Annotated in this window: 52 protein-coding genes and 1 tRNA gene (2 of these 53 only partly in view); 29 read left to right on the top strand and 24 right to left on the bottom strand. The window is 66.2% G+C overall.

Annotation, left to right across the window (positions count from 1 at the left end; translation table 11 throughout):
• On the top strand, positions 1-227 hold the 3' end of the coding sequence (gene aroA, locus V7060_RS14580) for a 3-phosphoshikimate 1-carboxyvinyltransferase (RefSeq protein WP_334179974.1). 1,084 nt of this gene lie to the left of the window's left edge; only the last 227 of its 1,311 coding nucleotides appear in the window; its start codon lies off the left edge, out of view; the stop codon is at positions 225-227.
• A 241-nt stretch (positions 228-468) separates the two neighbouring features.
• Here the strand turns inward: aroA and V7060_RS14575 are convergent, their stop codons facing one another.
• Positions 469-1,032 carry a TonB family protein gene (locus V7060_RS14575; protein WP_334179973.1) on the bottom strand — a complete coding sequence of 188 codons (564 nt, stop codon included), beginning with the start codon at positions 1,030-1,032 and terminating at the stop codon, positions 469-471.
• Positions 1,033-1,293: 261 nt separating this feature from the next.
• Complete coding sequence (locus V7060_RS14570; protein ID WP_334179972.1) at positions 1,294-1,941, bottom strand: TonB family protein; 648 nt, start codon at positions 1,939-1,941, stop codon at positions 1,294-1,296.
• A gap of 111 nt (positions 1,942-2,052) precedes the next feature.
• On the opposite strand from V7060_RS14570, the gene serS reads away from it, so the two are divergent.
• Positions 2,053-3,333: a serine--tRNA ligase gene (gene serS, locus V7060_RS14565; RefSeq protein WP_334179971.1), complete on the top strand. Its 1,281-nt coding sequence runs from the start codon at positions 2,053-2,055 to the stop codon at positions 3,331-3,333.
• A 312-nt stretch (positions 3,334-3,645) separates the two neighbouring features.
• On the opposite strand, the gene V7060_RS14560 is transcribed toward serS, so the two are convergent.
• Complete coding sequence (locus tag V7060_RS14560) at positions 3,646-4,224, bottom strand: NAD(P)H-dependent oxidoreductase (protein ID WP_334179970.1); 579 nt, start codon at positions 4,222-4,224, stop codon at positions 3,646-3,648.
• A 116-nt stretch (positions 4,225-4,340) separates the two neighbouring features.
• Between V7060_RS14560 and V7060_RS14555 the strand changes: the two genes are divergently transcribed.
• The 3 genes from V7060_RS14555 (at position 4,341) to V7060_RS14545 (ending at position 6,353) form a co-directional block, all read left to right on the top strand.
• Complete coding sequence (locus V7060_RS14555; RefSeq protein ID WP_334179969.1) at positions 4,341-5,348, top strand: LysR family transcriptional regulator; 1,008 nt, start codon at positions 4,341-4,343, stop codon at positions 5,346-5,348.
• 111 nt (positions 5,349-5,459) lie between these two features.
• A tRNA-Ser gene (locus tag V7060_RS14550) sits at positions 5,460-5,549 on the top strand.
• Between the two features lie 141 nt (positions 5,550-5,690).
• Positions 5,691-6,353 carry a hypothetical protein gene (locus tag V7060_RS14545; protein ID WP_334179968.1) on the top strand — a complete coding sequence of 221 codons (663 nt, stop codon included), beginning with the start codon at positions 5,691-5,693 and terminating at the stop codon, positions 6,351-6,353.
• A gap of 32 nt (positions 6,354-6,385) precedes the next feature.
• Here V7060_RS14545 and V7060_RS14540 read toward each other — a convergent pair whose 3' ends face one another.
• Entirely contained in the window at positions 6,386-6,916 is a 531-nt protein-coding gene (locus V7060_RS14540; protein ID WP_334179967.1) for a transposase, read from the bottom strand.
• A gap of 126 nt (positions 6,917-7,042) precedes the next feature.
• On the opposite strand from V7060_RS14540, the gene V7060_RS14535 reads away from it, so the two are divergent.
• Together V7060_RS14535 and ggpS are read left to right on the top strand one after the other, a co-directional pair.
• Positions 7,043-7,324, top strand: coding sequence for a hypothetical protein (locus V7060_RS14535; RefSeq protein ID WP_334179966.1), 282 nt, complete (start codon positions 7,043-7,045; stop codon positions 7,322-7,324).
• Positions 7,325-7,788: 464 nt separating this feature from the next.
• Positions 7,789-10,086: a glucosylglycerol-phosphate synthase gene (gene ggpS, locus V7060_RS14530; protein WP_334179965.1), complete on the top strand. Its 2,298-nt coding sequence runs from the start codon at positions 7,789-7,791 to the stop codon at positions 10,084-10,086.
• A 416-nt stretch (positions 10,087-10,502) separates the two neighbouring features.
• Here the strand turns inward: ggpS and V7060_RS14525 are convergent, their stop codons facing one another.
• The 3 genes from V7060_RS14525 to V7060_RS14515 form a co-directional block, all read right to left on the bottom strand.
• Positions 10,503-11,297: an isocitrate lyase/phosphoenolpyruvate mutase family protein gene (locus V7060_RS14525; RefSeq protein ID WP_334179964.1), complete on the bottom strand. Its 795-nt coding sequence runs from the start codon at positions 11,295-11,297 to the stop codon at positions 10,503-10,505.
• Positions 11,298-11,403: 106 nt separating this feature from the next.
• Entirely contained in the window at positions 11,404-11,625 is a 222-nt protein-coding gene (locus tag V7060_RS14520; protein WP_334179963.1) for a hypothetical protein, read from the bottom strand.
• Between the two features lie 428 nt (positions 11,626-12,053).
• Positions 12,054-12,920: a M28 family metallopeptidase gene (locus V7060_RS14515; RefSeq protein ID WP_334179962.1), complete on the bottom strand. Its 867-nt coding sequence runs from the start codon at positions 12,918-12,920 to the stop codon at positions 12,054-12,056.
• 155 nt (positions 12,921-13,075) lie between these two features.
• Between V7060_RS14515 and V7060_RS14510 the strand changes: the two genes are divergently transcribed.
• Positions 13,076-13,723, top strand: coding sequence for a response regulator (locus tag V7060_RS14510; RefSeq protein ID WP_334179961.1), 648 nt, complete (start codon positions 13,076-13,078; stop codon positions 13,721-13,723).
• Positions 13,724-14,360: 637 nt separating this feature from the next.
• Here the strand turns inward: V7060_RS14510 and rne are convergent.
• On the bottom strand, positions 14,361-17,525 hold the full coding sequence (gene rne / locus V7060_RS14505; protein ID WP_334179960.1) for a ribonuclease E: 3,165 nt from the start codon (positions 17,523-17,525) through the stop codon (positions 14,361-14,363).
• A 385-nt stretch (positions 17,526-17,910) separates the two neighbouring features.
• Here rne and V7060_RS14500 point away from each other — a divergent pair, with 385 nt between their 5' ends.
• Positions 17,911-18,909, top strand: a complete 999-nt coding sequence (locus tag V7060_RS14500) for an RluA family pseudouridine synthase (RefSeq protein WP_334179959.1) — start codon at positions 17,911-17,913, stop codon at positions 18,907-18,909.
• Between the two features lie 54 nt (positions 18,910-18,963).
• Here V7060_RS14500 and V7060_RS14495 read toward each other — a convergent pair whose 3' ends face one another.
• From V7060_RS14495 to V7060_RS14485, 3 genes are all read right to left on the bottom strand, one after another.
• Entirely contained in the window at positions 18,964-19,452 is a 489-nt protein-coding gene (locus V7060_RS14495; protein WP_334179958.1) for a hypothetical protein, read from the bottom strand.
• Between the two features lie 96 nt (positions 19,453-19,548).
• Positions 19,549-19,962: an energy transducer TonB gene (locus tag V7060_RS14490; RefSeq protein WP_334179957.1), complete on the bottom strand. Its 414-nt coding sequence runs from the start codon at positions 19,960-19,962 to the stop codon at positions 19,549-19,551.
• Positions 19,962-20,309, bottom strand: a complete 348-nt coding sequence (locus V7060_RS14485) for a 4a-hydroxytetrahydrobiopterin dehydratase (protein ID WP_334179956.1) — start codon at positions 20,307-20,309, stop codon at positions 19,962-19,964. Before V7060_RS14485 ends, V7060_RS14490 begins: the two co-directional genes overlap by 1 nt.
• Before the next feature lie 92 nt (positions 20,310-20,401).
• Here V7060_RS14485 and V7060_RS14480 point away from each other — a divergent pair, with 92 nt between their 5' ends.
• Together V7060_RS14480 and V7060_RS14475 are read left to right on the top strand one after the other, a co-directional pair.
• On the top strand, positions 20,402-20,998 hold the full coding sequence (locus V7060_RS14480) for an NfuA family Fe-S biogenesis protein (protein ID WP_334179955.1): 597 nt from the start codon (positions 20,402-20,404) through the stop codon (positions 20,996-20,998).
• A 15-nt stretch (positions 20,999-21,013) separates the two neighbouring features.
• On the top strand, positions 21,014-22,672 hold the full coding sequence (locus tag V7060_RS14475; protein ID WP_334179954.1) for a hypothetical protein: 1,659 nt from the start codon (positions 21,014-21,016) through the stop codon (positions 22,670-22,672).
• Positions 22,673-22,770: 98 nt separating this feature from the next.
• Here the strand turns inward: V7060_RS14475 and V7060_RS14470 are convergent, their stop codons facing one another.
• Complete coding sequence (locus V7060_RS14470; protein ID WP_334179953.1) at positions 22,771-23,226, bottom strand: cytochrome c; 456 nt, start codon at positions 23,224-23,226, stop codon at positions 22,771-22,773.
• Between the two features lie 7 nt (positions 23,227-23,233).
• Positions 23,234-23,629 carry a c-type cytochrome gene (locus V7060_RS14465; protein WP_334180008.1) on the bottom strand — a complete coding sequence of 132 codons (396 nt, stop codon included), beginning with the start codon at positions 23,627-23,629 and terminating at the stop codon, positions 23,234-23,236.
• Positions 23,630-24,038: 409 nt separating this feature from the next.
• On the opposite strand from V7060_RS14465, the gene V7060_RS14460 reads away from it, so the two are divergent.
• Genes V7060_RS14460 through V7060_RS14450 form a run of 3 tightly spaced genes read left to right on the top strand, consistent with a single transcriptional unit; the run spans position 24,039 to position 31,749 of the window.
• Positions 24,039-25,124: an efflux RND transporter periplasmic adaptor subunit gene (locus V7060_RS14460; protein ID WP_334180007.1), complete on the top strand. Its 1,086-nt coding sequence runs from the start codon at positions 24,039-24,041 to the stop codon at positions 25,122-25,124.
• Positions 25,121-28,639 (top strand): efflux RND transporter permease subunit, encoded by a 3,519-nt coding sequence (locus tag V7060_RS14455; RefSeq protein ID WP_334179952.1) that lies wholly within the window; start codon positions 25,121-25,123, stop codon positions 28,637-28,639. The genes V7060_RS14460 and V7060_RS14455 overlap by 4 nt, the downstream gene beginning before the upstream one ends.
• On the top strand, positions 28,636-31,749 hold the full coding sequence (locus tag V7060_RS14450) for an efflux RND transporter permease subunit (protein WP_334179951.1): 3,114 nt from the start codon (positions 28,636-28,638) through the stop codon (positions 31,747-31,749). Before V7060_RS14455 ends, V7060_RS14450 begins: the two co-directional genes overlap by 4 nt.
• A 67-nt stretch (positions 31,750-31,816) precedes the next feature.
• On the opposite strand, the gene V7060_RS14445 is transcribed toward V7060_RS14450, so the two are convergent.
• From V7060_RS14445 to ykgO, 8 genes are all read right to left on the bottom strand, one after another.
• Complete coding sequence (locus V7060_RS14445) at positions 31,817-33,052, bottom strand: TraB/GumN family protein (protein ID WP_334179950.1); 1,236 nt, start codon at positions 33,050-33,052, stop codon at positions 31,817-31,819.
• A 4-nt stretch (positions 33,053-33,056) separates the two neighbouring features.
• On the bottom strand, positions 33,057-33,587 hold the full coding sequence (locus V7060_RS14440; protein WP_334179949.1) for an N-acetyltransferase family protein: 531 nt from the start codon (positions 33,585-33,587) through the stop codon (positions 33,057-33,059).
• A gap of 9 nt (positions 33,588-33,596) precedes the next feature.
• A complete protein-coding gene (locus V7060_RS14435; protein ID WP_334179948.1) occupies positions 33,597-34,481 on the bottom strand; it encodes a carbon-nitrogen hydrolase in 885 nt (294 codons plus the stop codon).
• 82 nt (positions 34,482-34,563) lie between these two features.
• A complete protein-coding gene (locus tag V7060_RS14430; protein WP_334179947.1) occupies positions 34,564-35,871 on the bottom strand; it encodes an MFS transporter in 1,308 nt (435 codons plus the stop codon).
• A gap of 4 nt (positions 35,872-35,875) precedes the next feature.
• On the bottom strand, positions 35,876-36,841 hold the full coding sequence (locus V7060_RS14425) for an aldo/keto reductase (protein ID WP_334179946.1): 966 nt from the start codon (positions 36,839-36,841) through the stop codon (positions 35,876-35,878).
• Positions 36,842-36,967: 126 nt separating this feature from the next.
• Complete coding sequence (locus V7060_RS14420) at positions 36,968-37,999, bottom strand: agmatine deiminase family protein (RefSeq protein ID WP_334179945.1); 1,032 nt, start codon at positions 37,997-37,999, stop codon at positions 36,968-36,970.
• Between the two features lie 25 nt (positions 38,000-38,024).
• Positions 38,025-38,351, bottom strand: a complete 327-nt coding sequence (locus V7060_RS14415) for a hypothetical protein (RefSeq protein ID WP_334179944.1) — start codon at positions 38,349-38,351, stop codon at positions 38,025-38,027.
• A gap of 109 nt (positions 38,352-38,460) precedes the next feature.
• On the bottom strand, positions 38,461-38,586 hold the full coding sequence (ykgO, locus tag V7060_RS14410; RefSeq protein WP_010342887.1) for a type B 50S ribosomal protein L36: 126 nt from the start codon (positions 38,584-38,586) through the stop codon (positions 38,461-38,463).
• A 175-nt stretch (positions 38,587-38,761) separates the two neighbouring features.
• On the opposite strand from ykgO, the gene cmk reads away from it, so the two are divergent.
• From cmk to V7060_RS14360, 10 genes are all read left to right on the top strand, one after another.
• Positions 38,762-39,439 carry a (d)CMP kinase gene (gene cmk, locus V7060_RS14405; RefSeq protein ID WP_334179943.1) on the top strand — a complete coding sequence of 226 codons (678 nt, stop codon included), beginning with the start codon at positions 38,762-38,764 and terminating at the stop codon, positions 39,437-39,439.
• A 150-nt stretch (positions 39,440-39,589) separates the two neighbouring features.
• Positions 39,590-41,281: a 30S ribosomal protein S1 gene (gene rpsA / locus V7060_RS14400; protein WP_192267958.1), complete on the top strand. Its 1,692-nt coding sequence runs from the start codon at positions 39,590-39,592 to the stop codon at positions 41,279-41,281.
• 97 nt (positions 41,282-41,378) lie between these two features.
• On the top strand, positions 41,379-41,684 hold the full coding sequence (locus tag V7060_RS14395; protein ID WP_055944733.1) for an integration host factor subunit beta: 306 nt from the start codon (positions 41,379-41,381) through the stop codon (positions 41,682-41,684).
• Between the two features lie 71 nt (positions 41,685-41,755).
• Entirely contained in the window at positions 41,756-42,034 is a 279-nt protein-coding gene (locus V7060_RS14390; protein ID WP_334179942.1) for a LapA family protein, read from the top strand.
• Positions 42,035-42,037: 3 nt separating this feature from the next.
• Positions 42,038-43,216 carry a lipopolysaccharide assembly protein LapB gene (gene lapB / locus V7060_RS14385; RefSeq protein WP_334179941.1) on the top strand — a complete coding sequence of 393 codons (1,179 nt, stop codon included), beginning with the start codon at positions 42,038-42,040 and terminating at the stop codon, positions 43,214-43,216.
• Complete coding sequence (locus V7060_RS14380) at positions 43,216-44,190, top strand: lipopolysaccharide biosynthesis protein (protein ID WP_334179940.1); 975 nt, start codon at positions 43,216-43,218, stop codon at positions 44,188-44,190. The genes lapB and V7060_RS14380 overlap by 1 nt, the downstream gene beginning before the upstream one ends.
• Positions 44,191-44,208: 18 nt before the next feature.
• Positions 44,209-46,122 carry a nucleoside-diphosphate sugar epimerase/dehydratase gene (locus tag V7060_RS14375; RefSeq protein ID WP_334179939.1) on the top strand — a complete coding sequence of 638 codons (1,914 nt, stop codon included), beginning with the start codon at positions 44,209-44,211 and terminating at the stop codon, positions 46,120-46,122.
• Positions 46,119-47,021 (top strand): UTP--glucose-1-phosphate uridylyltransferase GalU, encoded by a 903-nt coding sequence (galU, locus tag V7060_RS14370; protein ID WP_334179938.1) that lies wholly within the window; start codon positions 46,119-46,121, stop codon positions 47,019-47,021. Before V7060_RS14375 ends, galU begins: the two co-directional genes overlap by 4 nt.
• Before the next feature lie 61 nt (positions 47,022-47,082).
• Positions 47,083-48,372 carry an FAD-binding oxidoreductase gene (locus V7060_RS14365; protein WP_334179937.1) on the top strand — a complete coding sequence of 430 codons (1,290 nt, stop codon included), beginning with the start codon at positions 47,083-47,085 and terminating at the stop codon, positions 48,370-48,372.
• 5 nt (positions 48,373-48,377) lie between these two features.
• Positions 48,378-48,722 carry a tRNA-binding protein gene (locus tag V7060_RS14360; RefSeq protein ID WP_334179936.1) on the top strand — a complete coding sequence of 115 codons (345 nt, stop codon included), beginning with the start codon at positions 48,378-48,380 and terminating at the stop codon, positions 48,720-48,722.
• A 71-nt stretch (positions 48,723-48,793) separates the two neighbouring features.
• On the opposite strand, the gene V7060_RS14355 is transcribed toward V7060_RS14360, so the two are convergent.
• Genes V7060_RS14355 through V7060_RS14345 form a run of 3 tightly spaced genes read right to left on the bottom strand, consistent with a single transcriptional unit; the run spans position 48,794 to position 53,051 of the window.
• Positions 48,794-49,999, bottom strand: a complete 1,206-nt coding sequence (locus tag V7060_RS14355; protein WP_334179935.1) for an acetyl-CoA C-acyltransferase — start codon at positions 49,997-49,999, stop codon at positions 48,794-48,796.
• Positions 50,000-50,025: 26 nt separating this feature from the next.
• Positions 50,026-52,398, bottom strand: a complete 2,373-nt coding sequence (locus tag V7060_RS14350) for a 3-hydroxyacyl-CoA dehydrogenase/enoyl-CoA hydratase family protein (protein WP_334179934.1) — start codon at positions 52,396-52,398, stop codon at positions 50,026-50,028.
• A gap of 23 nt (positions 52,399-52,421) precedes the next feature.
• Positions 52,422-53,051 (bottom strand): TetR family transcriptional regulator, encoded by a 630-nt coding sequence (locus V7060_RS14345; RefSeq protein WP_334179933.1) that lies wholly within the window; start codon positions 53,049-53,051, stop codon positions 52,422-52,424.
• 222 nt (positions 53,052-53,273) lie between these two features.
• Here V7060_RS14345 and ndk point away from each other — a divergent pair, with 222 nt between their 5' ends.
• The 5 genes from ndk to V7060_RS14320 form a co-directional block, all read left to right on the top strand.
• Complete coding sequence (ndk, locus tag V7060_RS14340; RefSeq protein ID WP_334179932.1) at positions 53,274-53,699, top strand: nucleoside-diphosphate kinase; 426 nt, start codon at positions 53,274-53,276, stop codon at positions 53,697-53,699.
• Positions 53,700-53,709: 10 nt separating this feature from the next.
• Positions 53,710-54,933: a 23S rRNA (adenine(2503)-C(2))-methyltransferase RlmN gene (rlmN, locus tag V7060_RS14335; protein WP_334179931.1), complete on the top strand. Its 1,224-nt coding sequence runs from the start codon at positions 53,710-53,712 to the stop codon at positions 54,931-54,933.
• A gap of 79 nt (positions 54,934-55,012) precedes the next feature.
• The gene (pilW, locus tag V7060_RS14330; protein ID WP_334180006.1) at positions 55,013-55,744 is read left to right on the top strand and encodes a type IV pilus biogenesis/stability protein PilW; all 732 of its coding nucleotides are present in this window, start codon (positions 55,013-55,015) and stop codon (positions 55,742-55,744) included.
• Positions 55,741-56,559, top strand: a complete 819-nt coding sequence (locus V7060_RS14325; RefSeq protein ID WP_334179930.1) for a RodZ domain-containing protein — start codon at positions 55,741-55,743, stop codon at positions 56,557-56,559. The genes pilW and V7060_RS14325 overlap by 4 nt, the downstream gene beginning before the upstream one ends.
• Before the next feature lie 62 nt (positions 56,560-56,621).
• Positions 56,622-56,657, top strand: the start of a protein-coding gene (locus V7060_RS14320; protein ID WP_334179929.1) for a tetratricopeptide repeat protein. 600 nt of this gene lie beyond the right edge of the window; the window shows 36 of its 636 coding nt (coding positions 1-36); the start codon lies at positions 56,622-56,624; its stop codon lies beyond the right edge, outside the window.

Below are 56,657 nucleotides of genomic sequence, written 5' to 3'. Positions count from 1 at the left end.
GCCTGCGCGTGGACGAAACGCCGGATGGCGCGACGATCTTCCCGGGTCCGTTGCAGGGTGGCGTGGTCGACAGTCATGGCGACCACCGCATCGCGATGGCGTTCTCCATCGCCGGCCAGTTGGCGAAAGGCGATGTGCGCATCGGCGATGTGGCGAACGTGGCGACCTCGTTCCCTGGCTTCGATACGCTGGCAACCGGCGCCGGTTTCGCGCTGTGCAAGGCGTGAGGTTGTTGCTCTCTGTAGGAGCGACGTAAGTCGCGACCGCGATCTCGGCAGATCATTGATGTCGGAACGCGAGATCGCGGGTAAACCGTCGGCATGCGTATGCGGAAGGTTTCCGGTCGCGACTTACGTCGCTCCTACAGAAAGCCGCCCAGCAAACCCGTACATGGAAAGGGGGACGCCTTGCCCGCGTCCCCCTTTCCTTTCCTCGTCCGCTCCATGTCAGGAGCGTTGGTGCTTCGGGTCAGATCGGTTTGAAGTCCACCGGCACCTTCACGCTGGTGGCGACGGCCTTGCCATTGCGCATGGCCGGCTCGAAGCGCCACTGGCGCACGGCAGTCAATGCAGCACGATCGAGATCACGCTCGCCGCTGCGCTCGACCACGCGTACGTCGATCGCGTTGCCCTGCGCATCCACGTCGGCCAGGACGACGACGGTGCCACCGACGCCGGCGCGCAGCATCGATGCCGGGTACTTCGGTTCGGCATTGCTCGCCAGCGGGCGAGCATCGCGGCTGATCGCCGCCTGGCGGGTTGCCGCCCGTTCGGCGCGCTCACGGGTGGCGGTGGCCGTGGCGCGTTCCTTGGCAGGCGCCATCGCCGTGCCGTCTTCCGGGATCGGTGCCGGCATCGCGGCAACCGGAGTCTCGACCGGTCCACGCGACTGGCTCCACCAGATCAGGCCGCCCGCAGTGACGGCGAATGCCAGCAGCATCAGCAGGACGGGCGAGGTGTTGCGGCGCGGTTCCACCGTGGTCTCTTCCACGGTGTCGGGCGTGCGGTATTCGTTGTTGATGGGCGTCGACATATGAACCTCCGTTTCGCGTTGTGGGTTCCGCGTTGGAACGGTGCCGAGTCTTGGCTTGGGGATGTTTGCGATGCGTGAGTCCGTGGCGTGGCGAGCCGGTTGAAGTTCAGCTAGCCGAACACGCGTTCATGCGTGTGCAGGACGCGTGCAGAAGCGTGGAGCCATGTCTTGTCCGCACTGGATCCGCATCGCGCGTGCAGACGATGCGATTGCGCGCGCGGCAACTGCGGTTGTTTGCCGCTGCGTGCGACGCAGAAGATGTCACCGCATCTTGAAATCGATCGGCACCGTCACCGCGCCCGCCACGGCCTGGCCATCGCGTTGAGCCGGCTGGAATCGCCATTGGCGTACCGCATTGACGGCGGCACGATCGAGGTCGCGGGAGCCACTGCGTTGCGCAACCTCCACCGAGGTCGGTACACCATCGGCGCCCACGTCGACGCGCACCATCACCGTGCCCTGGTCGCCGTTGCGCATCGCGGAGGACGGATACTCCGGTGCCGGTGTCTGGCCCGGAATCGGCACGGGCACCTCGCCGGGCGCCAGCGCGGCCACGGGTGCGGCAGCAGGGCCGTCGACCGGCGCCGTCGCCACCGGCGTTTCGGAGACGGGCATCGGCATCGGCTTTTCTTCGACCAGCTGCGGACGCTCGTCGGCGGCCGGACGTGGTGCGGGTTCCTCCATGCCGCTGGCGCCGTTGGCATTGGACAGCGGCTCGGGCAGCGCCTCGATCGTCAGTGGTTTGCCCGGTACGGCCGCTTCCGGCGTGTAGAAGCCATCGTCGCGACCCGCCCACCAGACGATCAGGAACAGCAGCAGTCCGATGCCGAAGGCGATGCCGGCGTTGCGCAGGGCGGTGCGGGGCAGGCGGAAGGTGAAGTGCGGGTCGTGCGGTTGCTGGGCCGACATGGGGATCACCGGAAAAGACGCGCCGATTCTTGCACAGCCGGAGTTAACCGCACGGGCAGGCGGTCGCAGATGGGCGATAATGCCGGCCTCCCACGCCAGACTGCTGTTTCCATGCTCGATCCCGTCCTGCTCCGTACCCAGCCCGCCGAACTCGCCCAGCGCCTCAAGGAGACCCGCGGTTTCGACCTGGACGTGTCCCGCATCGCCGACCTGGAGGCCGCCCGCAAGCAGCTCCAGAAGCGCACCGAGGAACTGCAGAACCTGCGCAACACCCGCTCCAAGGCGATCGGCCAGGCCAAGGCCAAGGGCGAGGACGTGTCCGCGCTGATGGCGGAAGTGGCCGGCTTCGGCGACGAGCTGAAGGCTTCGGAAGTGAAGCTGGACGAGATCCGCAGCGAGATCGAAGCGATCGCGCTCGGCATCCCCAACCTGCCGCATGCCAGCGTGCCGGTCGGCAGCGACGAGGCCGGCAACGTCGAGCAGCACCGCTGGGGCACGCCACGCACGTTCGACTTCTCGGTCAAGGACCATGTGGAACTCGGCGCTCGCCACGGCTGGCTGGATGCCGATACCGCCGCCAAGCTGTCCGGTGCACGCTTCACCGTGCTGCGTGGCCAGCTGGCGCGCCTGCACCGCGCGCTCGCGCAGTTCATGCTCGACCTGCACACCAACGAACACGGCTACGAGGAAACCAGCGTTCCCGTCATCGTCAACGCCGACTCGATGCGCGGCACCGGCCAGTTGCCTAAGTTCGAGGAAGACCTGTTCGCCACCCAGTTGGGCGAGCACACGCGCTACCTGATCCCGACCTCGGAAGTGCCGCTGACCAATATCGTCCGCGACGAGATCCTCGACGACGCCCGCCTGCCGCTGCGCATGACTGCGCATTCGATGTGCTTCCGTTCCGAAGCCGGCAGCGGCGGCCGCGACGTGCGCGGCATGATCCGCCAGCACCAGTTCGAGAAGGTGGAACTGGTCTCCATCGCGCGCCCGTCGGAAAGCTACGACGAGCAGGAGCGCATGACCCGCGCCGCCGAGACCGTGCTCGAGAAACTCGGCCTGCCGTACCGTCGCATGCTGCTGTGCACCGGCGACATGGGTTTCGGCGCCACCCGGACGTTCGACCTGGAAGTCTGGCTGCCGTCGCAGGACACGTACCGCGAAATCTCCTCGTGCTCGAACTGCGAGGATTTCCAGGCCCGCCGCATGCAGGCCCGCTGGCGCAATCCTGCCACCGGAAAGCCGGAACCCGTGCATACGCTCAACGGCTCCGGTACGGCCGTCGGCCGTGCACTGATCGCGGTGATGGAGAACTACCAGAACGCCGACGGCTCGATCACCGTGCCCGAAGTCCTGCGGCCGTATATGGGTGGGGCGGAACGGATCGCCTGATGTCTTACCCCCTTTTCCCCGCCAGCGGGGGAGGGTGTTGATTCCTTCTCCCCGCCAGCGGGGAGAAGGTGCCCGAAGCGCGGATGAGGGGCAGCTGTTCGCTCGGGACTTCCCGTCCGGCTGTCTGCATCTAGTCGAACGTTGGAGGTAAGTGAGAGCTTCCGGCATTTCGCCTCCGTTCGCCCCTCACCCGCCTTTGGCACCCTCTCCCCGCTACGCAGGGAGAGGGAAGCGGTCCAGGCTTCTTCTTGCCGAAAGAAAACGGCCCGCTTGCGCGGGCCGAAGGGAGAGGAGCGGGGAGAGCTGGGCGAATCAGGCCGCTTCGCGCAGCGGGGCCGAGATGCTGGCCAGCGCGGCTTCGATGGCCTGCGCCTTGTGCTCGGGCGAGTACGCCACGCGCTCGGCGCGGATGAATTCCACGTCGGTGATGCCCACGAAGCCGAACACCTGCTTCAGGTAAGGCGCCACGAAGTCGATCGCGGTGCCGGCGTATTCGCCGCCGCTGGCCTCCGCCACGATGACCTTCTTGCCACCGGCCAGGCCGACCGGGCCGTTCTCGGTGTACTTGAAGGTGCGGCCGGCCACGGCCACGCGGTCGATCCAGGCCTTCAGTGTGGACGGCACGCCGAAGTTGTAGCGCGGCACGCCCAGCACGATGACATCGGCGGCCAGGAACTGCTGCAGGGCGGTCTCGCCGGCTTGTGCGGCAGCGGCATCGCCCCCACCCAGTACGGCATTGGTCAGGTGGGCCAGCGGGTCGGCGTCCAGGTCGCGGTAGGTGACCTCCAGCCCGGACATGCTGTCCTGCCAACGGGCTACGATGGCGGCGGTCAGTTGTCGGCTGACGGAATTGGCGGCCAGCGCGCTGCTGTCGATATGCAATAGTTTCACGGTGGTGCTCCTGTCGGGTGCGGCCTTGGCCGCGTTGGGGAGCACTGTAGATCGTTGCATTGGTGGGATAAACTCGGTCCAACGTCACTGATTGTTCTAAAGGCGGAATTATAGTCATGCAGCACGACCTCAACGACCTCTACTACTTCGCCATGGTGGTGGACCACGGCGGCTTTGCCGCAGCCGAGCGCGCCCTGGGTATTCCCAAGTCCCGCCTGAGCCGGCGCATCAGCCAGCTGGAAACCGACCTGGGCGTACGCCTGCTGCAGCGTTCGACGCGCCGCTTCGCCGTGACCGACGTCGGCACCAGCGTGCACCGCCATGCGCAGACGATGCTGGCCGAGGCGCAGGCCGCTCGCGAAGTGGTCGACCGCCTCAGTGCGGAACCGCGCGGCGTGGTGCGCGTCAGCGTGCCGGTGGCGGTAGCGCAGATGCAGTTGCCGAAGATCCTGCCGGCGTTCCTCGACAAGTACCCGAAGGTGCGGCTGCAGTTGCACGTCAACAACCGCCGCGTGGACATCATCAACGAGGGCTACGACGTGGCACTGCGTGTGCGCGCCAAGCTCGACGACGACGGCAGCCTGGTGATGCGCAGCTTCGGCCAGATCCAGGAACTGCTGGTCGCCAGCCCCAAGTACCTCAACCGTGCCGGCCGCCCGAAGGTGCCGGAAGACCTGGCCGAGCACGTCACCCTGAGCATCAGCGAGGACGAGGCGCGCCAGCGCTGGGAACTGCACGGGCCGGAAGGCGAGGTGCGCCGGATCGAACTGAATCCGCGCCTGGCCGGTTTTGATTTCCCGTTGCTGCAGTCGATGGCGAAGGACGGCTACGGCATCACGCTGCTGCCCGAGACGGTGTGCGCCGAGGCCGTGCGAAAGGGCGAGCTGGAGGTGGTGCTGCCGGAATGGAGCCTGCCGCAGGGCATCTGCCATGCGGTGTTCGCGTCGCGCCGGGGCATGCTGCCGGCGGTACGGGTGTTCATCGATTTCCTGGCCGAGCACCTGCCGCAACAGATCGAGTCGTCGCGGCTGGATTGCGGCGGCGCCTGCGCGGAGGCAAAAGAGAAGGCCATCGCCATGGCGATCGACAACACCAACGCCGGCAAGGTGAAGAAGGCTTCGTAAGCCACGGCGGCGCGGTTCGTGCGAAAATGCGCGCCGGCCTGCAAGGGGCCGGGCGCGCCACCGGGGTAGGGCGGCGAGCAGGGATGGATCGAGGTCCATCCGCGTAACAACGGAGAGATGGCCGAGTGGTTTAAGGCAGCAGTCTTGAAAACTGCCGTAGGTGTAAGCCTACCGTGGGTTCGAATCCCACTCTCTCCGCCACTTCGATAGCCATGAAATGTAGGATGGGTTGAGCGCAGCGATACCCATCCTTTGTGGTGCCTGATAGGTCGCGAGGATGGGTATCGCTACGCTCAACCCATCCTACGGGCTACATTTCCTCCAATGCAACGATGGCCTCTGATGTGCGAAGCGCTTGTGTGGTCTTTCGATGTAATCACGAGCATCAAATGGCTGGAGCTGGTCGAAGCGTTCGCTCCCGTGGCGACAGCGCTGATTGCGTTCTTTGCTCTAAGGAACTGGCAGCGGCAGGACAAGGCCAAGCGGGAAGCAGAATTTCTCGATTCCCTGATTGAAGCTACCCATGCCTACATCGGTGAGATGCCTAAGCCCATCACGCTATTGGAGATGGCAAAGATCGGGATGGAGAGTCACGCGCCAACGTGGGGAAGCGGCGAGGATGCTGACAAGGCAATTAAGGGTGCAATTGCCTACATCAAGAAGAACGGAGAGCAAGATGCGAAGCGTCTGCTCGGTGTGTTGGAGGCCCTCCAGCCATCAATAATCAAACTCCGCTCGCTTGCGGCAAAGGGGCAGGTATTCAAGTTCGAGGGGTATGCGAAGTGCCAAAACGCTGTTGCGATGCTTACATGGCATTTCGACCGAATAGAAGCGTTCATGGCCGTTATCGCGTCGCCAGCATGGAACTGGGAGAATCCGAGCGTGCTGAAGCACTTGAAGAATGTCATGGCGATTGATCCCGGCGAGATACGCAAAAGCGTTCAGCAAAATAATGTCGCCATCATCGAATTTGCCAGCAGCACCTACAAGCGAATCTACGGTTAACACGTAGGATGGGTTGAGCGAAGCGATACCCATCACTGACGCTCTCCGAAGCTCGCATCCTCTCCCTCCTCACACCAATCCTCCGCCAACAACCCATCACGCACGAACCGATGGATGGTCGAGTAAGGCCAATCCTTAGCCCGCGCCACGTGCCCGTGCTTCACCGGATTCCAGTGGATGTAATCCACGTGCCGCGCGAGATCGGCTTCATCGCGTATCAGATGCTCCCAGTACCGTCGTTGCCAGATGCCGCGCTCGCCTTTGTCGACGCGGCTGGCGCGTCGATGTTCGCCAAGCGGCAGGTTGCGCGAGAACCAGGTCTTGATGAGGCGCCAGCGGAGCGGGAAGCCGGCGTCGTCCGAGGGCAGGGTCCACATCGCGTGGAGGTGGTCGGGGAGCACGACCATCGCGTCGATGGCGAAGGGGTGTCGTTGCCGTACGTAGCGGAATGCTTCGCGCAGCAGGTGGATGTGGTCGACAAGCAGGGACTTGCGGCGGTCGGCGAGATTGACGGTGAAGAAGTAGGTGGCGCCGGGGACGAAGGCGCGTCGGTAGTGGGTCATCCTTGACCTCCCAGTTCGCAATGATGGGTATCGCGTTGCTCAACCCATCCTACGACTATTCGGTAGGCGATCCTTGAGCCTGCGGTCCGCTAGACTCCGATCACGCCTAAACAAGACACCACCCATATGGCCCTGACTCCCACCCCAATCACCGCCGCCATCGCCGGCCTCTTCGCCGGCATCGTGATGCCCCTCATCTGGCCGAAGCTCGGCGACGAGACGATGTACTGGGTGTTCGCGTTCCTGCTGGTAATCGCGCTGCCGATGCACGTGCTGGTTGTCGGCATCAATCCGAACCGCAATGCGGCGGGCAGGGGAGGTGTCGATGCCGCGGTGCTCAAGCGCGTCGCCATCTGGCTGGTGGCCGGCATCGCGGCCGTCGCGTTGATGAAGATCGTGATGCCCTGACCACGCATGAGCGCCTGACGTCGCGCCGTTGCGAAGCACGGTGGGCGTCATGCCTGATCAGGCCGTCAAGTCGCGGTGTGCTACCGAAAGATGAGCGGTGGTTCTCTTCGGACACGACCATGCTTGCCCGCGCATGCCTCATGCGTCGCTCGCGTTGTCAGGCGATAGATGCGGAAATACCTTGGTTTTCTGCATTGATTTAACATTCTTAACATCGCGTTGACCTTCCAGCGCGAGATGCGGACTACAATGCTGCATCGCATCAGTCGATGTTTGCGTCCACGCTCGGGGACGGACGCGCATCTGCCGCGCATTGCGCGCAGCGTGCCTTGCACGCGACACACCCTCTCTTCGCGCCCGCCTTGCGGCGCACTTTCGATGCGTGATTCCCCGCCTGCGTCCTTCGACGCGTCCGCGTCGTGCCTCGTGCGCGGCATCCACCCGCGAACACGGAGTGCATCCGCATGACCCTCTTGAAACAACCCTCGCAACCACTGCTGCTCGCTACCGATCTCGACGGCACCTTCCTGGCGGGCGACAACGATGCGCGCAAGCGCCTGTACCACCTGGTCGATGCGCATCCGGACGTGAAGCTCGCGTGGGTCACCGGCCGTGGACGCGAGGCCATCCTGTCGCTGCTCGCCGATCCCGGCCTGCCGACGCCGGACTACGTGATCTGCGATGTCGGCGCGACCGTGCTGCGCACCAGCGACATGCAACCGATCCAGCCGTTGCAGTCGCAGATCGAATCGCGCTGGCCGGGTGAGCACGTCGTCGCCGACGCGATGCGCCGCTTCTCCATGCTGGTGCGCCAGGAAGTGCCGCAGGAGCGGCGCTGTTCGTACTACTGCCACCCGGAGCAGCTCTCCACCATCCAGGCCGATGTCGAAGCGGTTGCCGCCTCGCTCGGCTGCGAAGTGCTGTATTCGGCCGACCGCTACCTGGACATCCTGCCGCGCGATACGCGCAAGGGCAGCACGCTGACCGCGCTGGTCGAGAAGCTCAACCTCGAACCATCGCGCGTGCTGGTCGCCGGCGACACGCTCAACGACCTGTCGATGTACGGCGAAGGTTTCCCCGGCGTCTGCGTGGGCGAATCGGAGCCGGCCCTGGTCGCCGCGACCGCCGGCATGGACAACGTGCTGCATGCGGAGGCGCCCGGCTGCGGCGGCATCCTGCAGGCGATGGCGCACTTCGCGCTGCTGGACGCCGATGATTACCCACCCACGCTGCATCCGCCGGGCAAGGCGGAACTGGTGATGGTCTATCACCGCCTGCCGTACGAGGAGCACATCGTCGACGGCCAGCGTGTGCGCCGGCCGCACAGTTCGCCGAACGGCATCATTCCGAGCCTGCTGAGCTTCTTCGGCGACGGCCAGCCCGGTTCGTGGGTGGCATGGACGGTGGAGGACCCGAAGGCGCCGCCGATCGAAGCGCGCGCACCGGTGGATGCCGAGCGCTACCCCGGCCTGACCGCGACCCATGTACCGCTGACGAAGCACGAGGTGGACGTGTTCTACAAGCGCTTCTCGAAGGAAGCGTTCTGGCCGGTGATCAACAGCTTCTGGGAGCGCGCGCGTTTCAACGAGGACGACTGGGAACTGTTCAAGCGGGTCAACCGCCGCTTCGCCGAAGCCGCCGCCACCGAAGCCGCGCCCGGCGCGACCGTGTGGCTGCACGACTACAACCTGTGGATGGTGCCGTCGGTGCTGCGCGAACTGCGTCCGGACGTGAAGATCGCCTTCTTCCACCACACGCAGTTTCCGTCGGCGGACATCTTCGCGATCCTCCCGTGGCGCCGCGAGATCCTCGGCAGCCTGCTGGCCTGCGATTACGTGGGCTTCCACATCCCGCGCCATGCGGAGAATTTCACTGATGCGGTGCGCAGCACCTTCCCGGTGGAGGTGACGAAGCGCACGTCGTGCGCGCCGCGCTTCCTGACGTTCGGTTGCGCGGTCGGCGTGGAGGACATGGCCACCGAACTTCGCATCGACGGACGCACGGTGCGCATCGGCGCGCATCCGATCGGCACGGATGTGGGCCGCATCCGCGCCAGCCTGGAAACCGAGCAGGTGGAGGAGGACATCGCCCGCATCCGCGACGAGATCGGCCGTCGCAAGCTGGTGCTGTCGATCGAGCGGCTGGACTACACCAAGGGCATCCTGCAGAAGCTCCACGCGTTCGAACGCCTGCTGGACGAATCGCCGGAACTGCGCGGCGAGGTGACGCTGGTGCTGGTGTGCGTGCCGGCGGCGAAGGAGATGACGGTCTACCGCCCGTTGCAGCAGCAGATCGAGCAGGCGGTGGGCCGCATCAATGGGCGGCTGTCGCAGCTGGACTGGACGCCGGTGCGCTTCTTCTCGCGGGTGCTCCCGTTCGCCGACGTGGTGGCGCACTACGCCGCGGCGGACGTCATGTGGATCACGCCACTGCGCGATGGCCTGAACCTGGTGGCCAAGGAGTTCGTGGCCGTGCAGGGCCTGGAGGGCGGCGATGGCGTGCTGGTGCTGTCGGAGTTCGCCGGTGCGGCCGCCGAGCTGAAGGGCGCCGTGCTGACCAATCCGCACGACCCGGCCGACATGGCGCGCATGCTGCGGCAGGCATTGGCGATGACACCGGGCGAACGCGAGGATCGCCAGCGTCGCTTGTTCGACATCGTGCGTCATCACGACCTGTCGCGCTGGGGACGCGAGTTCCTGGCGGCCGCGCGGGGGGAGGAAAGTGCGCGGTACACGGAACCGCAGGCGGCGATCGTGGCGTAATGCATTTACGTTTGACGCGCCCCGTGCATGCCGCGATAGTCGGCTCACACTCGGGACAGGAGACCCTTATGCGCTTGCTGGTCGTGCGGAGCATGGCGTGGCTGCTGATTGCGGCGACGGCGCTGGTGCTGTTCGGATTGGCGCAGGCGCCGGAACTCTGGCTGGGTCCCGCGACCCGCTGACGCGTCGCCAAGCCAAAAGAAAACCAGACCAAGGCGGTCGGGTCTGAAAGGGGGAGTCCCCGGCTCCGGCAGTGCTGCTTGCTCAAGGCAGCGCCCTTTTCCATTGCAGAGCGGCCATTCGTGGCCTGCGCAGGGCGTGCTGCCGGGGACGTAGGTATCCTCGCCCAGGATGTTCACATTCGCAGTCGGGTGTCGCCCCGGCGTGATGTAGGAAAATTCCTACCCATCTGGCGATCAGCCGAACAGGCCGTTGATCGCGCCGTAGCCCATCCCCTGCTGGTCGGGCAGGGCGGTGCGGTCGTCGCGCAGGAAGGTGCCGACCTGTGTGGCCAGTCGCCCGTACATCGACTCGGCGAGCGCCGAGCCGGTGCTCACGCGGCGCACGCCGAGGGCTTCCAGCGCGGCGAGGTCCTGCAACTGCGGGCGCAGCATCACGTTGAGCGGCAGGCCGGTGGCCGTCGCGATCGCGCGGATGGCGTCGGCGTCGACCAGGCCCGGCACGAACAGGCCGTCGGCGCCGGCCTCGCGATAGGCGGCGGCACGCCGCAGGGTTTCGTCGACGCGCTCGCCTTCCGCGGCCAGACCGCGCAGGTAGACGTCGGTACGTGCATTGATGAAGACATCGATGCCCTGTGCTGCGCAGGCCCGGCGGATGGCACGGATCTTCGACGTCAGCACAGCCGGATCCCCGGTGCCGTCCTCCAGGTTGATGCCGGCGGCCCCGGCGCGCACCACGCGCAGAACCGTGTCGGCGACACGGGAGGGGTCGTCCGAGTAGCCGCTTTCGACGTCGACGGTGAGCTGCACGTCGATGGCGCGCGCGATGCCGGCGACGGCATGCAGCAGGGCGTCCACGTCGAGGGCATCGCCATCGGGATAACCCTGCGCCCACGCCAGCCCGGCACTGGTGGTGGCGACGGCGGGGGCACCCAGATGCTCGATCAGGCGGGCAGTACCGGCATCCCAGGCATTGGCGAGGCGGAGCAGACCCTGTGTGTGCAGGGTGCGGAAGCGTGCGGCGGCGGTCATGGTGTTCCAGTCATGGGCGCGGGATCGACAGGATGCCAAGGGTGCCATGCACGTGCCCGGCGGACTCACCACATGCGGACACTGACCTCGCGCGGGTGGCCTCGGCTCAGGCGCAGAGTCGCCAACCTTCGAACAGCCGCCAGCGTCCGTCGCCGCCTTCGATGTTGATGGCGTAGTCCAAGCCCTGCTGGTGGCGCTGGTTGGCCAGCTTGACCGCGTAACCGAGTGCAGCGCCCGGCGTACTGAAGTGCAGGGGAGGCGACTCGTTGATGGACAGTTCGTAGGAACCGTCGTCAGCCGGTGTGTGGAACAGGTCGAAGGTCATCATGGGGAATGTAGCGCGCATTGCTTGCACGGCAACCTACGCGACGCTCCGTGACGTCGATGCATAGGGGGTCAGCCCGATGTTTGCGACGATTCAGTCGTGTGCATAGGCGTGAGAAAACTGTGCGGTCGGGCTGAACGGTCTACACGCCGCCTTCGCATCCGCGCCCGTACAACAGCGCGCAGTGGTCGGGCCGGCGGATCCACCCCTTCCGTCTCCCGCGCACCCCCTGCTACCGAGCCGCAAGGCTGACACCCAGGGCGCCACGAGAGAACCGAACGCAGCGTACCGGACACCCCCTGTTCCTTAGCTGCGCCTGGCGGTGGACCGCGAGTCCGACACCGTCGCCGCCCGGAGAGCCAGGCGTGTTCTCGCCCCAACGCAAACGGGCCCGAAAGGGCCCGTTCGTGTATCCGCCGTGCGCGACGCGATCAGTGCATAGCCAGGTCCCAGGCACGCAGGCTCTGTTCGACCACGCGCAGCGCATCGTCCACACGCGTGTTGTCGAGTTCGCCGGTGGTGTCGCGCTCGCTGTGGATCACCTGCATCACCTTCGGCATCTGCGCTGGCTTGCCGCCACCGAAGACGGTGAGGATCGGATCGATCTCGTCGCCCCCGACCAGGGAGAACGACACCGCCGGCCAGCCGGCCTTGAGGAAGGCGAGGTGATCGGTCGGCGGGTACTTGTCGCCGGGGGAAAAGCCGAGTTTCTCCTGCGCGCTGGCGGTGCGAAGCGTGGCGACCAGCGGACCGTCGTTGGCCGGCGCCATCATCCACAGCGTGTCGCCCCAGCCGAAGACGTCGAAATTGACGTACAGCGCCGGCTTCTCGCGCCCCTCGGTGGCGACCCACGCACTCGAACCCAGCAGGCCCTTTTCTTCGAGGTCCCAGAACACGACCTGCACGCGATGGTGGGCGAGCGGCCTGGTTTTCAGCGCCTGCGCCAGTTCGAGCACGGCGGCAACGCCGGAGGCGTTGTCGGTAGCGCCATGGCCGACGGCGACCTTGTCGTAGTGCGCGCCGATCAGCAGCAGGGGGGCGTTGTCGGGTCCGCCAAGGTCGGCGACCAGATTCTGCCCGGCCTGGCCCTGCTGCTCGAACGGCTCGCGCTTCCACGCAATGCCCATCGCGTCCAGCCGTGCACCGATGGCATCGCCGCGTGCGGTGGTATCGGTATGCGCACTGATGTCGCCCACCTGCGTCTGCCAGCGTGCGGATACGTCATCACGGGCGAACCCGGGCGCCGCAGCGAGCGACAGCAGGAAGGCGAAGCACACGCGGTGTCGAAGGTCGGACATGGAGGTATTCCCGATGGAAAGCCCGAGTATGCCGCAGTGCGCGTGCCGTCTGGACCGTCGTATACGCATGTAGCGAACGCACATCGCTACAATGTTAATTGCGCGGCGATGGATGGCCCCCCTACGCTCGACCCGTCCCCAAGGCATCCGTATCCATGACCATCCGCGTTTTCCTGATCGACGACCACGCGCTGGTGCGCACCGGCCTGCGCCTGATCCTTGGCACGGAAAGCGATATCGAGGTGGTGGGCGAAGCCGAGACGGGGGAGGCGGCATTGCCAATGGTGCGCCAGCTCAAGCCCGACGTGGTGTTGTGCGACCTGCACCTGCCGGGCTATAGCGGCCTGGAAGTGACCGAGCGCCTGGTACGTGCCGATATCGGGGTGCGCGTGATCATCGTGTCCGTGCTGGAAGACGGCCCGCTGCCGAAGCGCCTGCTGGAAGCCGGTGCCTCCGGTTACCTCGGCAAGGCGGGCGATGCGACGGAACTGATCCGTGCGGTGCGCGATGTGGCACGCGGCAAGCGCTATCTCGGCAGCAACGTCGCGCAGAACCTGGCGCTGCACACGGTCGGTGGCGATGCCTCGCCGTTCGATGCGCTGTCGCCGCGCGAACTGGAAGTGGCCATGCTGCTGACGCAGGGCCTGCGCCAGGAAGAGATCGCCAAGCGCCTGAGCCTGAGCGCCAAGACGGTGAACACCCACAAGACGCGTCTGTTCGAGAAGACCGGCGTGCAGGACAACATCGCGCTCGCACGGCTGGCCGCGCAGTGGGGCCTGATGGACCCGACGCGCGCGCTCTGAGCGGGATTCCGCGCAGTCCGTGGAATCGCGTGGCCGGCATCATCCCAGCGCCGTTGTCCCAGTACCGTCCTTCCAATCCCGCTCTTCCAGTGAATGCTGGAATCCATCGCCCGTGCGAGCCGCTGACGTCGCGGCGAAAGCAATATGGGTCCCAGCCTTCGCTGGGACGACGGCAATGGTCGAGGCGTCCACGCGATCCCGTGATTCCAGCGAACGCTGGAATCCATAGCGCTTGCGAGCCGCTGGCGTCACGGCAAAAGCAAGATGGGGTCCAGCCTTCGCTGGGACGACGGCAATGGTCGATGCGCTCGACCGATCCCGTCATTCCAGCGAACGCTGGAATCCATAGCGCGTGCGAGCCGCTGGCGTCGCGGCGAAAGCAAGATGGGTCCTAGCCTTCGCTGGGACGGCGGCAATGGTCGATGCGCTCGACCGATCCCGTCATTCCAGCGAACGCTGGAATCCATAGCGCGTGCGAGCCGCTGGCGTCACGACAAACGCAAGATGGGTTCCAGCCTTCGCTGGGACGACGGTACACGTCATAACTCTGATCCCGTCAGTGATAGCTGACCCCTGACACGACACTGGCCGCTTGCGCGGCCAGTGTGCTTTCCGACATCGGAAGAATTACAACGCGTCAGGCGTTGCGATTCTCGGTGGTGTCGTCGTCCTGCGGCTCTTCCTGCACTATCTCGTCGGCCGGCTTGACCGGCGTCACCACTGGCTCGAACAGGCTGCGCGTGACCGACGGCGGCGTGTCCGCATCGGCGACGAAGAACAGCGAACCGGTGGCCGGCGTCGTGACGGGTTTCGGCGCGGCCGGCGGCGGCGCAGCGGCCTCCAACGGTGCTTCGGCTTCGGCGGTGGCTTCGTTGACCGCGTCGACCAGGTCGATCTGCACGGGCTCGTTGCGCGCGGCGGCGACCACCGGGGTCTCCACGATGGCTTCCACGGTTTCGACCGCGGCGACGATCGGTGCAGGCGTCTCGACCGCTTCGACGACCACGGGCGTCGGCTCGGCGGCGATCTCGGCCTTGACCGTCTCGACGATGGCGACGGCGGCCGGTGCTTCGTGCTGCACCGTGGCGATCACTTCCGGCTGCACGCGCGCAGCTTCGGCCTTTACTTCCTGGATGACCTCGACGGCGGTTGCCGTCTCGACCACGACCGGCGTGTCGACGATGGCAGCTGCCGGTGTCGTGGCCACGGCCGCAACGACCGGTGCAGCGACCGCGACCGGAGCAGCGATCGCAGCTGCGACAGGTGCGGCCGGCTGCGGCTTCGGCGGGCGCGGCGCGGCGACGACAGGTTCTTCGTCATCGAAGTCGAACTCGGGCTGCGAGCGGTCGGCGACGGGGGCGTCGTCGTCGCTACCGAGGTCGTCGGCCATCAGGCCTTCTTCGCCTGCGGTCCCGGCTTCGCCATTGCCACGGCGGCGGCGGCGGCCGCCACGACGGCCACGGCGGCGGCGGCCGCCTTCACCGGTGTCGCCGTCGGCGGACGCTGCAGCTTCTTCGCCGTCGATGACGATGGCCTGCGTTGCATCGGTGTCGAGCTGCGGCACGTCCGACGCGGGAATCGCGGCGGGTGCGGCGACCGGCGCGGTGCGCACGACGTCGGTCGTGGCGACCACGGCAGCGGCGGCCGTCACGGCGTCGACAGCGACCGGGGCGACGGGCGGGGCCGTCTCCTGCTGCGGCGCGCGCGGCTGACGCTGGCCTTCCGGCTTGTTGCCCTGCTGGCCCTGTGGCTGCCTGGGCGCCTTCGGCTGCTGCTGCGCATTGCCCTGGCCGTTCTGCGGCTGGCCCTGCGGCTTCTGCTGCTTCTGGCCCTGTGGCTCGTTGCGCGGCTTCTGCTGCTGGGCGTTGCCGCCCTGTGCCTTGTCGCCCTTGTCGCCCTTGTTGCGCTCGTCGCGGCGGTTGTTGTCCTGCTTGCCGCCACGATTCTGCTGGCCGCGGGCGTCACGGTTGTCGCGGTTCTCGCGACGGCCGTTGCCGTTCCCGTTGCGATCGCTGCGCTGGCGGTTGTCCTGCTGCGGACGGGTCTGCGGGGCAGTGGCCGCGGCTTCGCCGCCGCCGAACAGGCGCTTGAAGAAGCCGACCACGCCACCCGAGGCAGGCGCAGCAACGGCGACGGGCGCGGCGACCGGCGCCGGTGCGGCGACAGGAGCCGGCGCTTCACGCTCTTCGCGCACCGGGGCCGGCTGCGTGTGCTTGACGTGGGTGACGGCAGGCGCGGCCGGGATGTTGAGCTGCGCCTTGGTCAGCGCATGCACCGGCAGCTTGCGCTGGGTGCCGCGGTGGTAGCTGGGCTTGCTGCTTTCTTCGCCCAGTTCGTTCTCGCGGATGCGGGTGACTTCGTAGTGCGGTGTATGCAGCGCTTCGTCGGCCACGATGATGACGGGCGCGTCGTGGCGTTGCTCGATCTCGCGCAGGGCACTGCGCTTCTCGTTGAGCAGGAAGTTGGCGATCTCCAGCGGGGCCTGGATCAGCACCTGCCCGGTGTTGTCCTTCATCGCATGCTCTTCGGCCACGCGGATGATCGACAGCGACAGCGACTCGACGCTGCGCATGCGGCCATGGCCCTCGCAGCGCGGGCAGACGATCTGGCTGGATTCGCCCAGCGAGGGACGCAGGCGCTGGCGGCTCATTTCGAGCAGGCCGAAGCGCGAGATGCGGCCGATCTGCACGCGGGCGCGGTCGTACTTCAGCGCGTTCTGCAACTTGTTCTCGACGTCGCGCTGGTGCTTGTTGCTCGACATGTCGATGAAGTCGATCACCACCAGGCCGCCCAGGTCGCGCAGGCGCAGCTGGCGGGCGACTTCCTCGGCCGCTTCCATGTTGGTGTGGAACGCGGTTTCCTCGATGTCGCCGCCCTTGGTGGCGCGTGCCGAGTTGACGTCGATCGCGGTGAGGGCTTCGGTCTGGTCGACCACGATGGAGCCACCGGAGGGCAGGCGGACATTGCGCTCGTACGCACCCTCGATCTGCGATTCGATCTGGAAGCGGTTGAACAGCGGGATGTCGTCCTTGTAGGCCTTCAGCTTGCGCAGGTTGTGCGGCATGACCTGCTGCATGAACTCGCGGGCGGTGTCGTACAGCTCGTCGGTATCGACCAGGATCTCGCCGACGTCGCTGCGCAGGTAGTCGCGCAGGGCGCGCACGATCAGGCGGCTTTCCTGGTAGATCAGGAAGGGGGCCGGCTTGGTCAGCGCGGCTTCGGCGATCGCCTTCCAGACGCTGAGCAGGTAATCCAGGTCCCACTGCAGTTCTTCGGCGTCGCGGCCGACGCCGGCGGTGCGGATGATCACGCCCATGTCGTCGGGGATGGCCAGCGCGTCCATCGCCTTCTTCAGCTCGGCCCGGTCGTCGCCCTCGATGCGGCGCGACACGCCGCCGGCAGTGGGCGAGTTCGGCATCAGCACCATGTAGCGGCCGGCCAGCGAGATGAACGTGGTCAGGGCGGCGCCCTTGTTGCCGCGTTCGTCCTTGTCCACCTGGACGACGACTTCCTGGCCTTCCTTCAGCAGTTCGCGGATGCCGGCCTTGTTGTGGTCGACGCCGGCCTGGAAGTAGTCGCGGGAAATTTCCTTCAGCGGCAGGAAGCCATGGCGGTCAGCGCCGTAATCGACGAAGGCGGCTTCCAGGGAGGGCTCGAGTCGGGTGATGCGGCCCTTGTAGATGTTGGACTTCTTCTGTTCCTTCGACGGCTGTTCGATATCGATGTCGTACAGGGTCTGACCGTCGACGATGGCCACGCGCAGTTCTTCTGCCTGCGTGGCGTTGATCAACATGCGTTTCATTGTGCGTTCCTCGCGCGCTGCTACCGCGCGGAACGCCATGGGGTTTCGCCTCTGGAACGTTGCACCGCCCCTTGCGCAGGCGCAGCGGGACAGATCGGGTTTCCAGCGCTACGACACCACGGCAGGCCGCGGGAGCGCTTTTCTTTCTAATAGGTGTTGCGGGGCCGGAGGCAGCTTCCCTCTAGAGGGGGCGCCACGCGGGACATGTTCAGCATCAGGTGCCGTCACGCACCCGGCGGTATCCGGGCCTGCCGATCAGCCGCTAACATGGCCGCCCCTGGGGCGGTGGCCGCGCACTTGCCGGAATCGCGGGGAGACGGGCTTCTGGCCCAACTGCAACTCCCTGCGAAATCAAACCCTTATCTCGCCCTCCGAGTGTAACAGAATGAATGGCTCCAACCCCAGCCTCCCGTCCGAGAAGCCTGCCGCGGGCGCCAAGAGCGCCGTGCGCACGGTCAAGGTGCCGGAGGACCGGGGTGGGCAGCGGCTGGACAACTTCCTGTTGGGTCAGCTGAAAGGCGTGCCGCGCAGCCTGGTCTACAAGCTGGTGCGCAGCGGCCAGGTGCGGGTGAACGGGGGGCGCGCGAAGGCCGAGCGCAAGCTGGAAGGCGGGGACGAGGTACGGATTCCGCCGGTCAGTCTCGTTGAGGAAGGAGACAAGGTCGCGCCGCCGGCCGGCTTCCTGAAGCGGATGGAGGCGGCCATCGTCTTCGAGGACGAGCGCCTGCTGGTCATCAACAAGCCGACCGGCGTGGCCAGCCACGGCGGCAGCGGCATCAGCCATGGCGCCATCGAGACGATGCGCGCGCTGCGCCCGAACCAGACGCTGGAACTGGTGCACCGCCTGGACCGCGACACCTCCGGGCTGCTGGTGATGGCCAAGAAGCGTTCGGCGCTGTCCGAACTGCAGGCGCTACTTCGCGAGGACAGCGAAGATGGCACCCGCGGCATCGAAAAGCGCTACCTGACCCTGCTGGTCGGCCGCATGCCCGATGGTGTGATGAGCGTGGACGCGGCGTTGCACATCGGCCTGCGCCAGGGTGGCGAGCGCCACGTTCAGGTGCACCGTGACGGCAAGCCGTCGCTGAGCCACTTTCGCGTGCTGGAACGGCGTGGCGGACATTCGTATTGCGAGGTGCGCATCGAGACCGGCCGCACCCACCAGATCCGCGTGCACGCCCAGCACATCGGGCATCCCGTCGCCGGCGACGACAAGTACGGCGACCCGGCCGTCAACAAGCGCCTGCGCGAACAGGTCGGATTGAAGCGCCTGTTCCTGCATGCAGCGTCGCTGCAGTTCGCATTGGATGGGGGCAGGACGCCCTACGTGCTCAATGCGCCCCTGGCCGACGATCTGGCCGCCGCACTGGATCAGTTGGGCTGAGCGCCATCAGCAGGTCGTGCTGCAGGATGGGGATGGATGGAACACGAAGGGGCGTCAGGCGATATCCATCGAGGCCGTGAAGTCTTGGGGATCCAGTCCTTCGAGCACGTGCGTGACCGTGGAATGGAACGCCTGGAGGTTGAAATCCCGGGGCTTCCGTTTGGCGGCTGCGGCGCGGTGGATGGAATCCAGCAGTGACTGCGTGAAAACATCCCACTGCGCGGCAGGGCTGAGGAATCGAACGTCGGGCCAGTCCACCTGTCCGACCGACAGCAGCAGTCTCATCTTGGGGCGATAGCTGACGTAGTCTCGGGTACTTTCGAATCCGAAACCCTCGGAGGTATCCAGAATCTCGAACCCGAAAACATAGGTGTCGATGGATTCACCAAAGGACAAGGTGGTCATCGCCTCATTGACGAGTTGCTCGATCCGGACGAGCTTCAACCACCACACGCCCTTGCCCGGATCAAACCTCCAGCCGGCCTCTGCATCGCTCGCGTACTTTACCGTCCAACTGGCGGACAGCTTTAGCTGGAACTTCATCGAGTTGTTCCCCGGCAGTGCGACGTGACTGCGATTCACGTACATCAAGAAAAATGCGCATGAGGCGTGCACCATCCATCGCAACTTTGGTAGATGTCAGCCAGCGCCCTGCGAGAAGCAGCGCGTCGGCTTTTCCAGCACCGGCGGGAACGTCACCGGTACGTTGATCGTGTGGCTGACCGGCTTGCCGTTGCGCGTGGCGGCGCGGAACTTCCAGGTCTGTACCGCCGCCAGCGCGGCCTTGTCGAGCGCGGCATTGCCACTGCTCTGTACCTGGGCAACGCGGGCGGGCACGCCATCCTTCTCGATGGTCACGCGCAGCACCGTGGTGCCGCCGTCGCTGTTGCATTCGGCTTCGGCTGGGTAGGCAGGCGGTGGGGTATCGATCGCGGCCAGTTCGGTCGGCGCGATGAGCGGTGCGGTCGATTCTCCCTGCTTCTTGGCGCAGGCCGACAGGGCGAACATGCCGGCGAGCAGCAGCATCGGCGCTACGGGGATGCGACGTTCCATCAGGATTCTCCCAGCAGGGCGCTGGCCTTGGCCGCGCAGATGAAGTCGTTCTCGCTCAGGCCACCGACGTCGTGCGTGGAGTAGCGCACCACGGCGCGGTTGTAGTGCACGCCGAGGTCGGGGTGGTGGTCCTCGGCATGTGCGACGAAGGCGAGGGCGTTCACGAACGCCATGGTCTCGTAATAGTTGTCGAACGGGAACGTGCGCAGCAGCGCATGCCCGTCTTCCACCAGTTCCCAGCCCGGAATCTGCGGCAACAGTTCGGCGATGCGGGCCGGCGGCAGGCGGTGTTCGCTGCCACGCAGCGGGACGCAACGCGCACGGGCGAGGGGGATCAGGTCGGACATGGCGCTTCTCCTGCTGGGCGGCCAGTCTGAACGAAATGCGACGACCGGTCGGTGAACGTGAATGCCCGTCGGGCAGCGGCTAGAATAGCCGCATGATCCAGATTTCCGACAGCGCGCAGGCGCACTTCCGCAAGCTGATCGAGCGCGAGGCCTTGCCCGGCCTTGGCGTGCGCCTGAGTGCGGTCCACCCCGGTACTGCGCAGGCCGACGCGCGGCTCGAGTTTGCCGAACCGCGCGATCTGGCGGGCGACGAATGGGCGGTGGATTGCGACGGCTTCACGCTGTATGTCGACGCGGCCAGTGTCCATTGGCTGGACGGTGCCGACATCGACTACGTGTTGAAGGGGGCCAGCACCCAGCTGACGATCAAGGCGCCGCGCATCAAGGGTGAGGCGCCGGACGAGGCCGCGTCGCTGGTCGAACGCGTGCGCTGGGTGATCGACAACGAGATCAATCCGCAGCTGGCCTCGCACAAGGGGCGGGTGGCGGTGGAAGAGGTCGGTGGCGATGGCGTGGTGTGGCTGCGCTTCGGCGGCGGTTGCCACGGCTGCGGCATGGCGGACGTCACCCTCAAGCAGGGCATCGAAAAGACGTTGATGGCGCGCGTCCCGGGGGTCACCGCCGTGCGCGACGCTACCGATCACGGGACCGGCGATGCGCCGTACATCCCGCGCGGCAACGCGGCCTGACGGAGTCGAACGCCGGTGACGCGCGCCACCGACGTCATCGCACACCTGCTGCCACGCAAGGCGGCGCCGATCGTTGAACGCCAGACTGGCCTGCCTTTCGGCTGGGGCCTGTGGTTGCGCGCATTGCCAGAACGGCTGGGCCGCATCACGAAGGAAAAGGCCGACGCCATCGTCGACGCCCTGGCCGTGCGTGCGCCGCACGGCCGGCGTGCGGTCCCGTTCCTGCCGGGCAGGGCACGCGCACTGCGCTCGCTGTTCTACCAGGGATGGGGGCCGCCGCCGCGCGAAGAGCGCTGGATGCGCTGGGCGGCGGGCGTCAGCAGCAGCGTGCTGCACCTGCTGTTCTTCCTGTTCCTGCTGTGGGTGGCGCTGGTGAAGATCCCGCCACCGCCGGAAGAGGCGGGCGACAGCAGCCGCGTGCGGCTGCAAATGGTCGGGGAGGGCAGTCCGGAAGACGTCGGCGGCGCCACCCAGGCGGGTGAAACCTCCACGGCGCAATCCGCCAGTGCCGCAGCCGCATCCCCGCCGTCGGTCTCGCCTTCACCCGCGGCATCGCCGTCCGCGGAGCAAGCGCCGCCGCCGTCGGTCGTCGCGCCTGCGGTGGCGATGGAGGTACTACCGGTGCCGCCGCGCGATGTGCCGGTACCCGAAGTCGCGGACCAGCCGCTGCGGGTGACCGAGGTCGCCGAACCCACGCGCGCGTTCGTGCGACCGCCGCCCACGCCGCGGCAACCGGACATCACGCAGCCTGCGGTGCGTGACGTGGGTGTTCCCACGCGCGAGATACCCGCGCCCGACACCGCGCCTGTCGTGCGTCGCGACGTGCCGGTTCGCACGGTCGACGTTCCCGCCATGGCCACGCGTGATGCAGCGGTCCGCGAGCGCGAGATGGCGGTGCCCGCGCCCCAGGTGCGAGCGGCACCGGTGCCGTCGCGCGAGGTCACGCCCCGCGCGGTCACGGCGCAGGAGCGCGGCGTGCGCCAGGCCGACATCCGCGAGCCTTCACCACGGCCCGCCCCGATGCCAGCCCCGCAGGTGTCGACGGGTACCTCGACGGCAGCCTCACCGTCCACGGCCTCGTCTTCGGTGACCACACCACCAAATGCATCGGCGACGACCGCGGCGCCGCGTGGCACGACCGCACCGGCAGCCAGCACACGCGGTCCCTTGCCGGCTGCAAAACCCGGCGGCTGGAACACCCCGGCGCGCACGGACGACTGGGGCAACGCACGCGACAACGTGGCAGGCGACAGTGCAGCGGATGGCCGTGACAAGGCTGGGCTTTACAACGCCGATGGCAGCCTGCGTGTGCCCGGCAATGCGGGCGACGCCATCGCGGACCGTGGTGCGCCGGGTGGCGGTAACGACCAGTGGACGCGCGAGCGGCTGGAAGAAGCGGGCACGTGGTTGCAACGTCCGCCCTACGACTACGAACCCACCAGTTTCGACAAGTACTGGGTACCCAGCGAATCGCTGCTGGCCGAATGGGTGCGACGGAATGTGCGTGAGATGGAGATCGCCATTCCCGGCACGAACATGAAGCTCAAGTGCTCGATCTCGGTGCTGCAGCTCGGCGGCGGCTGCGGTCTCGGCAGCCTGTTCCCGGAACCGCCCAAGGCGCGGCCACCGCCGGAGATCCCGGTCAAGCGCACGCCCATCCCGACCGACAGCTGATAACGCACAGGTTTCAGTGCTCTAGTGGGAGCATGCAGTTGCTGCAAACAGAAACGGAGCCTTGCGGCTCCGTTTTTTCGTTCCCGGCGAGGGACGACTTACCTGTGCACCTTGTGCAGATCGCGCAGCTGCGACGGACGCGAACCGAAATACGCGGCCAGGTCCGAAATGTCCTGGTCGCTCAGGCCGGCGGCCTGCGGCGTCATCAGCGCGTGCTGGCGGTCGCCGCTGCGGTACGCCTGCAGCGCGTGCGCCAGGTAGTCGCCGTACTGGCCACCCAGCTTGGGGTAAGTATCGTCGATCGGCGCATTGCCTTCGGCACCGTGGCAGTCCACGCAGCTCTGGCCGGTTGCCTGGCCTTTGGCCTTGGCCAGTTCCTCGCCCTTGGCCGGGTGGCCCTTGGGCAGGCCGGCCGACGAACTGGAACCGTGTTCGCCACTGGCGTGGCCGGGATTCTCGGCCGAGGCCTCGGTGCTTTCCTTCGAGCAAGCCACCAGGGCGAGGGCCGCGAACAGGACGATGGCTAGACGCTGGGCGTGCTTGGCGTTGGGCATGGTGGTCTTACTTGACGGTGGAAAGGAAAGCGGCGATGTCGGCGATGTCCTGGTCGGAGAAACTCTGCGCCTGGGCCTGCATCGTGGGGTGCTTGCGGTTGCCGGTGCGGTACTCGAGCAGCGCGTTGGCCAGGTAGTCGGCCGACTGGCCCCCGATCTTGGGCACCTTGAAGCTCGGGTAGGCATTCTTGTACCCCTCGATGCCATGGCAACCTTGGCAGGTATAGGTGAGGGTGCGTCCGGTGTCGGCATTGCCGACCAGCGGCTTCACGGCAGCAGGAGCGGTGGCGGCGGGCGCGGCCTCGACCGGCGCCGGGGTGGCCGGGGTTTCCTGTTGGGCGGTCAAGGCAGCCAGCGGAAGGGCGGCCAAAGCAAGGCAAGCGGCGAGCGGCAGCGGTCGCATCATTCTCGAAAAACTCTCAGGTTGCGCGCGCCACGTACCACCGCAGCGCTTGGCTGAACGCAAGTATAGCCTGCGACCGAATGTCACGCACAGCGCGTCCCCTCTGCATGGTGGTAAGCAACATTGCGCGTGTTCCCGAGGTGCCCCATCGCTGCATCTTCGTTGCCGGACGAACTGGCGGTCGTCATGCCCGGCCACGGCCGGCAGTGTGATGCTCGAACCTGCGATCGGTCGGGCCGGTGATGCACCACAAGGCGCGACGCAAGTCACCATGACCTTCGGCGCATGGAAGTCATTCATGGGTGATATACCTTCATACAACACCACCACAACACCACCAGGGTACCGCCCCATGTCCCGACCCCGCCCCCCCTCCGGCCGTTCCTTCCTGCGCCTCGCACTGGTCCCCGTGCTGTGCGGCCTGCTGGTCCTGTCCGCCTGCAAGGGGGGAGGCCCGACGCCTGAGGCCCAGGCCAAGAACGGCGACGCCCCCAAGGAGCCGGATGCCGTTCCGGTCGAGGTCGCCAAGGTCACCCATCGCCCGGTGGCTGCCAGTTACAGCGGTACGGCGGCGCTGGAAGCGCTGGGCGAATCGCAGGTTGTCGCCAAGACCTCCGGCGTCGCGCTGGCCGTGCTGGTCGAGGAAGGCCAGGTGGTCCGTGCCGGCCAGGCACTGGTGCGGCTGGATCCGGACCGCCTGCGCCTGCAGGTGGCCCAGGCCGAAGCGCAGATGCGCAAGCTGGAGAACAACTACCGCCGCGCCCAGCAGCTGGTCGAGCAGCAGATGATCAGCGCCAACGACGTCGACCAGATCAAGTACGACCTCGAGAACGCACGCGCCTTCTACCGCGCAGCCGCGCTGGAGCTGTCGTACACCACCGTCACCGCGCCGATCTCGGGCGTGGTGGCGTCGCGCTCGATCAAGACCGGCAACTTCGTGCAGATCAATACGCCGATCATCCGCATCGTCGACCAGTCGCGCCTGGAGGCCACGTTGAACGTGCCCGAGCGCGAGTTGTCCACGCTGAAGGCGGGCCTGCCGATCGCGCTGTCGGTGGACGCGCTGCCCGGCAAGGTGTTCCAGGGCACGGTGGACCGCATCGCGCCGGTGGTGGACTCGGGCAGCGGTACGTTCCGGGTCGTGGGTTCGTTCGCCAGTGACGGCGTGCTGCAGCCGGGCATGTTCGGCCGCATCCGCATCGACTACGACCAGCGCGCCGATGCCCTCGTGGTCCCCCGCGTCGCACTGCTCGACGACGGTGACCCGGCCGTGTTCGCGGTGCGCGACGGCAAGGCCTCGCGCGTGCCGGTGAAGGTGGGCTATGTGGACGGCGAGTGGATCGAAGTGCGCGAAGGCCTGAAGGCCGGCGAGCAGGTCGTGACCGCCGGCAAGGTGGCCCTGCGCGAAGGCAGTGCCGTGCAGGTGATCGGTGCCGAACCCGCCAAGGTTGCCGCCAAGCCCGAAGCAGACAAGAACACCGGAACCAAGCAATGAGCACATCCGGTCACGCTCCGGGGGAGCACGACCCCCACGCGGTGAAGGACGATGGAACCGTGGGCGGCGGACTGGTCGAGTTCTCCACCCGTCGTCGCGTCACCGTCGCGATGTTCTGGATCACGATGTTCCTGTTCGGCGTGATCGCGCTGGGTTCGCTGAAGGTCAACCTGCTGCCCGACCTCAGCTATCCCACGCTCACCGTGCGCACCGAGTACACCGGCGCGGCGCCGTCCGAGATCGAAACGCTGATCAGCGAACCGGTGGAAGAAGCCGTCGGCGTGGTGAAGAACCTGCGCAAGCTGAAGTCGGTCTCGCGTACCGGCCAGAGCGACGTGGTGCTGGAGTTCGCCTGGGGCACGGACATGGATCAGGCCAGCCTGGAAGTCCGCGACAAGATGGAAGTGCTGTCGCTGCCGCTGGAGGCCAAGGCCCCGGTGCTGCTGCGCTTCAATCCGTCGACCGAGCCGATCCTGCGCCTGGTGCTGTCCAACAAGCAGGAACCGAAGGACGACACCGACGCGATCCGCCTGCTCACCGAACTGCGCCGCTATGCGGACGACGACCTGAAGAAGAAGCTGGAGCCGGTCACCGGCGTGGCGGCGGTGAAGGTCGGCGGCGGTCTGGAGGACGAGATCCAGGTCGACATCGACCAGCAGAAGCTGGCCCAGCTCAACCTGCCGATCGACACCGTCATCCAGCGTTTGCAGCAGGAGAACATCAACATCTCCGGTGGGCGCCTGGAAGAAGGCTCGCAGCGTTACCTCGTGCGCACGGTCAACCAGTTCGCCACGGTCAACGAAATCCGCGAGATGCTGGTGACCACGCAGAGCGGCGGCGACAACGCCGCGGCGTCGGCGGCCGCGCAGATGGCGGCGATCGCGGCCTCCACCGGGTCTGCCGAAGCGATGGCCGCGGCCGCGTCGGTGCAGAGCGCATCCGGCGGTGGCGGCGCGGTCATCGCCGGTGGTGTGCCGGTGCGCCTGAAGGATGTGGCGCAGGTAAAGCAGGGCTTCAAGGAGCGCGAGGCGATCATTCGCCTGGCGGGCAAGGAAGCCGTGGAACTGGCCATCTACAAGGAAGGCGATGCCAATACGGTGTCCACGGCCGAGGCCCTGAAGACCCGCCTGGAGCAGCTGAAGCAGCAGGTGCCGCCGGATGTGGAACTGACGATCATCGACGACCAGTCGTTGTTCATCGAACACGCGATCGCCGACGTCAAGAAGGATGCCGTGATCGGCGGCCTGCTGGCCATCCTGATCATCTTCCTGTTCCTGCGCGACGGCTGGAGCACCTTCGTCATCAGCCTGTCGCTGCCGGTCTCCATCGTCACCACGTTCTTCTTCATGGGCGAACTGGGCCTGAGCCTCAACGTCATGTCGCTGGGCGGCCTGGCATTGGCCACCGGCCTGGTGGTGGACGACTCCATCGTGGTGCTGGAGAGCATCGCCAAGGCACGCGAGCGCGGGCTGGGCATCCTGGAAGCCGCGATGGTCGGCACCCGCGAAGTCAGCATGGCGGTCGTGGCGTCGACATTGACGACGATCGCGGTGTTCCTGCCGCTGGTGTTCGTGCAGGGCATCGCCGGCCAGCTGTTCCGCGACCAGGCACTGACGGTCGCCATCGCCATCGGCATTTCGTTGATCGTGTCGATGACGCTGATCCCGATGCTGAGCTCGCTGAAGGGCCGGCCGCCGCTGGCGTTCCCGGAAGAAGCGCCACATCCGCAGTGGAAACCCGAGTCGCGCTGGCAGAAGCCGCTGGCCGCGACGGGCCGTGGCGTCGGTGTGGCAGGCCGTGGCGCCTCGTTCGGCCTGGCCTGGCTGGTGGTGCGCGCGTGGCGCGGCGTGGCCGCCGTCATCGGCCCGGTCATGCGCAAGGCCAGCGATCTTGCGATGGCGCCGTACAACCGTGCCGAAGCCGGTTACATGCGCCTGCTGCCTGCCTCGCTGCAGCGTCCGTGGCTGGTGCTGGGTTTCGCCGCCGCGACTTTCCTCGTGGCCCTCGCCACAGTGCCGATGCTGGGCGCGGACCTGATTCCGCAGCTGGCTCAGGACCGCTTCGAGATGACGGTGAAGCTGCCGCCGGGCACCCCGTTGGCCAGGACCGACGCGCTGGTCCGCGAGTTGCAGAACAAGCACGCAAAGGCCGAAGGCATCCACGCGCTGTACGGCGTGAGCGGCAGCGGCACGCGGCTGGATGCGAATCCGACCGAGAGCGGCGAGAACATCGGCAAGCTGACGGTGGTGATGGCGAATGGCGGCAATGAAGCCATCGAAGCCCGCGAAACCGAAGCGCTGCGCGCGACGATGAAGGACCACCCGGGTGCGCAGGTCGACTTCAGCCGTCCGGAGCTCTTCAGCTTCTCCACGCCGCTGGAAGTCGAACTGCGCGGCCAGGACCTGGCCAGCATCGAACACGCGGGCCAGAAGCTGGCGGCACTGCTGCGCACCAATCCGCACTATGCCGACGTCAAGTCGACGGTGGAGCAGGGCTTCCCGGAGATCCAGATCCGCTTCGACCAGGAGCGTGCGGGTGCGCTGGGCCTGACGACGCGCCAGATCGCCGATGTGGTGGTGAAGAAGGTGCGTGGCGAAGTCGCTACCCGCTACAGCTTCCGCGACCGCAAGATCGACGTGCTGGTGCGTGCGCAGGAAGGCGACCGCGCCTCGGTGGACAGCATCCGCAGGCTGATCGTCAATCCCGGCAGCGCGCGTCCGGTGACGCTGTCGGCCGTCGCCGACGTGGTCGCCACCACCGGCCCCAGCGAGATCCACCGCGCCGACCAGGTGCGCGTGGCCATCGTGTCGGCCAACCTGCGCGACATCGACCTGGGCAGTGCGGTGCAGGAAGTGCAGAAGATGGTCGCCGAGAATCCGCTCGGCGCCGGCGTCGGCATGCACATCGGCGGCCAGGGCGAAGAACTCGCGGAATCGGTCAACTCGCTGCTGTTCGCGTTCGGCCTGGCGGTGTTCCTGGTGTACCTGGTGATGGCGTCGCAGTTCGAATCGCTGCTGCATCCGTTCGTCATCCTGTTCACCATTCCGCTGGCCCTCGTGGGTGCGGTCGCGGCGCTGTTCCTGACCCGGTCGCCGGTCTCGGTGGTGGTGTTCATCGGCCTGATATTGCTGGTTGGCCTGGTGACGAAGAACGCCATCATCCTGATCGACAAGGTCAACCAGCTGCGCGAAGCCGGCGTGTCCAAGCGCGAAGCGCTGGTCGAAGGCGCGCGCTCGCGCCTGCGTCCGATCATCATGACCACGCTGTGCACGCTGTTCGGCTTCCTGCCGCTGGCCACCGCGCCGCTGTTCGGCAGCCCGGGCGCGGAAGTCCGCTCGCCGATGGCGATCACCGTGATCGGCGGCCTGCTGGTGTCCACGCTGCTGACGCTGCTGGTTATCCCGGTGGTCTACGACCTGCTCGACCGTCGCGCCGACGACTACTACCTGGCGCGCGGTCGCCGCGCCAGGAAGCCGGCGGCGATGCCGGCGGACGGGGAGGGCGAACCCGCATGAGCGTCGCGGAGTTCAGCATCAAGCGGCCGGTCACGGCGGTGATGTTCTTCATCTCGCTGTTCGTGATCGGCCTGATCGCGGCGATCCGGCTGCCGCTGGAGGCCTTTCCCGAGGTGTCGCCGCCCTTCATCTTCGTGTCGCTGCCGTACACCGGCTCGACGCCGGAAGAGATCGAGCGCACGGTGCTGCGTCCGGCCGAGGAAGCGCTGTCGACGATGGCCGGCATCAAGCGGATGGAGTCCAACGCCAAGGCCGAAGGCGCACAGATCTTCATCCAGTTCTCCAACTGGGACCGCGATGTCGCCATCGCGGCGTCGGAGGCGCGCGAGCGACTGGATGCGATCCGCGACGACCTGCCGGACGACCTGCAGCGCTACTTCGTCTTCAAGTTCTCCACCACCGACCAGCCCGTGCTGCGGGTGCGCCTGGCCAGCAAGACCGACCTGACCGGCGCGTACGACATGATCGAGCGCGAGTTCAAGCGTCGGATCGAGCGCATTCCCGGCGTGGCGCGCGTCGAAGTGTCGGGCGCGCCGCCGAACGAGGTCGAGATCGCGATCAACCAGGACCGGCTGACCGCGCACAACCTGAGCCTCAATGACCTGACCACGCGATTGCAGGCGGTCAATTTCTCGATCTCCGCCGGCGTCATCAGCGACGGGTCGCAGCGCCTGCGCGTGCAGCCGGTCGGTGAACTGACCGACCTGCAGCAGCTGCGCGACCTGGTGGTCGGCAGCGGCAACGTGCGGCTCGGTGACATCGCCGACGTGCGCCTGAAGCCGGCCCGCATGGACTACGGTCGCCGCTTGGACGGCCAGCCGGCGGTCGGGCTGGACATCTTCAAGGAGCGCAACGCCAATCTGGTGGAAGTGTCCAGCAACGCGCTGAAGGAAGTGGAGGCGATCCGTTCGCAGCCCTCGCTCAGCGACGTGCAGGTCAAGATCATCGAGAACCAGGGCGAGAACGTCACGTCCTCGCTGCTGGAGCTGGCCGAAGCGGGCCTGATCGGCCTGGTGCTGTCGATCGTGGTGCTGTGGTTCTTCCTGCGCCACTGGCCGTCGGTGGCGATGGTCACGCTGGCCATCCCGATCTGTTTCGTGATGACCCTGGGCTTCATGTACTTCGCCGGCGTGACACTCAACATCCTGTCGATGATGGGGCTGCTGCTCGCGATCGGCATGCTGGTCGACAACGCGGTCGTGGTGGTGGAAAGCATCTACCAGGAGCGCGAGAAATACCCGGGAAATCCGGTGTGGGCCTCGATCGTCGGCACCCGCCACGTGGCCATCGCGCTGTCGGCCGGTACGCTGTGCCATTGCATCGTGTTCGTGCCCAACCTGTTCGGCGAGCGCAATTTCCTCAGCATCTACCTGGGCCAGATCGCCATCACCATCTCGGTGTCGCTGCTCGCGTCATGGCTGGTGGCGGTGAGCCTGATCCCGATGATCTCGGCGCGGCTGAAGACGCCGCCGCTGGTGCGCACGGAGCGCGGCATCATTCCCCGCATGCAGAATCGCTACGCCGGTTTCCTGCGCTGGACGCTGGAGCACCGGGGCTGGAGCGTGCTGGGCATCCTGCTGATCGTGGTGGTGAGCTTCGTGCCGATCAAGTTCACCAAGTTCGACATGTTCGGCGGCGACAGCAGCGGCGAAGCCGAGCTGTACTACCAGTGGAAGGGCGCCTATACCAAGGAGCAGATGTCCGACGAGATCCTGAAGATCGAACGGTTCCTGCAGTCCAACCGCGAGAAGTACCACATCACCCAGGTGTACTCATACTTCAGCGAACAGGGCTGGGGCGGTACGCAGGTGAAGTTCGATACCGACAAGGCCAGCGAAACCAAGCCGCTGGTGGAGCAGTTGCGCAAGGAACTGCCGAAGTCGGCGCGCGCCAACATCGGCATTCGCGGCGAAGGCGGCGGGCAGGGCGGTGGCGGCCAGCCGGGGCAGGGCGTGTCGTTCCAACTGGTCGGCGACTCCACGCAGACGCTGTCGGAAATCGCGAACGACCTGATCCCCATCCTCGCCAAGCGCAAGGAGCTGCGCGACGTGCGCGTGGACGTCGGCGACCAGAACAGCGAACTCACCGTGCGCGTGGACCGCGAGCGTGCCGCGGCGTTCGGCTTCAGTGCGCAGGAGGTGGCGCGCTTCGTCAGCCTTGCCTTGCGCGGCGCGCCACTGCGTGAGTTCCGCCGCGGCGAGACGGAGGTGCCGGTCTGGGTCCGTTTCGCAGGCGCGGAGGACTACGGCACCGAGGACCTGGCGGGCTTCATGGTGCGTGCGCCCGATGGCCGCACCGTGCCGCTGCTGAGCCTGGTGAACGTGGCCGTGTTGCCGTCCGCCACGCAGATCCAGCGCACCAACCGCCAGACCACGCTGTCCGTGCAGGCCAACCTGGCCGAGAAGGTCACGGTGCCGGAGGCACGCAAGGCGCTGGAGGAGACACTGTCCGGCATGACGTTCCCGGCGGGTTACAGCTACTCGTTCGATGGCAGCGCCTTCCAGGAGGACGACGAGGCGATGGCGCAGATGATGTTCAATCTGCTGATCGCGCTGGTGATGATCTACATCGTGATGGCGGCGGTGTTCGAGTCGCTGCTGTTCCCGGCGGCGATCATGAGCGGCGTGGTGTTCTCGGTGTTCGGCGTGTTCTGGCTGTTCGCGCTGACCGGCACCACGTTCGGCATCATGTCCTTCATCGGCATCCTGGTGCTGATGGGCGTGGTGGTGAACAACGGCATCGTGATGGTCGAGCACATCAACAACCTGCGGCGGCGTGGCCTGTCACGCACGGATGCGCTGGTGGAAGGCAGTCGCGAACGCCTGCGCCCGATCCTGATGACGATGGGTACGGCGATCCTGGCGATGGTGCCGATCGCGATGGCGAACACGCAGATGGCGGGCGACGGTCCAGCCTATGCCCCGATGGCGCGTGCCATCGCGGGTGGCCTGGCGTTCTCCACCGTGGTCAGCCTGCTGTTCCTGCCGACCATCTACGCCATCCTCGATGATCTGCGCAGCGGTACGGCGCGCACGGTCAAGCGTGCACGTCAGGGACGCGGCGGTGCCGCGGCGACCGCCAGCAGCGTGGCCGGCATGCACGCGGAGTGAGCATCGGACGAAAGGAAAAAGCCGGGCATCGCCCGGCTTTTTCTTTGGGTGATGTGTCGGGGAGGAATCAGCCGACGAGCTTGCCGAGCATCCGAAGTCCGCCGGTCCACACGCCGATGGCGGTGCCGAGGCTGGTCAGGAAGAAGTTCAGCAGCACGCGTGCCACCCGGTTCTTCCACCAGCCGTGCATCGTCTGCACGTCATCGCGCAGCGCCATGAAATCGGCATACGTCGGCTTGCGCAGCGTGGCCTCCACGAAGGCGCTGACCGTGCCTGACGCCAGCGCCGGATGCAGCGGCGTGAGCGGCGAGGAAACGAAGGCCGCGAGGATGCTGAGGGGATGCCCACCCGCAATGGCGCAGCCGATGGCACCGAGCACGCCGGTGGCCAGCACCCACTGCAGCAGCAGGTCGGAACCGACATCGACGCCGCCCTGCCAGAAGCCCCAGGCGAAGCCGCCGATGAGGAACACGCCGATGATGACTTCCATCCACGGGAAGCGCGATTTTGCCTTCACCACTTCGAGCGACCGGCGGAGTTCGACCGGGTCGGCGGTGTCGTCCTTCAGGTGGCGGGCCAGGCCAGGCAGGTGACCCGCGCCGACGACGGCGAGCACCCGGTAAGGCGACCCTGCATCGGCGGGTTTGCCGGCGGCGACCTGGCGCAGCGCCGAGGCCATGTACTGGTCGCGCTCGGCGATGATGGCCTGGTACAGCTGCGGGCTTTCGTTCGCGAACTCGCCAAAGCTCGACTCCAGCATGTCGCCCTGTTTGAGTTTTTCGATTTCGTCGTCGCCGACGTCCTCGTCGCCGAACATGCTGGCCAGGATGCCGGCGCCGACCTTGGTCCGCTGCCACCAGCCCAGCGACTGCAAGGCACGCTTGAAGGTCAGGCCGACCTCGCGGTCGATCAGGTGGACGGGCAGGCCGCGCGCCTGCGCATCCAGCGCGCCGGCTTTCAACTCTTCGCCTGGCTCGACGCCGAGTTGTTCGGCCAGGCGGCGCTGGTAGGCGGCCAGCGCGAGATTGGCGGCGAACAGGTGCGTCTTGCCTTCGCGGACCACCTTCACCAGGTCCAGCCGCGCCAGTGTGTCGGGATCGGTCAGCGACTGCAGGCGGCCGGCGTCCAGCTCCACCGCCACGCTGTCGTAGTCGCCGCTAGCCACGGCGGCACGCACGGCGTCGACGCTGGCACGCGACACGTGCGCGGTGCCGAGCAACGTGTAGCGGACGCCGTCGCGCTCGACGATCTCGTGGGGCTGGCCATGCAGTGGATCAGGAGAAGCGGTCGTCGTATCGGTCATCGTGTCAGTCGTCTTGCGGAGGCGCGGTGGTGCCGACGCCGAGGGAACGTTGCATCTGCACGGTATCCAGCCAGCGGTCGTGCTTCCAGGCGATGCCGCGGAAGACGCCGACCAGGGTGAAGCCGAATTTCTCGTGCAGACGGATGGAGGCGGTGTTGGTTGGTTCGCCGATCACGGCGATCATCTGCCGATAACCACGGGCTTCGCAGGCCTCGATCAGTGCCTGCATCAGCGCGGCGCCGATGCCATGGCCCTGCTGGCCGGGCACCACGTAGACCGAGTTTTCGACGGTCTTGCGATAGCCCGCGCGGGCGCGGTAGCTGCTGGCATAGGCGTAACCGACGAAAGCGCCGTCGAGTTCGGCGACCAGATACGGATAGCCGGCGTCCACTATGCCCTGCATGCGGCGCGCCATCTCGGACTCGTCCGGCACCTCGTACTCGTACGTGTTGACTTGGTCGCGGACTTCGTCCGCGTAAAGGACGGCGATCGCCGGCACGTCGGCCGGCGTGGCATCACGGACGCTCAGCGGCACGCGGCGGCCTCAGTCGATGTAGCGCTTGAGCAGGTCGCCGTACGCATCGATGCGGCGGTCGCGCAGGAACGGCCAGATGCGGCGCACGTGTTCGCTGCGCTGAAGATCGACGTCGGCCATCAGGATGGTCGCATCGCCGCCCGCTTCGGCGATGAACTCGCCCTGCGGACCCAGCACATGGCTGTTGCCCCAGAACCGGATACCGGAGGCACCGAGTGGCGACGCTTCATGGCCGACGCGATTGCAGCTCAGCACGGGCAGGCCATTGGCGACCGCGTGGCCGCGATGACTCAGTATCCATGCGTCGCGCTGACGGTCCTTTTCCGCCTGCTCGTCGTCGGGATCCCAGCCGATCGCGGTGGGATACAGCAGCAGATCGGCGCCGGCCAGCGCCATCAGGCGTGCGGCTTCCGGATACCACTGGTCCCAACAGACCAGCACGCCAAGGCGCCCCACCGACGTATCGATCGGCGTGAAGCCGATGTCGCCCGGGGTGAAATAGAACTTCTCGTAGAAGCCCGGATCGTCCGGGATGTGCATCTTGCGGTACTTGCCCGTGATGCTGCCGTCCTTCTCATAGACGACGGCGGTGTTGTGGTACAGGCCCGCCGCGCGACGCTCGAATAGCGACGACACCAGCACCACGCCATGCTGCTTCGCCAGCGCGCCAAGACGCTCCGTGCTCGGGCCGGGAATCGGTTCGGCCAGGTCGAACTCGTTGACCGACTCGTGCTGGCAGAAGTAGGCGCCGTTGTGCAGTTCCTGCAGCAGCACCAGCTTCGCACCGCGTTTGGCGGCTTCGGCCACACGCGCTTCGATTACCGACAGGTTGGCGTCGGCATCGCCGTGGTTCTTTTCCTGGATCAGGGCAACGGGCAGGGTGGTGCGGCTCATCGTGCGCAATGAAAGACAGTGGGGAGGACGCATGGTACCGCGTCACCCGTGACGGCAGGCGTCCCGCCAGTGAACGCGGTGGTCATGCGGCGTCGCGATGCGCTTCCGTCCGCCGCTGCTGCCTGCCCAGGGCCACGCCGGTGATCGCCCAGGCCACCGCCACGCCGGCACCGATGAGCATGGCAGCCGCAGGGTGCTCGGCCAGCACGTCGAGCGCCCGCTTGACCCAGCCGCTCAGCGCATCGCCACCGCGGTAGACCACGGTGTCGATGAAGTTCTTCGCCTTGTACTTCTGCTCGGCGGGAACCACGGTGTACAGCATCTCGCGACCGGGCCGGACGAACGCGTACTCGCCCGCGCGCCGCACCACCATCACCACCACGAAGACGGCGAACACCGGTGCCAGCGCCAGCCACAGGAAACCGGCCGCGACGACCACGGGCACCGCCACCAGCAGTACGCCCACGCCAAGCCGCTGCGCGATGCGGCCGGTGACGAACAGCTGGCTGAGGATGGCCAGCGTCTGCACCACGGTGTCGATCAGGCCGAAGACCTGGGTCTGTTCTTCCTTGCTCGTGAACCGCTCCGCGACCAGCTTGGCCTGTTCGAAATAGAGGAACGTCGTCACCGTCGCCAGCAACAACACGAAGAAGGCGATACCGAGCAGATACGGCGAGCGGAACACGGCGGTCGCGCCGGCGAACGGGTTGCCGCCGAGCGGTCGCTGCCGTTGTTCCGAAGAACTCGCACCGGCCGGCAGGGGATGGCGGTCGCGCCAGCGGTGCAGCCACGTCGCGGTGGCGGCGCTGGCACCGATCAGCAGTGCCGAGAGCAGCATCAGGCCGCCGTGTCCAAGCGGCTTCACCAGCAGCGTGGTCAGCAACGGCCCCGCCAGGCCACCGAGGCTCGCGCCGGCGGCGATCAGCGCGAACAGGCGCTTGGCCTCGTGGCTTTCCATCACGTCCGCCAGCACGCTCCACGCGAGCGAGATCATCAGCAGGTTGATCACCGAGACCCAGATGTAGAACGTGCGGGCCAGCCAGACATCGTCCGGCCTCGCCAGCATCGCGGCGCCGTAGCCCAGCAGACTGGCGACCACCATCCCGAAGACCCACGGCACGATGCGTCGCCGCGACACCTTCGATGCGATCCAGCCATACAGCGGCAGCACCGCCAGGGTGGCGACGAAGGTGCCGGTGAACAGCCATTGCAGGTTGTCGACGCCGCCCGCGACGCCCATCGTTTCGCGGATCGGCCGCAACATGAAATAGCCGGCGAACAGCAGGAAGAACATCGCCAGCCCGGCCCCCACCACCGGCGCCTCGTGGTGGCGGACATTGAAGAGACCGGCAAGCCAGCCGGCGACGCCGGGTGCGGGAGGGGTCGACATGGGCTCAGGCCACCGCGGCGATCAGCGCATCGCGCTGCGCCGGGGTCAGGTCGGGGCCGGTGCCGGCTTTCAGGTTGTCGGTCTGGCGATCGGGCTTGCCGGTCGCCGGAATCACCGCCGTCACCGCCGGGTGGCTGAGGGCGAACTTCAGGAACGCCTGCGCCCATGAGGTCACGCCGGCCTCGGCCAGCGCGGGAGGCACTGGCTTGTCCTTCACCTGGGCGAACAGCTTGCCGTCCTCGAACGCACGATTGATCAGCACGGCGACGCCCAGTTCCTGGGCCAGCGGCAGTACGCGCTTCTCGGCGCCGCGGCTGGCGACGGAATAGTTGATCTGCAGGAAATCCGGCTTCTCCGCCTGCACGACGTTCGCGAATTCGTCCTGCGCACGCTCGACGTAATGGGTGACGCCGACGTACTTCACCTTGCCCTGTGCCTTCAGCTCGCGCGCGACCGCCATCTGCGTCTTCAGGTCACCTAGGTTGTGGACCTGCAGCAGCGCCACCTTGTCGGTCTTGAGGCGGCGCAGCGTGTCCTCGAACTGCGCCACGCCCGCCTCGCGCCCGGTCACGCCGGACAGTTTGGTGGCCAGCCAGGCCGTTCCGGTGAGGTTCTGCTCGGCCAGCAATGCGCCCATCACGTCCTCGGCGACGCTGTAGGTGGGTGCGGTATCGATCAGGGTGGCGCCGGCGGCGAAAAACCGCTTCAGCACCTCGCGTAGCGGGTCCAGTTCGTCCGGACTCTGGCCTACTTCGAAGCTGCCGGACGTGCCCATGCCGATGACCGGCACGCGCTCGCCGGTGGAAGGAATAGCGCGGTGGTTCAGCGGCCCCACGGCGACGGGGGCGGGCGAGGCAACGTGAGGTGCCGCGCCCATGCCGCCAGCCTGCGCGGCATCGCGACATGCGGCCAACCCAAGGCCGGCCGTGGCCAGCGCGGAGGTCGTCAGGAACTTGCGTCGTGAATACACGGCCGTCTCCTCGATCACAGGGAAACGGTGGTTATCCGGGATCAGGTCGGGCGAGATGTAAACGAAGCGTTCAATCTGCGCCCAACTGATGTCACGGTACCTTGGGCCGTGGCATCGGCCATGGTCTCAGCCGATCAGTCCCGCCGGCAGTTGCATGGTGATGCAGTGCAGGCTGCCGTTCTGCCAGATCAGGGCGCTGCAGGGTACCTGGACGATCTCGCGGTCCGGGTAGGCGTGCGCCAGCACGGCGGCGGCCTGGTCGTCCGCAGCATCGCCATAGGCCGGCATCAGCACCGCCCCGTTGATGATCAGATAGTTGGCGTACGAGGCCGCGAGCCGGCGGCCATCGTCGATCACCGGCTGCGCCCACGGCAGCGGAAATGCACGATAAGGACGGCCATCGGCAGTGCGCAGGGCGGCGATGTCGGCCGCCATGGCCTGCAATTCCGCATGGTGAACATCGCCTGCGTCATCGCAGGCCTGGTAGACGATGGCATCGCCCGGAGCGAAGCGGGCGAGGGTGTCGATATGGGCGTCGGTGTCGTCGCCTTCCAGATAGCCGTGGTCCAACCACAGCACGCGGTCCTGCTTCAGCCAGCGCGCCAGCTTCTCGGTCAGTTCCTCGCGCGAGGCATCGGGGTGCCGCTCGTGCAGGCATTGCCACGTCGTCAGCAGCGTGCCCGCGCCATCGGTCTCGATGGCGCCACCTTCCAAAGCAAAATCAATGCTTTGGACGAAGTAGTTGTGAAACAGCTGCATGCCGGAAAGTTCGCCGACCAGGCGGTCGTCGCGGCTGGCTTCGTACTTGCCACCCCAGCCGGTGAAGCGGAAGTCGAGCAGCTTGAAGCGATCGCCGTCGCGCAGGGTGATCGGGCCGGAATCGCGCAGCCAGGTGTCGTCGTACTCGGCCGGCACGAAACGCACGCGCGCCATGTCGATGCGCGCGGATCGCAGGCGGGCTTCGGCGTAGGTCTGCAGATCGTCGTCGGCAACGCAGATGACGACGGACTGGAAGCGGGTGATCGCGGCGACGAGGGCGACGTAGGTGTCCTCGACCTCGGCAAGACGGTCGGCCCAATCGGTCTCGGCATGCGGCCAGGCGATCAGGACCGCGGACTGGGATTCCCACTCCGCAGGAAAGCGAAAGGCATCGGTCATGGGTTGCGGGGCGCGGGTGCGCCAGTCAGCGGATGGGGGGCTTCGGGCCGATTTCCTCGGCAGAAGCCTTGTTCAGCACCACGTCGATGACGCGGCTCTTCTCGAAGTAGACGGTGAAGCCGGGATAGACCCAGCGGTGGATCACCGGCCATTGGCGCTTCTGGCCGCCGCGGGGTTCCAGCTTCTGCTGGGGAGCGCCAAAGCGTGCCTCAACGTCGGCGGTCGTCTGCCCCCGGGTGGGCGCGGCGGCGAGTTGTTCCTGGCTACGTTCGATCAGCAGCGTGTCGGCGAACGCCGAGCCGGCGAGGCCGAGCAGGGCAATCAACGGAAGTGCGAGGGCGCGACGGCTCATGGTGGAACTCCCCTGGGTGAGCTGCCTTTTATAGCAAAAGGCAGGCAACAAAAAACCGCCCGAAGGCGGCTTTCCGCGCATTGCCGGACGGAGCCGGCAGTGCCGTTCCTCAGCGCTGGCGCGCCTTGAAACGCGGGTTGGACTTGCAGATCACGAAGACCTTGCCGCGGCGGCGGACCACCTTGCAGTCGCGGTGACGGGCCTTCGCCGACTTCAGGGAGGACAGGACCTTCATGAGTTGAAACCTCGGCGTAAAAGTATATGGGGTGAAGCGAAGCCCGCTATTCTAGCGGCAATTCCGCTGCCTTATCAAGCGGTTGCATCCCCTGCGTGCCGACGCCTGCGGTGCTGGCCCCTCGACCGCCTGTCGCGGGCGCCATAATGCGCCTGAAAATCCCTTTGGAGACCACATGTCCGACGCCGCCCCCGTCCTCACCATCGATGGTCCCTCGGGGGCCGGCAAAGGTACCGTCAGTCGCCTGGCCGCAGCCCGGCTGGGTTGGCACTATCTGGATTCCGGGGCGCTGTACCGGGCGGTCGGCGTGGCGGCGAGCTGGGCGGACCTTGATATTTCGGACCCGGCCGCGCTGGTCCGCTGCGCGTTCGACACCCGGGTGAGCTTCCGGGACTCGGAGCAGGGACTCCGGGTGATCGTCGATGACCTAGACGCCACGGACGAGCTTCGTCTCGAGACGACCGGCGCGCTCGCCTCGGCGATCGCCGCCATTCCCGAGGTCCGTTCCGCACTCAAGGAGCGGCAGCGGGCGTTCCGGCAGTCGCCGGGCCTTGTCGCCGACGGGCGCGACATGGGGACGGTCATCTTTCCCGACGCTCCCTACAAGGTCTTTCTGACCGCCAGTGCCGACGAGCGGGCCGAAAGGCGCTATAAGCAGTTGAAAGACAAAGGGGTTTCCGTCACAATCGACGGTCTGCTACGCGAGATCCTCGCCCGCGATGCCCGTGACGCCCAGCGCACGGTGGCGCCCTTGAGGCCGGCCGACGACGCCGTCCTGATCGACACCACCGGTCTTGGCATCGACGCGGTCGTCGAGCGCGTGCTGGCTTTGGTGCCGGTACGCAAGGGCTAGCTCCCGTCCCGCAGAAGGTCCGTACGGAATCCTCCGTGCGGTTTCAAAACCACAACACTCACGGTCATACGCATCCCGCGCAGGCCGACAACGGGTGGACCGTTCGTACCTCCGTACGCCGGTCTGTTTCATCAACCGAGTATTTTTTCAATGACCGAATCATTTGCCGAACTGTTTGAACAGAGCCAGACCCAACTGGCCAAGCTGAAGCCTGGCGCCATCGTCACCGGCGTCGTCGTGGAAGTCCGCAACGACGTGGTGGTGATCAACGCCGGCCTGAAGTCCGAAGGCATCGTGCCGATCGAACAGTTCCGGAACGACGCCGGCGAAATCGACGTGGGCGTGGGCGACGAAGTGAAGGTGGCCCTCGACTCGATCGAGAACGGCTTCGGCGAAACCGTCCTCTCGCGCGAGAAGGCCAAGCGCGCCATGGTGTGGGACGAGCTGGAGCAGGCGCTCGAGAAGAACGAAACCATCACCGGCCGCATCAGCGGCAAGGTCAAGGGCGGCTTCACCGTCGACATCAAGGACGTCCGCGCATTCCTGCCGGGTTCGCTGGTCGACGTGCGTCCGGTCCGCGACCCGGGCTACCTGGAAGGCAAGGAGCTGGAGTTCAAGCTCATCAAGCTGGATCGCAAGCGCAACAATGTGGTCGTCTCCCGCCGCGCGGTGGTCGAGAGCGAGCATTCGGAAGAGCGCGAGCAGCTGATGGACAAGCTGCAGGAAGGCGTGGTGCTGAAGGGCGTGGTCAAGAACCTCACCGATTACGGCGCGTTCGTGGACCTGGGTGGCATCGACGGCCTGCTGCACATCACCGACATGGCGTGGAAGCGCGTGCGTCATCCGTCCGAAGTCGTGGAAGTCGGCCAGGAGCTGGACGTCCGCGTGCTGAAGTACGACCGTGAGCGCAACCGCGTCTCGCTGGGCCTGAAGCAGCTGGGCGAGGATCCGTGGGACAACATCGCCCGCCGTTACCCGGCCAACAGCCGCGTGTTCGGCAAGGTTTCCAACGTCACCGATTACGGCGCGTTCGTCGAGATCGAGCCGGGCGTCGAAGGCCTGGTGCACGTGTCCGAGATGGACTGGACCAACAAGAACGTCAACCCGTCCAAGGTCGTGCAGGTCGGCGACGAGGTCGAAGTGATGGTGCTGGACGTGGACGAAGAGCGTCGCCGCATCTCGCTGGGCATGAAGCAGGTCGCCGCCAATCCGTGGGAAACCTTCGCGGCCACCCACAAGAAGAACGACAAGGTGTCCGGCCAGATCAAGTCGATCACCGACTTCGGCATCTTCATCGGCCTGGACGGCGGCATCGACGGCCTGATCCACCTGTCCGACATCAGCTGGAACACCACCGGCGAAGACATCGTGCGCAACTTCAAGAAGGGCGACACGCTGGAAGCCGTGGTGCTGGCCGTGGACCCGGAGCGCGAGCGCATCAGCCTGGGCGTCAAGCAGCTGGAGCAGGATCCGTTCGGCCAGTACATGGCCGCGCATCCGAAGGGTTCGAAGGTCGAAGGCACGGTGAAGGAAGTGGACGCCAAGGGCGCCACGGTCGAACTGGCCGACGGCATCGAAGGCTACGTGATGGCACGCGACATCAGCTACGACCGCGTGGACGATGCCAGCCAGCACCTGAAGGTCGGCGACAAGGTCGAAGCCAAGTTCATCGGCATGGACCGCAAGGGCCGCACGCTGCAGCTGTCGATCAAGGCGAAGGATGAAGCCGAGACCGCCGAAGCGCTGGCCGAGTACAACAAGTCGGCCGCCGAAGCGTCCACCGGTACCACCAGCCTGGGTGCGCTGCTGCGTGCACAGCTGGACGGTGGCAAGTCCGAGTAAGCGGCTCTCGCCGTTGCAGTACCGCCAGCAGTAACGTTCCCCGCCGGCCCGGAGATCCCGGGCCGGCGCGGGTACATCCGCCCCGAATCCGCATGCGATGACCAAATCCGAACTCATCGAGATCCTCAGCCGCCGCCAGCCGCACCTCAAGGCGGAGGACGTGGACCTGGCCGTCAAGGCATTGCTGGAGATGATGGGCGGCGCCCTGTCGCAGGGCGATCGTATCGAGATCCGCGGCTTTGGCAGCTTTTCGCTGCACTACCGTCCGCCGCGCATGGGCCGCAATCCGAAGACCGGCGAGTCGGTCGCCTTGCCGGCCAAGCATGTGCCGCATTTCAAGCCGGGCAAGGAGCTGCGCGAACGCGTCAGCGATGTCACGCCCATCGAGGAAAGCGGGGAGTAACCCTGCCGCCGGCGCGTGTCGTTCCGCGTCGAGTCCGTTAAGCTAGGCGCCGTCCCGCAAGGAGTCGCCTGATGAACATGTTCCGCCTGGTCGTCGCACTGCTGTTCCTGGCCTACGGACTCATCATCGGCGTGCTCAATACGCAGCCGATCACGCTGAAACTCCTGTTCACCGACTTCCAGACGTCTTCCGGGGTCGGCATCATGCTGTCGCTGCTGTTGGGCGTGGTGATCGGTGGCCTCATCGTCCTGGCGACGCTCGTGTGGCCGCTCTACGCAAAATTGCGGAAGGCCAGCCGCGTTGCACCGCCTGCCGGCGCGGGCACGTCCGCTGTCGATGGTGGCGCCTGAACGATGGCGTTCCTTACCGAGTGGTTCTGGTTCTTCCTGTTCCTGCCACTGGCCGCACTCAGCGGTTGGGTCATTGGCCGGCGTGGTGGACAACGGCACGGCGATACCCAGGTCAGCCGGCTGTCCAGCACCTATTTCCGTGGCCTGAACTACCTGCTCAACGAGCAGCCTGACAAGGCGATCGAACTATTCCTGCATATCGCGGAACTCGACAAGGAAACCTTCGAGACCCAGGTCGCGCTGGGCCATCTGTTCCGCCGCCGCGGCGAGGTGGACCGCGCCATCCGTCTGCATCAGGGACTGGTGCAGCGGGCCGACCTGAGCGATGCGCAACGCGTGCAGGCGCTGCTCGCGCTGGGCGAGGACTACATGCGCTCGGGTCTTCTCGATCGTGCCGAAACCGTCTTCAGCGACCTGGCCCAGATCGATCAACGCGCGCCGCAGGCACTCAAGCACCTGATCGGCATCTACCAGGCCGAGCGCGACTGGGAGAAGGCGATCGACAACGCGCGGCGCTATGAAGAAGTCACCGCCGAGCCGATGGGCAAACTGGTGGCCCAGTTCGAGTGCGAACTCGCCGAGCGGCAGCGCACGGCCAACAACATCGAAGCCGCGCGCGCGGCAGTCGCCCGCGCCTACCAGGCCGATGCGGGCAGTGTGCGCGCCGGCATCATAGAAGGCCGCATCGAAACCGATGCGGGCAATGCAGAGGCGGCCATACGGGCGTTCGAACGGGCTGCCCGGCACGATCCTGACTACCTGCCGGAGGTCCTTCCCAGCCTGCTCGCCAGCTACGACCAGGTAGGCGACCTGTCCGGTGCCCGCGCATTCCTGTCCGAGATGTGCGAACACTATCGCGGCATCGCGCCGGTACTGGCGCTGACGAAGCTGGTGGAGCGTCAGGAAGGCGTCGCTGCGGCGCGCGCGTATCTGGCGCGGCAGCTGAAGGATCGGCCGTCGGTCAGGGGCGAAGCCTCGCTGATCGACCTGACGCTGGCGGAAGGTGCGGATCCTGCCGCCACGCTGCACGACCTCAAGCACATCACCGACCAGTTGCTGGTGCGCAATCCGAGCTATCGATGCACGCGCTGCGGGTTTGGCGCCCGGACGCATCACTGGCAGTGCCCGAGTTGCAAGGAGTGGGGGACGGTGAAGCCGCTGCTGAATTACGCGGTGGTCTGATGCCGCAGGTCGCTGTCTGGCTGGCGGTCATCACGCTGGGCACCGCTTTCGCCACCTGGGTGGCACGCCGCTACGCGATGCGCGGCAACCTGATGGACCAGCCGGGTGAGCGGCGTAGCCATCACGTTGCCACCCCTCGTGGTGGCGGCATCGCCATCGTGCTGGCCGTGGTGGTTTCTGGCCTTTATCTCGGTTTGCGGCAGGCGTCGGTGGATCCATTGCTGATCGCCTTCCTGCCCGGGTTGCTGATCGTCGCCGGAATCGGCTGGTGGGACGACCACCGTCCGCTGTCGCCCTGGCTGCGCTTGGCGGTACAAGCGGTGGCTGCGCTGATCCTGGGCGTGGGGGCAGGGTGGCAAAGCGGCCACTGGTTCCCGGTCCTCCTGGCATTCGGCGCCGCGATGGTGCTGGTGAATGTGTGGAATTTCATGGACGGCATCAACGGTCTGGCTGCCAGCCAGGCGGCGCTGGCCGCACTGGCTTATGCAGGCCTGTTGTCGGGGGAGTGGCGCTGGCTGGCACTTGCCTTGCTCGCCGGCTGCCTCGGCTTCCTGCCGTTCAACTTTCCCAACGCCCGGATCTTTCTTGGCGATGTCGGCAGCGGGGCCCTGGGCTACGTGCTGGCTGGGCTCATCGTGGCCGCCATTGCAGACAATGCGCCCATAGCGACGATGCCTCTGTTGCTGCTGCCGCTGTGCGCATTCCTTGTCGACGCCGGCTTCACGTTGTCGGGGCGCATGCTCCGCAGGGAAAAATGGTGGACCCCCCACGTCGGACACCTCTATCAGATGGGCGCGCGGCGTTTCGGGCATACCGCAGTAACCTCGGTTTACATGGCGTTCGGCGGCATTAGTTTATTGTTAAGCTATACGCTGTCTTGCGAGACATTGCCGGTTACTTCCGCTGCGGTGGGGGTGATCTACGGGGTCGGCGGGACGCTGTGGTTTTCGTTGCGTCGGGGATGGCGCGGCTAGCATCCGGAGAAGGAACTGATGGAATCATGGCGGGACCGATTGAGCGGATTCATGCCGCGCGCCCTGGTGGCCATCCATGATTTGGCGATGGTCTGGCTGTGCTGGCAGGTCCTGCACAGGCTTCGTTACGCCATGCTCGCGCACTCGCCGGAGTTTCCGCTCTGGTCGAACGAAATCGCAGTCGTGCTTCTCGCGCAAGGCGCGGTCTTCTGGTGGATGGGCCTGTACCGGGGGCTTTGGCGCTTTGCCAGCCTCCCCGACCTGTGGAACATCGTGAAGGCATGTGCGCTCGGATTTCTGGGTGTGGTGCTCGGCCTCTTCTTCTACAACCGGTTTGGATCCATTCCGCGCGCCGTCCTGGGTTTTTATCCGTTCGCGCTGGTCGGGTTCCTCGGCCTGCCGCGGTTGGTCTATCGGGCCTGGAAAGACAGTCAGGTTCAACGCAGCAGCGAGAGCGCTTCTCGCGTGTTGGTCCTGGGCGCCGGACGGGCGGGTGAGGCGCTGGTCCGCGAACTTCGGAGAACGGGTATCTACCATCCCGTGGCGTTCCTCGACGACGCCTCGCGGTTGCATGGCTCCAAATTGCTCGGCATCCCGGTCCTGGGCGGACTGGAGAGCGCTGCTGCGGTTGCGCGGGAGACCGCTGCGCGGATGCTCGTCATCGCCATGCCTTCGCTCGATGCGCCTGCCATGCAGCGTGTCGTGGCGATCTGCGAGAGCACGGGTTTGCCGTTCAGGATGGTTCCCCGCCTGGTGAATGTCCTGGAAGGTCAGTCGATGCCCGGCGACCTCAAGGAAGTGGCCATCGAGGATCTGCTGGGGCGCAAGTCGGTCACACCCGACTGGAAACTCATCCGCGGTTGGTTGGGGGGGCGCACCGTCATGGTGACGGGTGCAGGCGGCTCCATCGGCTCGGAACTCTGCCGGCAGTGTGCGCGCCACGGCGCGCAGCGGATTGCGCTGGTCGAGATCGATGAACTGGCGCTCATCACCATCCAGGGCGACCTGCGGCGGGCATTCCCGGACCTCGAAGTGCTTCCGGTTCTTGGCAATTGCGGAGATCCCGCCGTCATCGCGCATGCGTTGCGCATCGCCGAACCGGATGCGGTCTTCCATGCGGCCGCGTACAAGCAGGTGCCCCTGCTGGAAGGGCATCTCCGCGAGGCGATAGGCAACAACGTGCTCGCGACCGAAACGGTGGCGCGGGCATGTCGGGACGCCGATGTGGGGACCTTCGTCCTGATCTCGACCGACAAGGCGGTGGATCCGGCCAATGTGCTGGGCGCGACCAAGCGGTTGGCGGAAATGGCGTGCCAGGCGCTGGATGACGGCCGGGCCAGTACGCGCTTCGTCACCGTGCGCTTCGGCAACGTCCTCGACTCCGCAGGCAGCGTGGTGCCGCTTTTCCGCGAGCAGATCCGCAAGGGCGGGCCGGTGACGGTTACCGACCCGGACGTGACGCGCTACTTCATGACCATCCCCGAGGCGTGTCAGCTGATCCTGCAGGCCGCATCGGGCGCCGCTCACGCGTCGATCTACACCTTGGACATGGGCGACCCGGTGCCGATCCGCCTGCTGGCGGAACAGATGATCCGGTTGGCGGGCAAGCAACCCGGGCGCGACATCGCCATTGTGTACACGGGCCTGCGTCCTGGCGAAAAGCTGCATGAGACCCTGTTCCATGCGGATGAGCGCTACCAGCCCACGTCCCACTCGAAGATCATGAAGGCGCTGGCGCGCGATGTGTCGCCGGAGTTCCTTGACCTGGCCCTGCAGCGGTTGCGCGCGGCGTACACCCGGTACGACACCGCCGAACTCGGCGAGGTGCTGCGTGTGGCGGTCCCCGAGTTCTCGCCGCTGTCGAACGATCAGGACGACGCCTCGGCTAATATCGTGGTCTTCCCCGGCCGCGATGCACGCAGGACCCGATGACCCAAGCCCGAATCCGCAAGGCCGTGTTCCCCGTGGCGGGACTCGGCACCCGCTTCCTGCCGGCCACCAAGACGGTTCCCAAGGAAATGCTGCCGATCATCGATCGGCCGCTGATCCAGTACGCCGTCGATGAGGCCATCGAAGCTGGCTGCGACACGCTGATCTTCGTCACCAACCGCTACAAGCATGCGGTGGCGGACTATTTCGACAAGGCCTACGAACTCGAACAGAAGCTCGAGCGTGCGGGCAAGGCCGAGCAGCTGGAACTGGTGCGCAACGTGCTGCCGCCGCACGTGCGGGCCGTGTTCGTCACCCAGGCCGAAGCACTGGGGCTGGGGCACGCCGTTCTCTGCGCCAAACCCATCGTCGGGGAAGAACCCTTCGCCGTGCTGCTGCCGGACGACCTGATCTGGAACCGGGGTCCGGGTGCGCTCAAGCAGATGGCCGATGCAGCGGAAGCCAGCGGTGCCAGTGTCATCGCCGTGCAGGACGTGCCGGCGGAACAGACGGGCAGCTATGGCATCGTGGCGACCGAAGCATTTTCGGGGCGCGAGGGGCGCATCAGCGCCATCGTCGAAAAGCCCAAGCCGGACGTGGCGCCCAGCACGCTCGCCGTCGTGGGCCGATATGTTTTGGATTCGCGCATTTTCTCGCTGCTGGAAAGCACGACGCCGGGGGCCGGCGGCGAAATCCAGCTGACCGACGCCATCGCATCGTTGCTCGCGGAGAAACCGGTCCACGCCTACCGCTTCCAGGGCACGCGCTTCGATTGCGGCACGCACATCGGGCTGATCGAGGCCACCATCCGTTATGCGCTGGACCACGAGAAGCTCAGCGATGCGGCCCGCGACATGATGCAGAACTCCTTGAACGAGCTGGGTGTCCGCGACCTCGGCTGACGGCCTCCTGCCCGATAGTGTTTGACGTCCAGCTGACTTCGCTGGCCTGGGATTCCCTTCTGTGCAGATCTCATCCGGCAACTACTACCTGGACACCGCGGGTGCGGTGCCGGGGTTGCCGCAGTTGCAGTCCCGCGTCGAGGCCCAGGTCTGCATCGTCGGGGGCGGCTTTGCGGGGTTGAACACAGCGCTGGGTCTGGCCGAGCGCGGTGTTCGCGATGTCGTGCTGCTGGAAGCGGGTACTCCCGCATTCGGTGCATCGGGCCGCAACGGCGGATTCGTGTTCGGGGGTTTCTCGCGCGGCGAAGCGTCGCTGCTGCGCGACCTTGGACCATCGCACGCGAAAGCGTTGTATGCGGGAACCATCGATGCGGTGGAATTGATCCGCCGCCGGATCGTCCGCCATGGCATTGACTGCGATGACACCCAGGCCGGCATCATCTGGGCGAACTGGTTCCGCGACCAGGAAGTACTCAGGCAACGCAAGGCCCTGCTCGCCGATGCGTTCGGCCAGGACTGGCGGTGGATGGACCGCGACGACGTCCGTCACCAGCTGCGCACGGCCCGGTATCACGATGCGTTGTACGAACCGCAGGCATTCCACTTCCATCCATTGAAGTATGCGAATGGACTCGCGCGTGTGGCGGCTGAGCAAGGCGTTTCGTTGTTCGCTCACTCCCCGGCGGTCTCGCTGGACCGTGCCGGCAATGGCTGGCGGGTCACGACGCTCGCGGGAAGCGTCGAGGCCAGGCAGGTGGTGCTGGCCTGCGGTGGCTATCTGGCGGGCCTGCACCGGCGGGTGGATGCCGGTGTCCTGCCCATCGCGACCTATGTCCTGGTCACGGCGCCGCTCGGCGCACGGCTGGACGAGGCGATGCGTACCCGCGCCGCGGTCTACGACACCCGCTTCGCTTTCGACTATTACCGGCCACTGCCCGATTCCCGCCTGCTGTGGGGAGGGCGCATTTCCATCCTGGATCGCTCGCCGCAGGCGGTAAGGCGCCTGTTGTATCGCGACATGCTGAAGGTCTTCCCGCAGTTGGAGGGCGTGGACATCGACTATGCCTGGTCGGGCCTCATGAGTTACGCACGCCACGAGATGCCGCAGATCGGCCAGGTGGAGCCAGGCCTATGGGTGGCGCAGGCCTTTGGGGGGCATGGCGTGGCGCCGACCACACTGGCTGGCGAGGTCATTGCGTCCGCCATCGCGGAAGGCGATGAGCGCTGGCGCGAATTCGCCCCGTACGGATTGGTGTCGGCGATCAAGCCGGCGGGGTTCCTGGGCGCCCAGCTCAGCTACTGGTGGGCGGAAGCGAAGGACGCGTGGAAGGCTCGGATGGAGAAGGCGTAGCGAACATGAGTGGAACCGCAGACACGATCGGGTGGGAAGACTTCATGCGTGTCCAGTTGTGCGCGGGCACCGTGCAGAAGGTCGAGCCATTTCCGGAGGCGCGGAAGCCGGCGTGGAAGGTATGGGTCGACTTCGGTCCGCATGGCGTGAAGAAGACCAGTGCGCAGATCCGATCGCTGTATGCACCCGAAGACCTGGTCGGACGCCAGATCGTGGGTGTCATCAATTTCCCGCCCAAGCAGGTCGGCCCTTTCATTTCGGAATTCCTGCTGACCGGATTCCATACCAACGAAGGCGTGGTGGTCACGACGGTCGAACGCCCGGTGCCCGACGGCACGCGCATGGCCTGACGACAGTCATCGAACCCAAAGAAATGGCGCCCTCGGGCGCCATTCCTCGTTTATGTGGGCGAACACCCTGCTTACAGCGACTCGAAGATGCCCGCCGCGCCCATGCCGGTGCCGATGCACATGGTCACCATACCGTACTTCTTCTGCTGGCGGCGCATGCCGTGCACGATCGTCGCGGTGCGGATGGCGCCGGTCGCACCGAGCGGGTGGCCGAGTGCGATGGCGCCGCCAAGCGGGTTGATCCTGGAGGGATCCAGTTCGCTGTCACGGATCACCGCGAGCGCTTGTGCGGCGAAGGCTTCGTTGAGCTCGATCCAGTCCAGCTGGTCCTTGGTCAGGCCGGCCTGCTTCAGCGCCTTCGGGATCGCCGCGATGGGACCGATGCCCATCACTTCAGGGCGCACGCCGGCGACCGAGAAGCTGACGAAGCGGGCCAGCGGGGTCAGGCCGTAATCCTTGATGGCCTGTTCCGACGCCAGCAGCACGCCGGCCGCGCCATCGCTCATCTGCGACGAGGTGCCCGCAGTGACCGTGCCGCCGAACTGCGGATTGCGAAACACGGTACGCAGCTTGGCCAGGCCTTCCAGCGAGGTGTCGGCGCGCGGGCCTTCATCCTGTTCCACCAGCAACTTCTTCGTGCGCACGATATTGCCGGCGAGGTCGGGCTGGCGCGAAATGACTTCGTACGGGCTGATCTCGTCCCGGAATTCGCCGGCGGCCTGTGCGGCCAGCGCTTTCTGGTGCGAAGCGACGGCGAACGCATCCTGGTCCTCGCGCGAGATCTTCCATTCCTCGGCGACTTTCTCGGCGGTGATGCCCATGCCGTAGGCGATGGCGACGTGGTCGTTGTCGAACACGCTCGGCGCCATGGCGATCTTGTTGCCCATCATCGGCACCATGCTCATGCTCTCGGTGCCGCCGGCCAGCATCAGATCGGCATTGCCCAGGCGGATCTGGTCGGCCGCCATCGCCACCGCCTGTAGGCCGGACGAACAGAAGCGGTTGATGGTCTGCGCGGCGATCGTGTTCGGCAGGCCGGCCAGCAGCAGGCCGATGCGCGCCACGTTCATGCCTTGCTCGGCTTCCGGCATCGCACAGCCGATGATGGCGTCGTCGATGCGATTGAGGTCGATGCCCGGGGCCTGCGCCACGACCGACTTCAGCACGTGCGCCAGCATGTCGTCAGGGCGGGTGTTGCGGAACACGCCCTTGGGCGCCTTGCCGACCGGCGTGCGGGTGGCGGCGACGATGTAGGCTTCTTGTACTTGCTTGCTCATGTCTCGGTGTCCTGTGTCGTCGGCGGTCAGTTACGCAGCGGCTTGCCGGTCTTCAGCATGTGCGCGATGCGGGCCTGGGTCTTTTCCTGCTGGGCCAGTTCAACGAAATGCTGGCGTTCCAGCTTGAGCAGCCATTCCTCGTCGACCAGCGCGCCGCGGTCGACGTCACCGCCGCACAGTACGGTGGCGATGCGTACCGCGATTTCGTAGTCGTACGGGCTGATGAAGCGGCCCTCCAGCATGTTGACCAGCATCATCTTGAAGGTCGCGATGCCGACGTCGCCGGCCACCTGGATGCGTCGGGCCGGCAGGGGCGGGCGGTAACCCGTCTCGGCCAGCGCCAGGACTTCCTGCTTGGCGATGTACAGCAGTTCGTACGCATTGAAAGCGACCTTGTCGCCTGCACGCACCAGGCCCAGTTCCTTCGCTTCGAAGGCGGAGGTGGACACTTTCGCCATGGCCACGGTTTCGAAGGTCTTCTTCAGTTCGGCGAACACGTCGCCGCCCGGGCCTGCGGCCTGCGAGGCGCGCACCGCGATCTCCTTCAGGCCGCCGCCGGCCGGCAGCAGGCCGACGCCGGCTTCGACCAGGCCGATGTAGCTCTCCAGATGCGCGACCGTGCGGGCACTGTGCATCTGGAATTCGCAGCCGCCGCCCAGTGCCAGTCCGCGCACCGCGGCAACGACGGGCACCAGCGAATACTTGATGCGCTGGCTGGTGGCCTGGAAGTTGGCCACCATGGCCTCGAACTCGGCGATCTTGCCCGCCTGCAACGCACCCAGCGCACCCGCCAGGTCGGCGCCGGCGGAGAAAGGCTCCTTCGGCTGCCAGATCACCAGGCCCTTGAACTTCTGCTCGGCGATGGTGATCGCTTCCTGCAGGCCATCCAGCACCGCATCCGAGACGGTGTGCATCTTGGTCTTGAAGCTGACCACGCCGATGCCGTCGCCGTCCGTCCACAGGCGTACGCCGTCGTTCTCGAAGACGGTCTCGCCTTGCGGGAAAGCTTCGCCCAGCAGCGGATCGGGGAAGCGCTGCCGCTGGTACACGGGCAGCGAGGAGCGCGGCAGCTTGGCGTTCTTCACCGGGCTGTAGCTGCCCTCGGCCGCATGCACGCCTTCGCGGCCATCGAACACCCAGTTCGGCAACGGCGCGCCGCTCATAGCCTTGCCGGCCACGATGTCGTCGGCGATCCACTGCGCCACCTGCTTCCAGCCGGCGGCCTGCCAGGTTTCGAACGGGCCGAGGCTCCAGCCGTAACCCCAGCGGATGGCAAGGTCGACATCGCGGGCGGTCTCGGCGATATCGGCCAGGTGGTAGGCGCTGTAGTGGAAGAGATCACGGAACACCGACCACAGGAACTGCGCCTGCGGGTGCTGGCTCTCGCGCAGCTTGGCGAACTTCTCTGCCGGGTTCCTGATCTTCAGGATATCGACCACTTCCGGAGCGGCAGTACGGTCGGAGGCGCGGTAATCCTGCTTCTCCAGATCCAGGACCACGATGTCCTTGCCCACCTTGCGGAAGATGCCGGCGCCGGTCTTCTGGCCCAGGGCGCCCTTGGCGATCAGGGCTTCCAGCCACTTCGGCGACTTGAAGTAGCTGTGCCACGGGTCGTCCGGCAGGGTGTCGGCCATGGTCTTGATGACGTGGGCCATGGTGTCCAGGCCGACCACGTCCGAGGTGCGGTACGTCGCCGACTTCGGGCGACCGATCAGCGGGCCGGTGATGGCGTCCACCTCGTCGAAGCCCAGCTTGAACTCGCCGGTATGGTGGGCCGTGGCCAGGATGGAGAACACGCCGATGCGGTTGCCGATGAAATTCGGGGTGTCCTTGGCGTACACCACACCCTTGCCGAGCGTGCTTGTCAGGAAGGCTTCCAGGCCTTCGAGCACCGAAGCGTCGGTGGACTTTGCGGGAATAAGCTCGGCCAGATGCATGTAACGCGGCGGGTTGAAGAAGTGCACGCCGCAGAAGCGATGGCGAAGCTGTTCCGGAAGAACTTCCGCCAACTTGTTGATTCCCAGGCCCGAGGTGTTGCTCGCCAGCACGGCATGGTCGGCAACGAAGGGAGCGATCTTCCTGTACAGGTCCTGCTTCCAGTCCATGCGCTCGGCAATGGCCTCGATGATCAGGTCGCAGCCCTTCAGGTGCTCAAGGCCGGTCTCGTAGTTGGCCGCCGTGATTGCTTCGGCCAGGGACTTGCTGGCCAGCGGGGCAGGGCTGAGCTTGGCCAGGTTGGCGATCGCCTTGTGCACGATGCCGTCGGGATGGCCGTCCTTGGCGGGAAGATCGAACAGCACGGTGTCGACGCCGGCATTGGTCAGGTGCGCGGCGATCTGTGCGCCCATCACGCCGGCGCCCAGCACGGCCGCCTTGCGAACTAGCAGGGGGTTGGACATGGGATTTCCTTGGATTGCAGGGGTTAGGTGCGGTCGGCGCGCAGGCCGGCCTCGGCGAAGCGGATCAGTTCACGGGCGGCACGCTCACGGTGTGCCGCTTCCGTGACACCGGTGGGGCGCTTGATCAGGCCGAAGTCGGCCATGGCATAGGTCAGCGCACCCGAGAAGAAGTCGAGCCGCCAGTAGAGTTCTTCCTTGCTGAGCCCCGGTACGCAGGCGGCGATGGCCTTGCCGAACTCGCGCAGCACGTGGCCATAGTGGTCGGACAGGAACTTGCGCAGGCCGTCGTTCTTCTCGGCGTAGGCGCGGGCGATGACGCGGACGAAGGCGCCGCCACCTTGGCGGTCCTGGGCGAGCGCCAGCGCCGGCTCGACGAAGGCGGCCAGGATCGGCTCGAGTTCGCCTGGCCGTTCCACCAAGGCCCGCTCCAGCAGGGCGAGGCGGGCGGCCGTCATGTCGTCCATGCGGCGGCGGAACACCTCGTTGACCAGGTTCTCCTTGCTGCCGAAGTGGTAGTTGACGGCGGCGATGTTGACGTCCGCACGGCTGGTGACCTGCCGCAGCGAAGTGCCGGCGAACCCGTGCTGGGCGAACAATTCTTCAGCCGCCCCCAGGATCCGCTCCTTGGTGGAGAAATGCGTGGTGTTGCCCATGATCCCCTCCGGGACTGAATCAAACGCTTGTTTGACTCATTGTGGATCCGGCAAGGCCGGGGAGTCATGTTGCGAAGCAGCAAATTCGCCGGCGAGCGGCTGCACAGTTGCGTTGGATACGTTAGAATCTCGCTACGCTTTCTGGTCTAAGCCCGCGTTTCGACGCGGGTTTTTCATGTTAACCTTGGGCCTTCAGTGGCCCGCCCAACGGAGAAAATCCCCATGGCGCTGGAGCGCACCCTGTCGATCGTCAAGCCCGATGCCGTTGCCAAGAACGTCATCGGCGAAATCTATGCCCGTTTCGAAAAGAACGGCCTGAAGATCGTTGCCTCGAAGATGAAGCACCTGTCGCGTCGTGAGGCCGAAGGTTTCTACGCCGTGCACCGCGAGCGTCCGTTCTTCAACGCGCTGGTCGAATTCATGATCTCCGGTCCGGTCGTCGTGCAGGTGCTGGAAGGCGAGAACGCCGTGCTGAAGCACCGCGACATCCTCGGCGCCACCAATCCGAAGGATGCTGCGCCGGGTACGATCCGCGCCGACTTCGCCGACTCCATCGATGCCAATGCCGCGCACGGTTCGGATTCGGTCGAGAACGCGAACATCGAGATCGCGTATTTCTTCGCCGCGACCGAAGTGTTCTCGCGCTGAGCGATATGCGATGAGCAACCACGACCTGCCGCCGATCGAGTTGAAGCTGGCCACGGACGCACCGTCCGTGGCTGTCGGCGTGCCCGTGTCCGCGAAGCAGAACCTCATGGACCTGGATCGCGAAGGGCTGGAGCGGTTCTTCGTCGAAACGCTGGGCGAGCAGAAGTTCCGCGCCCATCAGGTCATGAAGTGGATCCATCATCGCTACGTCACCGACTTCGGCGAGATGACGGATCTCGGCAAGAACCTGCGCGCCAAGCTGCAGGAACATGCCGACGTCGTCGTGCCGCAGGTCGTGTTCGACAAGCCCTCCACCGACGGCACGCACAAGTGGCTGCTCGGCATGGGCGTGGACGGCAAGAATGCCGTTGAAACCGTCTACATCCCCGACAAGAACCGCGGCACGCTGTGCGTGTCGTCGCAGGTCGGTTGTGGCCTGAACTGCACGTTCTGCTCGACCGCGACGCAGGGATTCAACCGCAACCTCACCACCGCCGAGATCATCGGCCAGGTCTGGGTGACGGCGCGCCATCTTGGCAACGTTCCCGCGCAGAATCGTCGTCTCACCAACGTGGTGATGATGGGGATGGGCGAGCCGTTGTTGAATTTCGACAACGTCGTGCGCGCGATGAACATCATGCGCGACGACCTGGGCTACGGCCTGGCCAGCAAGCGCGTCACGCTGTCGACCTCCGGCCTGGTGCCGATGATCGACCGCCTTTCCACCGAGACCGACGTGTCGCTCGCGGTGTCGCTGCACGCGCCAAACGATGCGCTGCGCGAACAACTGGTGCCGCTCAACAGGAAGTATCCGATCGCCGAGCTGATGGCGTCGTGCGTGCGCTACCTGCATGCGAACAAGAAGCGCGATTCGGTGACGTTCGAATACACGCTGATGAAGGGCGTCAACGACCAGCCCGAGCACGCACGGCAGCTGGCGCAGCTGATGCGCAAGTTCAGCAACGCAGCGCAGCTGAAGGATGCCGGCAAGGTCAACCTGATTCCGTTCAACCCGTTCCCGGGAACGCGCTACGAGCGCGCACCGGAGGAAGACATCCGCGCCTTCCAGAAATTGCTGCTGGACTCCCAGGTGCTGACGATGGTCCGTCGCACCCGGGGCGATGACATAGACGCCGCCTGTGGCCAGCTGAAGGGGCAGGTGATGGATCGCACCCGCCGCCAGGCCGAGTTCCGTCGGCAACTGCAGGAACAGGGTATCGACGATGCGGCTTAAGGCACTCTGCCTGCTGCTGATCACCATCCTGCTGGCGACCGCCTGCAGTCGCCTGACCTTTGTCCGTCCCAAGGGCAAGATGGGCCAGCTGGCCGGACAGGAAGAGTTGCCCGACTACTCGGTCAAGGACAGTCCGGAGGTAAAGCGCAGGCAGGGCGTGCAGACGATTCTCGCGCGTTCGCTCCAACGGTTGCGCGCGGGAGAACTGGACGCTGCCGAAAAGGAAGCGCGGTCGGCACTCAAACTCGAGCCCGACTCGGTGGATGCGCTTACCCTGCTGGCCGTGATCGAAGATCGGCAAGGGCGTGGCGAGAAAGCGGGCGAATCCTACCGCCGCGCCGCCGAGCTCGCGCCGGGCGAGGGCGCCACGCAGAACAACTATGGCACGTGGCTGTGCGCGAACGGGTTTGCCGCCGAATCGCTGGTGTGGTTCGACCGCGCGGTCGCTGCGCCGGGCTATGCGACGCCCGCGCTCGCCGCCGCGAACGCCGGCAGCTGCGCGCTCAAGTCGGGCCAGACCGAGCGTGCCGAGCGCGACCTGCGCCAGGCGCTGGTACTCGAGCCCGCCAATGCGACCGCGCTGGAAGCCATGGCGGAACTCGAGTTCCGCCAGCAGCAGTACATGTCTGCCCGCGCGTTCGTGGAGCGCAGGCTGGCCGCCGCGCCGGCCAGTGCGGGAGTGTTGAAACTCGCATCACAAATCGAGGACAGACTCGGCGACAAGGCCGCTGCCAGTCGATATGTTCAGCGTATTCGGGCGGAGTTCCCCGACGCGCAGGACGTCACAACCGGGGGAAATGCAGGGCCATGACGCAATCGGTAGTCGGGGATGTGTCCCCGCCGCAGGGGTGCGGCGAGGCGTTGAGGTCGGCGCGTGAGCAGGCCGGCCTGTCTTTGCAGGACGTCAGTCAGCGGCTGAAGATGCCCGTGCGGGTGCTGCAGTCCCTCGAGTCGGGGCAGTGGGACCAGTCGGGTGGCGCGGTCTTCGTGCGCGGGCAGCTGCGCAGCTACGGGCGTCTCCTGAAGGTGGATGTGGAGCCGTTCCTGCAGCAGGCGGATACGGTGGTCGCGAGGCCCGCCGAACTGGTCAGCCATACCCACACGCCGCAGCTGCAGTATTTCTTCGAGAGTTTCAAACGCCGCGCGGTGTACGTCGTGTTGACGTTGGTCATCGCCACGCCTGTCTGGATGGCGCTGCGGCCGACGACCGGCGTGGCACCGGATGCAGCCACCGCATCGCTGGATGTCGTGCCGAGTGCACCGCGCGCTTCGGACAAGGCGGACCACGGGATGCGTCCTGCCGGCAAGCCGCAGACAGCGCCTTATGTCGCCTCGATGACGCCGGTGCCGCGTTCGGCCGCGCCTGCGTTGTCGCTGTCGTTCAAGGGCGACAGCTGGGTGGAGGTGAACGCGCCGGACGGCCGGAAAATCGAGCATGCACTGCTTCGCGCCGGCGATGAACGTCGTTACGCCGCAGGCGAGGTCGGCCGCATAAAACTGGGCGATGCGACGGCGGTCGAGGTTCAGCAATCGGGGAGTACGGTGGACTTGGCGCCGTACCAGCGAGCGAATGTCGCACGCTTTACGGTATCCTCTGAGGGTTCCCTGGCGCCGGTCCGCGACTGACCCGCGCGCGGGTTTGTCCAACCTAGACCAAAGACCCCGCTCGAGGCGGGGCAAGAGAGCGCATGGCGATTGATGATCTGCTCGATGAGCACGAACAA

This window comes from Pseudoxanthomonas sp. (assembly GCF_036845285.1).
Taxonomy (GTDB): Bacteria; Pseudomonadota; Gammaproteobacteria; order Xanthomonadales; family Xanthomonadaceae; genus Pseudoxanthomonas_A.
Note: the sequence above shows the minus strand (reverse complement) of the source record. Positions and strands in the feature narration are given on the sequence as shown.

Excerpts from the sequence above, each read along its gene's own strand:
- V7060_RS14575 (WP_334179973.1), bottom strand. The coding sequence starts at position 1,032 with ATGTCGACGCCCATCAACAACGAATACCGCACGCCCGACACCGTGGAA.
- V7060_RS14570 (WP_334179972.1), bottom strand. The coding sequence starts at position 1,941 with ATGTCGGCCCAGCAACCGCACGACCCGCACTTCACCTTCCGCCTGCCC.
- serS (WP_334179971.1), top strand. The coding sequence starts at position 2,053 with ATGCTCGATCCCGTCCTGCTCCGTACCCAGCCCGCCGAACTCGCCCAG.
- V7060_RS14555 (WP_334179969.1), top strand. The coding sequence starts at position 4,341 with ATGCAGCACGACCTCAACGACCTCTACTACTTCGCCATGGTGGTGGAC.
- V7060_RS14545 (WP_334179968.1), top strand. The coding sequence starts at position 5,691 with ATGTGCGAAGCGCTTGTGTGGTCTTTCGATGTAATCACGAGCATCAAA.
- V7060_RS14540 (WP_334179967.1), bottom strand. The coding sequence starts at position 6,916 with ATGACCCACTACCGACGCGCCTTCGTCCCCGGCGCCACCTACTTCTTC.
- V7060_RS14535 (WP_334179966.1), top strand. The coding sequence starts at position 7,043 with ATGGCCCTGACTCCCACCCCAATCACCGCCGCCATCGCCGGCCTCTTC.
- ggpS (WP_334179965.1), top strand. The coding sequence starts at position 7,789 with ATGACCCTCTTGAAACAACCCTCGCAACCACTGCTGCTCGCTACCGAT.
- V7060_RS14525 (WP_334179964.1), bottom strand. The coding sequence starts at position 11,297 with ATGACCGCCGCCGCACGCTTCCGCACCCTGCACACACAGGGTCTGCTC.
- V7060_RS14520 (WP_334179963.1), bottom strand. The coding sequence starts at position 11,625 with ATGATGACCTTCGACCTGTTCCACACACCGGCTGACGACGGTTCCTAC.
- V7060_RS14515 (WP_334179962.1), bottom strand. The coding sequence starts at position 12,920 with ATGTCCGACCTTCGACACCGCGTGTGCTTCGCCTTCCTGCTGTCGCTC.
- V7060_RS14510 (WP_334179961.1), top strand. The coding sequence starts at position 13,076 with ATGACCATCCGCGTTTTCCTGATCGACGACCACGCGCTGGTGCGCACC.
- rne (WP_334179960.1), bottom strand. The coding sequence starts at position 17,525 with ATGAAACGCATGTTGATCAACGCCACGCAGGCAGAAGAACTGCGCGTG.
- V7060_RS14500 (WP_334179959.1), top strand. The coding sequence starts at position 17,911 with ATGAATGGCTCCAACCCCAGCCTCCCGTCCGAGAAGCCTGCCGCGGGC.
- V7060_RS14495 (WP_334179958.1), bottom strand. The coding sequence starts at position 19,452 with ATGAAGTTCCAGCTAAAGCTGTCCGCCAGTTGGACGGTAAAGTACGCG.
- V7060_RS14490 (WP_334179957.1), bottom strand. The coding sequence starts at position 19,962 with ATGGAACGTCGCATCCCCGTAGCGCCGATGCTGCTGCTCGCCGGCATG.
- V7060_RS14485 (WP_334179956.1), bottom strand. The coding sequence starts at position 20,309 with ATGTCCGACCTGATCCCCCTCGCCCGTGCGCGTTGCGTCCCGCTGCGT.
- V7060_RS14480 (WP_334179955.1), top strand. The coding sequence starts at position 20,402 with ATGATCCAGATTTCCGACAGCGCGCAGGCGCACTTCCGCAAGCTGATC.
- V7060_RS14470 (WP_334179953.1), bottom strand. The coding sequence starts at position 23,226 with ATGCCCAACGCCAAGCACGCCCAGCGTCTAGCCATCGTCCTGTTCGCG.
- V7060_RS14465 (WP_334180008.1), bottom strand. The coding sequence starts at position 23,629 with ATGCGACCGCTGCCGCTCGCCGCTTGCCTTGCTTTGGCCGCCCTTCCG.
- V7060_RS14455 (WP_334179952.1), top strand. The coding sequence starts at position 25,121 with ATGAGCACATCCGGTCACGCTCCGGGGGAGCACGACCCCCACGCGGTG.
- V7060_RS14450 (WP_334179951.1), top strand. The coding sequence starts at position 28,636 with ATGAGCGTCGCGGAGTTCAGCATCAAGCGGCCGGTCACGGCGGTGATG.
- V7060_RS14445 (WP_334179950.1), bottom strand. The coding sequence starts at position 33,052 with ATGACCGATACGACGACCGCTTCTCCTGATCCACTGCATGGCCAGCCC.
- V7060_RS14435 (WP_334179948.1), bottom strand. The coding sequence starts at position 34,481 with ATGAGCCGCACCACCCTGCCCGTTGCCCTGATCCAGGAAAAGAACCAC.
- V7060_RS14430 (WP_334179947.1), bottom strand. The coding sequence starts at position 35,871 with ATGTCGACCCCTCCCGCACCCGGCGTCGCCGGCTGGCTTGCCGGTCTC.
- V7060_RS14420 (WP_334179945.1), bottom strand. The coding sequence starts at position 37,999 with ATGACCGATGCCTTTCGCTTTCCTGCGGAGTGGGAATCCCAGTCCGCG.
- V7060_RS14415 (WP_334179944.1), bottom strand. The coding sequence starts at position 38,351 with ATGAGCCGTCGCGCCCTCGCACTTCCGTTGATTGCCCTGCTCGGCCTC.
- ykgO (WP_010342887.1), bottom strand. The coding sequence starts at position 38,586 with ATGAAGGTCCTGTCCTCCCTGAAGTCGGCGAAGGCCCGTCACCGCGAC.
- cmk (WP_334179943.1), top strand. The coding sequence starts at position 38,762 with ATGTCCGACGCCGCCCCCGTCCTCACCATCGATGGTCCCTCGGGGGCC.
- rpsA (WP_192267958.1), top strand. The coding sequence starts at position 39,590 with ATGACCGAATCATTTGCCGAACTGTTTGAACAGAGCCAGACCCAACTG.
- V7060_RS14395 (WP_055944733.1), top strand. The coding sequence starts at position 41,379 with ATGACCAAATCCGAACTCATCGAGATCCTCAGCCGCCGCCAGCCGCAC.
- V7060_RS14390 (WP_334179942.1), top strand. The coding sequence starts at position 41,756 with ATGAACATGTTCCGCCTGGTCGTCGCACTGCTGTTCCTGGCCTACGGA.
- lapB (WP_334179941.1), top strand. The coding sequence starts at position 42,038 with ATGGCGTTCCTTACCGAGTGGTTCTGGTTCTTCCTGTTCCTGCCACTG.
- V7060_RS14380 (WP_334179940.1), top strand. The coding sequence starts at position 43,216 with ATGCCGCAGGTCGCTGTCTGGCTGGCGGTCATCACGCTGGGCACCGCT.
- V7060_RS14375 (WP_334179939.1), top strand. The coding sequence starts at position 44,209 with ATGGAATCATGGCGGGACCGATTGAGCGGATTCATGCCGCGCGCCCTG.
- galU (WP_334179938.1), top strand. The coding sequence starts at position 46,119 with ATGACCCAAGCCCGAATCCGCAAGGCCGTGTTCCCCGTGGCGGGACTC.
- V7060_RS14360 (WP_334179936.1), top strand. The coding sequence starts at position 48,378 with ATGAGTGGAACCGCAGACACGATCGGGTGGGAAGACTTCATGCGTGTC.
- V7060_RS14355 (WP_334179935.1), bottom strand. The coding sequence starts at position 49,999 with ATGAGCAAGCAAGTACAAGAAGCCTACATCGTCGCCGCCACCCGCACG.
- V7060_RS14350 (WP_334179934.1), bottom strand. The coding sequence starts at position 52,398 with ATGTCCAACCCCCTGCTAGTTCGCAAGGCGGCCGTGCTGGGCGCCGGC.
- V7060_RS14345 (WP_334179933.1), bottom strand. The coding sequence starts at position 53,051 with ATGGGCAACACCACGCATTTCTCCACCAAGGAGCGGATCCTGGGGGCG.
- ndk (WP_334179932.1), top strand. The coding sequence starts at position 53,274 with ATGGCGCTGGAGCGCACCCTGTCGATCGTCAAGCCCGATGCCGTTGCC.
- rlmN (WP_334179931.1), top strand. The coding sequence starts at position 53,710 with ATGAGCAACCACGACCTGCCGCCGATCGAGTTGAAGCTGGCCACGGAC.
- pilW (WP_334180006.1), top strand. The coding sequence starts at position 55,013 with ATGGGCCAGCTGGCCGGACAGGAAGAGTTGCCCGACTACTCGGTCAAG.
- V7060_RS14325 (WP_334179930.1), top strand. The coding sequence starts at position 55,741 with ATGACGCAATCGGTAGTCGGGGATGTGTCCCCGCCGCAGGGGTGCGGC.